This is a genomic window from Sodalis sp. RH21 (assembly GCF_047324175.1).
Lineage (GTDB): Bacteria > Pseudomonadota > Gammaproteobacteria > Enterobacterales > Enterobacteriaceae > Acerihabitans.
On record NZ_CP178732.1, the window covers coordinates 514,957 to 572,627 of the forward strand.

Sequence of the window (57,671 nt, forward strand, 5' to 3'; positions counted from 1 at the left end):
CGTTATTACGATCGACTAAATCATAACGCGTGCCGGCCAAGGTGCGCATGGCGGCGACCGAAGCCGGATCGATTTGGGTTTGCCAGGCGTCGCCGAAGCGGTAATTCATCTGGATATTGAGGCGGGTATCGCTGGCGTTGCCTTTGCCCTCGCGGTGGTCGGCGCCGATGGTCACCAGGCTTACCGGGGTGTAATTTAAACCAAGGGTCACCGCGTAGGGGTCTTTCTGCAGGTTATCCTTGCCGAACAACGCTACTTTGTCGCCGCGGTATTGCTCAAACGTCAGCTTGCCGCCCAACTGAGGATAGGCGGGCAAGAAGGCCTCGGCGCGTATGTCATAACCGTTGGCCGGCCGTTCATTGTAATCGTCTAAATCCCGCGATTGATGCCAGTCGCTGAGCCTGAAATAATTATTAGCAGAAAGTTTGAGGTAATCCCGCCAGGCCTCGAAACCCATACCCATGCGGCGGTTATTACCCGTTATGTCATCATCGTAAAACGCATTCATGCCCAGCATCCAGTCGCCTTGCCAACTGCGTACCCCCGCGCCTAGATTCACGGTATTTCGCCCATCTTTGTTGCGCGCGCCCAACTGGGTAAACAGTAAATCCTTGGGTTGATCATATAGCGGGATCAACAGATCCAGGGCGCTGCCGTCAAGATGAAAGTTATCATCGACATTAAGTTGCAGGCGGGCGGTGCCGAACTGGCCTAGCCATTGCTGGGCGGCCTGGCTGACTTCCCCGCTAACGGCGGAACGGGCCATGCCGGTCGCCGGACCTTCGGTATGCGCGCCCGGCGACGCGGACCGGCTCAGCTGTTCATTCCAGGACGGTTTATGATCGGAGCCGCGGAGTCGGGGGGCTGCGGCGGCAGCCTGCGGAGTGGCCGAGAGTGTGCCAAACGCCGCGTTTTGCGTTAAGCCGGGTGTGGTAAGAGGAATATCTATTTCATCACCAACGGCCAGTTCGGTGAAAGGTTTGGCAAAAGTGCGGAATTGATTAAGTTTTTTCAATTGGTCCAGCGTCAGCCCATGTTGCCTGGCAACGGTAAAAACCGTTTCATTGAGGCCGAGCACATAAGGTTCCGAAGCGATAACGCCCTGGCTTTGACGCGCCGAGGCGGCGGCTATAACCGGCGTAAAAGAAAGACACACAGGGAATAATAATTGAATGCTAATATTCAGCCATGCCAGCAGGTATAGATGACGGCGGTAAAGGCGGCGGCTTTGAACAAGCGCCGCCCGTTTTTCAAACCGTAAAATAAATAATTTGCAGCATTTATTGAATAAATCATTAAAGGAATCAAACATTATATTAACCCTGATGGCGGCTTAGAACTAACGAATCATGACGTTACTTCAATTACTCTCTTGATAAACACCCTGTTGGTTCATTATTAATATGGCGAAGTTAATGACAGGCTTGTTAAACATTAAAAAAACTACATCGATATGCTTTGTATTACATAATTAAAATTTATAAGATCACTAATGATTTTGTTGTATCAATAGCATAAATTGCCAGCTTCTTTCCATCTGAGGCAATAAAACATAAGTAATATGGACGCTAAGGTTATTGTTGAGTACGTTGGTTGAATGTCACCTTTTAAGAATAATGCTTATATAATAAATTCCCCATGATATAAAACACAGGTAACCCAGAGACAGTCGTATTAACTATAAGGAATAGTTAATGTAAGGCGCGTCAAGGTCTTGAACGCAACAGTATGCATAAGGGCAAACCTTGCCGCGAACTCATTTTAAGGATTTAAGATAACAATACGACGTTATAGTGCCATTTGACAAGTCTTTATTTTTAGCAAAAAGAATATATTAAATAAGATTGTAATGCGCTTCACGATTATTACCAATAATGTACCTATACGATAAAAGTCGGATTGATGGTTTCATCATACTAATAGCTAAGTATTCCATTAAATAATTTTGTGATTTTTACTACTGCAATTATAAAAATTGCCTTATATGTAGCCTGGCAGGGTACATATAAGCAGAGGGGATTACCGTGCAAACAGATGAGGCCGCAGGATAAAAACGCGGCCGGTAAGCGAATCCATGCGATCCGCTGTCAGATTTGCGGTATATGGCTTCGATGCGCCGGATGCGAACGAACCCATGCGGAAAAGTTGGTCAAAATATCATTGTCCAAATGTGACCACAGTACTGTTATACACCCGTGTGTCCTCTCGAAGAACGGTGCGAACTTCGGTATTGCCTGCATTGATATTCGTTAGCGTCAAGGTTAACTGACCTTGGGCATTGGTTGTGCCCGAAGCCGGATTAAGTTGCGCGTCGCTGGTCGCTGTGAAATCCAGTATCATGCCAGCGGCGGGCTGGCCGTTCGCTATTGATACGAGGGTGTAAGTGATTATATTTTGCGCGCTGCCGTTATTAGGTGAGTTATCTTGGTCAACCCGTGCAATGAGGGCAAACAATTTCGGTAATGCCGTGAAAGTAAGCTGCGTATTATTGTCATTATCTGGATCTGACGCCAACCGGGCGGTTACTACGACACTCTCCGGGTTGTCGTTGGTGAGCCTCAGTTCGACCTGACCCTGTTGATTGGTTACACCTTGACCTTCGTCAGGTTGGGCCGTTCCGCTGGCGCTAAAGAGCAATACGTTAGAGGACTGGGGTATTTGGCTCGCATTTTTAACGGTATAAAGCAGGCGATTAGCGCTTACTCCATCGGCCGCGGCGTTATCAGCGAGCACCTGTGCGCTTATTCGTAAGGTTTGCCCGCTGTTTGCATTGGCGAACGTGGCAAAACCTTCAGCGGAAAACTCATTAAACCGCCCAATGATTTTTACCGTCTCTTGCTGCGTATCAGTAAAATACACCGTCGTCTTGCCATGGCAATCGGTGGTCGCAACTGTTTCCTTATGGCCATTGATAAATTTGGCATGGCCCGATAGATTAAAAGCAATAGTTTGCCCGCTGGCCGGGCAGCCTTGATGAGTCAAGGTGGCGATGGCGGCATTAGTATCGCTGCCATTGGCACGGGCGCCATTGGTGGTGGTCAATGCCAATCGATAAAATGTCGGGTGATGCTGCGTGGGAGGTACTATATAATCATTCATATTATGCTCCTGGAGTATACAGTTATCGAGACCGAGATCCATCAGTTAAAATTGACGTCGGTGATGTTATAAACCCGTGGGTCGACTTGCAGGATTGTCGTGACCGACACCAATCCCGTGTTTTGATTCGTAAGGCTAAAGGAGGCCTGCCCGTTGTTGTCCGTCAGGATTTGAAGACTGGCGGGGCTTGCTCCATTGGTGGTGCTTACATTAATAAAAGTAAATGGGACGGGCAGTTGTGTTAATCTATTTCGCACCAGATAATTTAACCTGTTTTGCATTTGCCCGTTGGCGGTAGAATTATCGCTGACGACCGAAGCAATGATTTCATGCTCTTTTGGCGAGCTTACGAAGTCGATCTGGGTATAGGTTATGACAGTAGGCGAATTAAACAAATAGGCAGTTACCAATATTCTCTGCGCACTTAAACTGGTAATAGTTAGTTCATATTGCCCGGCGTTATTTGTTAAGCCAAAATCCTGTAGTGCTGTATTACCGGTAGCGGTGAATGAAATAAGCTCATTGGCTATAGCTTGGTTCGTAGCGGTAGTGACCGTATAGAGAATTCGATTTTGGTCGCTACCGTTGGCTGCGGCGCCGTCGCGAATGACATTTACTACCAGCCTTGAGTTCGATTGGCCTCCTGCAGGTCCAAAAGTAGAAGATTGTATCGTGGACAAATTTTCAAATTGGGCGGTGACGATGACGATTTCCGCCACGCTATTAGTAAAATCAACCCTGGCCTCGCCTAGGACATTAGTCTGTAATGTAATATTTTGAGCGCCATTGGTGAACCTGGCGTTTCCAGACAGGAAAAAAGTGATAGTGCGTTTATCCAGTAGGTAGCCACCGCTACTCAGGGTTGCCGTTGCGCTGTTAATATCAGTACCGTTTGCGGTGGCCGTCGAGGTCGTTACCAATCCAAAATTGTAATCTATTAAAGGTATTACTGGCGGAATTATGGATGCATGCATTTTTATTCTCCAGCCGCGCTGTGGATAGTACTAATTTTAAGAAAGTTAAGAATTAAATCCTTTGGTGTTTATATCATTGTCATCAAGCATTATTGACCGGTTTTCAGGAAGAAATGATATTCTCGGATGCTAAGATTCGGGCAGGTAAAGGTACAACAAATACTGTATTAATTCGTTGAATTGTTCCGCTGGCTTGCGGTAACGTCAGTTGGGCTGTAACGGTTTTTGGAGTTAATGATTGGAGGTTAATTGTTGCGGATTGATCGCTATTTAAGCTGATATCGGCCTGTTGGCCGGAATAGCCGTTGATAATAGTATCACCTGAAACAGAGATTCTGACGAAAGTGATCGGATTACCATATATATTGCTGGTGGCCAGCGCCATTAAATAAATGGAATTAAATGTCCTGCCATTGGCTGGAGCTCCAGTTGAGTAATTAAATGCTTTAAGTCTATCATTGCCCACCTGATACGCGCCAAATACAGTTTGGCGTGTAACGCTTTCGTGGGGATTATTTTCATCATAGGCAACAACCGTAACCAAACCTTGATAATTAGAATAAACACTAAAGTCACCCTGGCCAGTTTGATTCAAAATAATCTGATGAGAAATGGAACCGGATTCTTCAATTACCCCAGGTGAGCTAACATTGACCCTTATGGCTGCCCCTGGCGCACCGAAAATTACGCCACGATTGCGTGGATAAACGCGAATGGCCGTAAAGTCCTGGTTGGCGGCGCCCGTAGTCAGTATCATATCGAGAGGCTGTGGTATCGGTAGGACGTGATTTACAACATTGAACGTAACTTTTGCCGAGGTGGCGGAGTTTTGATAAGCATCCGTGGCAGTATAATATGCCGTATAAAACCCATTGGGCAGTAAATGGGGGGGTTGGGTATAGAACTTCGGCAGATCGGCAGCATTTTCAATAAAAAACTCGTTGATTATTTGATCGTTAATAAACAGGAGTACGTAATTATTCTGTGCGCCCTGGTAAATAGGAACCCCAATCAAAACACCATTCATGCTACTAATGGAGTCTCCGGTGATAACACCATTATTAATTTGTGGTACTAAAGGAGGAGGAAGTGCCATGGTCTATCCCTTACAAGATAATGGATTTTTGTTATATCGGTGAACTTTGTAAAGCTTATGTAATTGCTATGTTGTCAAGCAAATATATGATAAAAAAATTTATATGCAAGCCTATTTTTTAGCATAGAGAATGCTAAAATAAAGTATGCCGTAGAAAGTAATCTGAAACGGAAATTTGCTTTCGTTTAGATCCTGCATAATTAACATACTTTACTGCCGGGTTATTAAATGTTAACCCGGCAGCGGCGGCTATGTCATATGGCTTTTTATTACCATGGTAAATATTATTGTAAGGTAAGGGTTAATCCAAAAGGTATTCACCTTCCAACTCAATGATGGGTAGGATATTATTTTCAATAAATGTTTTATCGGATTTAAGAAAGTATACATTTCTTTCAATGGTAAGATTTTTTTGCTCAAAAATAAAAGGTGATAATTTTATTTTATAATTACGTTCGTCAATTATATTTTTAACCGATGATGGCATCAAGCCAATCGCATCGCCCTTTTCAATCATAGAAAGCTGGACATAGAGTTCCGGAATATTCAGGCGTTTAAGTGATATTTTGTTTTTTGAAAGATAACTATTGATATCCCTCAATATATTATCTTCGGCTGAAGATTCATATTGCACGAGGGTTTTTCCTGATAATGCTTCGGTGGGGGAGGTGTCGTTAATTGCCGCACCCATTTGAGTCACCATCATAATAATGTCGTTCGGCAGGTTAACGTGTTCTACATCTGCCTGACATTGAATTTTCTTCTGCGTGAAAAATATTTGGCATGACCCATTCCTAAGAAGTTCATTTATATTTTTTTCTTCGGGAGAGAAGTATTCCAATGAGACGTTATTGTTCTCTTTCTGGAAAATAGATGCCGAGAATAGGGGGGCAAGATAAGAATAATCATGATGATCTAGCCCAACCTTGAATTGGAGAATTTTTTTCTTGCGTATGTCGTCTTTTTTAATAAGGCTTTTCTCAAGATCGCACATTTCCAGATATAGAGGCAGTAACTTGTCATAAAGATCATGGCCATAACTGGTCAATTTTAAGCCAGTATTGGTTCGGGTAAATAATTTATGCCCCAAATTCAGTTCAAATATTTTTATCGTACGGCAAAGTGGCGAGGGAGTAATGCATAAAATCATAGCCGCTAATCGTATGGATTGTTCTTGCGCGGTTATTATAAAATACCTCAATGTTTTAGATAATAAAATCATATTAGGCCTCCAGATATTTTCATGAAATTTGGAAAACGCTATAAACATTTTGATAAGAAAGTTGACTTAAGTTTAGGAGAATTAATCTGCCTGATGTTATAATAATTGCCTAAATAAAATGTTACTGCAAGGTGTTTTGTTATTTTTATATGATATTTTATGAATATATAAATCTATGGAATTGATGTAAACGTTTAGTTGTTGTAAATCAAGGCATAAAACACGTGTAATTTTAAATTAGAATGAGTAGGATATAAATTAAATACAACAATATCTTCTGAATAGTTATCATACTCAGGGATTTTAGCTAGCATAATCGCTCCCACATCCTTGGGTGTATGGGCTTTCCATGATTGAAATTTATTGTGTAAGTTCTGGTTGATTTTCCTAATATAAAATAATAAAACTAAACCGTACTGGGAAAGTAATATTTACTAGAGCTTAAGAAATCAAGAAAAATTCGTCGTTGTTTAATTATCCGTCATTTAGATATGTATATCTATGATTTTAACATTCTGATGCTTTGAGCTGGTAGCATAAATGGGAATGGTAACGTTCATCCCAACTGCGAACTATAAATTTACAACTTTAGTATACTATATGACAAGTCTTCCTTTCAATATATTTAAAAATTTGGATGATAATGTTAGCAAGCTCACAATTAGCGGCTACTTCACACAATATAAGACTTACGCCACAGAAGGCAATGCTAATTTTCAACATTCTCTGAAAAAATGTTTTTTTGTCAGTAGAATCTCATTTTACTGCCTAAAAAATAGATGAGATAATTTAATGAAATAAAAATTTATCAAATAAATCAAATAATTAAATTTATGATGGGTTATTGGCAGTATTGGTATGATTTAATTCATTCTCGATGAAAACTGAATAATCGGGACAAGGTCGTACCTGAAAAATCGATGGGAGGAGGAGCGGATATTTGAGTAGATCATGTTACTAATGGTGTAAACCACCCTATTAGCATCCCAGGACCCAGCCATATGTGAAAAGTTAAAGCAGGGATAGGCCGCCCCCTTCAGCCCCCAAACGTATTCTCCGCTTGCCCGCTCTACAGGCTGTCTGGCGGCAGGGGAAAATTTTTTGCCAAAATTTTAAGTCCCTGGCGGTGTGTTTTTATCGGTAGAATTTGTTTGCGCCCCCGGGCCGGGCTACCACTTTGTGGGTATGCTGATACCGCATCCAATCAGGTAAATTCAGACATAATTTTATATAAAATTTACCGCTGGGCTAAGTGGAAAAACAGAAATTATAATTTATAATTTTAAAATATATAAAAATCTTATTAACTCAATCAATTAGGTCTATAAAGGCAAGCAAAATGGATGCAAGGTCGAAAAAACAGCTTGACGAATTACGGGCCAGCAGCAGAAGCGAACATGCCACGCTGCTAATGCCTTCTTCGGATTCGGGCGCGCCCCGGACGTTAGGACAGCGGCTGGCGGACAGGATCACGGCAATCATTGGTACTTGGACCTTTATTATCATCCAATCCATTATCATTGCTGCATGGTGCGGTTATAACCTTACGGTGGGAAAAAGCGGTTTTGACCCTTATCCGTTTATTCTCTTGAATTTGTTTTTATCCTTCCAGGCGGCCTATACCGCGCCGGCAATTATGATGAGCCAAAAGCGGGAAGGGGAGGTCGATCGCTTTCGCGCCGAGATTGCATCAAATGTGAATGTTAAATCCGACCTGGAGATGTATGCATTACACGATAAAATCGACTATCTGGAAGGCGATATCGTATCTTCAATAAAAGAACAATTGGCGCAAATCACCAAGCAGCTGGAAGAGATTAAACTTAAGCAAGGATAATGGGAAGCCGGGGCGTGCTAGTCGGAATCACGGCGCAATATCGTCGAAAAAAGCATATCCCTGAAACGTTCCGCCGGGGCCGGGTCGTGCTGCGCTTTGGCCAATAAAATGGCGCCCTGCATCGAAGCCAGGATAAAGGCCGCCATTTCATCGCAGTCGGTATCGCCAGCCAGCCGATCGGCATTAACGGCCGCGCGCAGGCAATAGGCGATGGATTGCTGAATCTCGCCGAGTACTTCGACCAGCCGCCGGCGGATCGGCTCGCTCCAGCCGCTGGCTTCGGCCATAAAGTTACCAAACAGGCAGCCATCCCGCATATTATTTTGATTAAGCCGGTTTATGCCGGCGTCGAGATAGGCGCGCAGGCGCTCCAGCGGAGGCAGCGCGTCGTTGCGCAGCGTGGCGTTGATGACGTTAAGCCTATTGGCGTAATAAAGATCGATCACTTCTAAGCCAAATGCTTCCTTGGAGGCGAAATGATTGGTAAATGACCCTTGCGGTACGCCTGCCGCCTGCACGATATCCCGTACGCTCGCGCCGGCAAAGCCTTGCGCGTTAACGACCTGCATGCCGACGGTCAGAATTTGGTTTTTATGCGATGCTCTAGCCATTGAAGTAATATAGCCGTACGTATTGGTCCGGTCAATACCGTACAAGGACTGTGTTGGCTCCGACACATTTGAGGAAATGATTCTTAACTTAATCTGAACATTTAACTGCCGGTTCCGGCTGCTATAGTAGCGACTATTCGAGAATGATCATTCTCAATCACTGTGAGTCGCTTATGTATCCAAAATTCATCATCCTCAGCCTGGTCCTGACGTTGCCCGCCTGCGACCGGCAATCCCCCTCCGCCAGCCAGTCCGCGCCGTTACCTGTAGCGGTCAGCGTCATCACGCTGCGCACGCAGCCGGTTACCCTGTCCACCAGCCTGCCGGGCAGGACCGCAGCGGTGCGCAGCGCCGAAGTCCGTCCCCAGGTCAGCGGCATTATTTTAAAGCGGCTGTTTACGGAAGGAACCGAAGTCAAAGCCGGGCAGCAGCTATACCAGATTGATCCGGCCAGCTACCAAGCCGCTTACGATCGGGCGCTGGCCACGTTCAATAACGCCGCGGCGGTGGCGCGGCGGTATAAACCCCTGTCCGACGCCCATGCGATTAGCGCCCAGCAATATGATGATGCGTCGGCCAGCGCCAGGGAAGCCGCTGCGGATATGCAAACCGCGCGGGTCAATCTTGATTATACCAAGGTTAACGCGCCTATTTCCGGCCATATCGGTCGTTCGGTGTATACCGAAGGCGCCTTGGTCACCAGCGGCCAAAGCGCCTATTTGACCACCATCGAGCAGCTCGATCCCATCTATGTGGATATCAGTCAATCATCGCAGGAACTTCTGCGGCTGCGCAAGGCCCTGGCCGATGGCCGGCTGAAGGCCGCCGGCGACCATGCCGCGGCGGTACAATTGACCCTTGAGGACGGGAGCCGGTACGCACAGGAAGGAGAACTGCAATTTTCCGAAGTGACGGTCGACGAGGGCACCGGCTCCGTTACCCTGCGCGCCGCTTTCCCTAATCCGCAAAATGAATTGCTGCCGGGTATGTTTGTGCACGCCATCTTGCAGCAGGGCGTACAGGACCAGGGCATTTTGGTGCCACAAGAATCGGTCGGCCACGATATCAAGGGCCAGCCTTATGTGCTGGTGGTCAATGCCGACAGCGGCGTCGAGCAACGCGCCATCGTGACCGGCGAGATGATCGGCGGCCAGTGGCTGGTTTCCCAGGGATTAAGCGCCGGGGAACGGGTGATTACCGATGGTCTGCAAAATGTTCGGGCGGGCCTCAAGGTCAGCGCGACCGAACGCCAGGCTTCCACCCCCGCCAAGACTGACAATAAGTCATCCATTATCGATTCATCGGCTCAATAAGGGGCATCAGATGTCGAAGTTTTTTATCGAACGCCCAATTTTTGCCTGGGTGATCGCGATAATCGTGATGTTGGCCGGCGGGCTGTCAATTTTATCTCTGCCCGTTAACCAATATCCCAATATCGCGCCACCCGCCATTTCGGTGAGTGTGACCTATCCAGGCGCCGGGGCGGCCACCGTGCAAAATACGGTAGTGCAGGTAATTGAGCAGCAGCTCAACGGGTTGAATAACCTGCGATATATTGAATCACAAAGCAACAGCGACGGTAGCGCCACGATTATCGCTACCTTCGATCAAGGCACCGACCCGGATATCGCCCAGGTGCAGGTGCAAAATAAAGTCTCGCTGGCGGAATCCCAACTGCCGGACGAAGTGACGACCCAGGGCCTGCGGGTGGCCAAATACCAGGCCAATTTTATGATGGTCGTCAGCCTGATTTCCTCGGATGGCAGGCTCAGCGACGCCGACCTCGGCAACCTGCTGGTATCGAAACTGGAAGATCCCATCGCCCGCACCAAAGGGGTGGGGGACTTTATGGTGATGGGTTCCGAATACGGCATGCGCATTTGGCTCGACCCCGCCAAACTGTATAAATATCAGTTGATCCCAAGCGATGTTTCCACCGCCATCAGCCAGCAGAACGTACAAGTCTCCTCCGGTAAACTGGGCGGTCTGCCGACGGTCAAAGGCAGTAAAATCAGCGCCACTATCATCGGCAAGACCCGGCTGGAAACGGTAAAGCAGTTTGAGAATATCTTTCTCAAGGTGAATAGCGACGGCTCCCAGGTCAGGTTGAGCGACGTGGCCAAGGTGGATCTCGGCCCGCAGGACTACAGCATCTCGTCGGTATTTAATGGCTTGCCGTCTTCAGGCATGGCGCTGCGCCTGGCCAGCGGGGCGAATATCCTCGATACCACCAAGGCCGTGCGCGCCACCATCGCCGATCTGCAATCGTCCCTGCCGCAAAATGTCGAAATAGCCTATCCCTACGATACGTCCCCGGTGGTCGGCGCATCCATTGAAGAAGTGGTCAAAACGCTGTTCGAAGCCATTGTCCTGGTCTTTTGCGTGATGCTGCTCTTCTTGCAAAACCTGCGCGCGACCCTGGTGACCACCATGGTGGTGCCGGTGGTATTGCTCGGCACCTTTGGGGTGCTGTCCGCCTTCGGGTATTCGATCAATACCTTGACGATGTTCGGCATGGTGCTGGCCATCGGCCTGCTGGTGGATGACGCCATCGTGGTGGTGGAAAACGTCGAGCGCGTCATGGCCGAGGAGAAACTCGGTCCGAAAGAGGCCACCATCAAATCCATGGCGCAGATCCAGGGGGCGCTGTTCGGCATCGCCCTGGTGCTGTCGGCGGTACTGGTGCCAATGGCTTTTTTCAGCGGCTCCACCGGGATTATTTACCGTCAATTTTCGGTCACCATCGTGTCGGCCATGGCTTTGTCGGTATTGATGGCGCTGATTTTTACCCCGGCGTTATGCGTCACCATCCTCAAACCTTCCGCCGGCGAGCGTTCCAATCGCGGTTTTTCCGGCTGGTTTAACCGCAAGTTCGATGCCGGCACGCTGCGTTATACCCAAAGCGTGGGGACGGTTATCTCCCGACGCAACCTGTTTATGCTGATCTATTTGCCGATCGTGCTGGTCACCGGTTATCTGTTTACCCGGGTGCCAAGCTCGTTTCTGCCCGACGAGGACCAGGGCATGATGATGATGCAAGTGACCCTGCCGGCCAACGCCTCGGCGGAACGCACCCAGGCCGTGTTGACCGATATGAAAGATTACCTGTTGAAACATGAATCCCCGGTGGTGAGTTCGGTTTTCGCCGCCAACGGCTTCAGTTTTTCCGGGCGCGGGCAAAACTCCGCCATGGCCTTTGTCAAACTCAAGGACTGGAGCGCCCGCGATCGGGACCAGACGGTGCGGGCCTTGGCCGGGCGGGCGATGCAGCATTTCGCCACCTTAAAAGAGGCCAAGGTGTTTGCCCTGATCCCTCCGGCGGTAATGGAATTGGGTAACGCCACCGGTTTCGATTTTTTCCTGCAAGATACCGCCGGCCAGGGCCATGAAAAGCTGATGGCGGCACGCAACCGGTTCTTGCAATTGGCGGCCCAGGATCACCGGCTATCGGCGGTGCGGCCCAACGGCATGGAGGACGAACCGGAATACCGACTGCATATCGATGATGAACGCGCCCGGGCGCTGGGCCTAAGTCTGGCGGATATTAATGATACCTTGTCAGCCGCCTGGGGTTCCAGCTATGTGAATCAGTTTATGTACCAGGGCCGGGTGAAAAAAGTCTATATCCAGGGTCGGGCTACCGCGCGCGTCACGCCGGAAGACCTCAATCAGTGGTACTTCCGTAACGGCAGCGGGCAAATGGTGCCGTTCTCGGCTTTCGGCAGCGGGGAATGGATTTATGGATCGCCGCGCTATGACCGGTTTAACGGTACGTCGGCCGTGGAAATCATGGGATCGCCGGCCAGCGGTTACAGTTCAGGGGACGCCGTCGCCGCGGTTGACGAGATAGCCGCCAAATTGCCGGCGGGATTTCAGGTGCAATGGCACGGATTGTCCTATGAGGAGCAGCTTTCCGGCTCGCAAACCCCGGCACTGTATACCATTTCAGTGCTGGTGGTGTTCCTGTGCCTGGCCGCGCTGTATGAAAGCTGGTCCATTCCTATTTCGGTCCTGCTGGTGATACCGCTGGGTATTTTGGGCACCATCGGCGCGGTGCTGCTGCGCGGGTTGCAAAATGATGTGTTTTTCCAAGTGGGGCTGCTGACTACCGTCGGACTGGCGGCCAAGAACGCCATCCTGATCGTGGAATTCGCCAAGGATTTGCACGAAAAGGAAGGGCTGGGGCTGGTTGAGTCCGCCATTGCCGCGGCCAGGCTGCGTATCCGGCCGATTATCATGACGTCCATGGCGTTTATTCTCGGGGTATTCCCCATGGTGATTTCTCACGGGGCCGGCGCCGGCAGCCAGCACTCCATCGGCACGGCGGTAGTGGGCGGCATGCTGACCGCCACGTTCCTGGCCGTCTTTTTTGTTCCTATGTTCTACGTGGTGGTGGTCCGGCTGTTCAGCCGCGGGAAAAACCGTCAGGCGGAACGCCAAACCGAGGTAGTCTCCCATGAATAAGCACCATGCCCGCCCGGCCATGCTCCCCTGGCTTTTTATTGCGGCATTGACGGGCTGTACGCTTCAGCCTGATTATCATCGTCCCGCATTGCCGGTAGCCAGTACTTGGAAGGGCGCGGCACCGGTCGCCGGCGCGGACATCGGCTGGCAGGCCTTTTTTACCGATCCGGCGATCAGCCGGCTTATCGAGCTGTCGCTCAATAATAACCGCGATTTGCGGGTGGCCGCGCTGAACGTGGAGACGGCGCGGGCGCAGTTCGGGATTAACCGCGCCGCCTTATTGCCGACGGTGGATCTATCGGCCAGCCAAACCGCGCAGCATCTGCCGGGCAACCTTTATAATACCCAGACTTCTGGGCCGGTAACCTACCATCAGTATGATGCCAACCTGGGGGTAACCTCATGGGAAGTGGATATTTTCGGCCGGCTGCGCAGTCTGCGCGATAAGTCGCTGGAGAGTTATCTGTCTACCGAAGCGACGCAGCGGGCGACGCAAATCAGCCTGGTTTCCGAAGTGGCCTCCGGTTATCTGTCGCTGTGCGCCGATAACGATTTACTGGCGCTGGCCCGGCAAACCGCCGCCAGCCAGGGGCAATCCTACCGGTTGACCAAACTGAGCTATGATGCCGGCGTCAGTTCGATCCAGGATTTGGCCCAGGCGGAAACCACGATGCGCGGCGCCGAGGCCGATATCGCTAAATACACCCGCCAGGTTAGCCAGGATGCCAACGCGCTGACCCTGCTGGCCGGGGCGCCGCTGCCCGCCGGCCTGCTGGCTGATGCGCGGCTGGATAAAACCTGGCATTTCCCGCCCACCCCGGCCGGTTTGCCTGCGGATTTGTTGACCCGGCGACCGGATATCCTCGCGGCGGAACATACCTTGAAAGCGGCCAACGCCAATATCGGCGCCGCGCGGGCCGCTTTTTTCCCCAGCATTACCCTGACGGCGGCGGGCGGATCGTCGAGCAGCAGTCTCGGCCATTTGCTGGAGGGCGGCACCGGGGCCTGGTCATTTGTGCCCGCCCTGACGTTGCCTATCTTTGACGGCGGGGCAAACCAGGCCAATTTGGCTATCGCCGATACTGCGGAAAAAATTGCGGTGGCGAATTATGAAAAGGCCATCCAGCAGGCGTTCAAAGAGGTGTCCGATGCGCTGGACGGCCAGGCTACCTATCGGGAGGAATTGACCGCCCGCGCTCGCGATACCGCGGCCAATCAGCAAAATTATGACATCTCCAGCCTGAGGTATCGCCAGGGGGTCGATAATTTCCTGAATGTCCTGGTGGCGCAGCGTTCGCTGTACGCGTCGCAGCAGACGCAGATTTCCACGCAATTAGGGCTATTGAATCAGCAGATAACCTTATATAAAGTGCTGGGGGGCGGATGGAAGCCATAATCAGGTTATGGATATCGCCCGCCCGCCGCATAAGCCGGGCAATAACCTGACTGAACGCTTATCTTATCGACACGACAGCGCCGCAAAGGGGTGGAAAACCAGCATGCACGTTGAGGAAAAAGACCAGAATCCCTCCGCCAGGCAGCAGCGCATTGCCGAGCGGCGCAACCAGATTATCGCGGCGGCCAGGATCAGCTTCCGGCGGCGTGGATTTCACGGCGCGGGCATGGCGGAAATCGCCTCCCTGTCGCAGTTGAGCGTTGGGCAAATTTATCGTTATTTTACCAATAAAGAAGCCATTATCGAAGAAATCGTCCAGCGCATCGTAAAACATCGCATCCAGCTGATGTTGGACAACGGCAACGATTTGGATCGCCTGGCGGACGATCTGACCAATCAAAGCCTGCTTGACGGGGACGAAGCCGAAATTAATCAGGCGCTGATGCTGGAGATTGCCGCGGAAGCCACGCGCAATCCCAGGGTGGCGCAAATTTTAACCGAAGCGGATGCCCGGTTATTCCGCCAGGGGTGCGATATGTTGCAGGGTATCTATCCGCAATTAACTCCCGATCGCGCTGCGGCCTTGTCCGAACTGATCGCGGTGCTGAGCGAAGGTACCGCGCTGCGGTTTCTTACCCAGCAGCAACGGGTGGATCGCGAACAGCTTTGCCAGCTCTATCTGCATATTTTTTCTACGGTGTTCCCCCCGGGGGCAGCATAGTTTTTATCCCGCTATTAACTTCCCGTAAAATTTCCCGCGACAGTTTGTCGTCTTGCACCGCACGCGCCAGGATAATGGCGCCCACCATGGACGCGTAAACGCGGATGGCGTCGCCCCTGGCTTCCTTCCCGGCACGCCGGGGAAACCACTGGGCCAGACGGTCAACGGTGGCGGCCACCAGCCGGGTCAGCGGAGGACGCACGGCATTTTCCCGGCCGATTTCAGTGGCCAGGGTCGCCACCAGGCAGCCCTGCGCCGGGCAATCGCGATGGGCAACGCTGAGGTAATCATCGATATAGGCCATCAGCCCCTCGGGCGTGGCGCTGGCCGTCGCAAGGTTTGCCAGCGTTTCGCCGGCGCCATATTCAATACTCTCCTTCATCAAGGCCTCTTTAGACGAGAAGTGATTGTAAAACGGACCGTGCGTAAGGCCGGTCGCTTTCATAATCTCCGCCACGCTCACCCCTGAAAAACCGCGCTCGCGGAATAAACGCGCGGCCTCTTGCAGAATGCGCGTGTGTTTTTCGGCGGTTTCGGCGGCGGGATATCGCATGGTGGGTCCTTGATTCGAGATAAATGATTAGGCTTGACAAGCATACATGATAGTCGTCATGCTTAAAATCATCAAGCATGATGAGTATCATGTTTGATGGCGACCCTTCCCCATCGGGCTTTGAGGGTTATTCCAATCGTCAGGAGAAAAAAATGAATCAACAATCTAATAATAATATTGTTAATGGCGCGGGAACCGCGGTCATCACCGGCGCCTCCTCAGGGCTAGGCCGTGTCTATGCCGAGCGGTTGGCGCAAAGAGGCTATGATTTGCTGTTGGTGGCGCGTCGCGGCGACCGGCTGAACGCTATCGCCCAAGAACTGGGAACGCGTTATAGCATTAAGGCGCGCGCACTGGCGGCCGATCTGGCCGCCGCCGCTGATTTGGACGGCGTGGTCGACGCCATTGCCGCCGACGACTCCATTACTTTACTGGTAAACAACGCCGGCACTTCGCATCTGGCGCCGGCGGAACAGACGCCTTTACCTGTGCTGGCGTCGCTCCTGAATTTAAATATTGCCGCGCTGACCAGGCTAAGTTTGGCCGTGCTGCCGGGGTTCAGGGCGCGCAATCACGGTACGTTGATCAATATCGGATCGGTACTGGGCTTCACGTCTATACCGGGCAGCAGTATTTATAGCGGGACCAAATCTTTTGTACTCGGTTTCACCATGGGGCTGCAAAATGAGTTTGCCGGGACCAATGTCAGGATTCAACTGGTGGCACCGGCGTCGACCGCCACCGAGATTTGGGAAATTTCCGGCGTCCCTCTTGCCAGCCTCGATCCCGCAACGGTGATGGATGCCGCGCAATGCGTGGATGCCGCCCTGGCCGGCTTGGATCAGGGGGAACTGATTACGCTGCCTTCGCTGGAAACCGCCGTGCTGCTGGACGATTACGAACAGGCGCGACAGGCGTTAGTCGGCGCCATCAACCGGGGACAGCCCGGGTCCCGCTATTTGCCGCGATAAGCTGGAGGTTATCGAGCGTAGCGGCCGCCGCGGGTGATAGATAATAGTGATATACCTTGAAAAGCCGGTGTATTGGTGACATTGTTAACCCCAATAATATGGATGCGCAACCCTTTGGTATGTATGCATAATTTCCCAATCGCTATCGTTTGCGATAGCGATGTTAATGGTAAAAGGAGTCAGTCCCATGACCAGGATCACCATTGCGGGCGGCACGGGGACGCTAAGGGATGCCTTACCCGGGGCCCTTGCCGGCCGGGGAATCAGGGTACGTATGCTAATGACGGATTCCCTTCCCGCGCGGAGCGCCTGCGGCGGGGATAATATCGAGTTTATGTCCGTCGATCCGGAAGATAGCGGTGCTCTGCGCCGGGCGTTCCGGGATACCGATCGCGCTTGCCTGTGGACCGGCGCCGTCGGCGGCCTGGCCCGGTACGATCTGGCCTTGATTGATGCGGCGCTCCAGGCCGGGGTTCCGTATCTGGTTAATGTCGCGCAAAGCGCTACCGTGGATGGGCGCGGGTACCCGGGCTATGAACCGCAGGGGGAAACCGACGCCTATCTCGCCGCTCGGGGGGCGCTGACCACTCTGGTGCGGCCGTCGCTTTCCATGGATCGGGTGTTCGCCGCGGCGCGATCTTTCGTGCCGCGGGGGCAATGGGGCGGCTCGGCGGGCAGCGGGCGGGTCGGGTTGGTGGACGACCGCGATGTGGTAGCCGCCACGGCGCGTATTTTGTTGGAGGGCGAGCAGCGCCACGGCCATAAAACCTATCGCCTGACCGGACCCGCGGCGGTGACGATGGGGTATATCGCCGATTATCTCTCGGAGAGTCAGGGACGGCTGATAAAATACCGCTACCGTACCGTTGAAGAACAACGACGGGTCTACCAGGATGCCGGCCTGACGTCCCAGGTCATCGATCGCTTGCTGGTGGTGGAAACCCAAATCAGACAGGGTATGTTTGCCGCGACCACCACCGACGTGCAGGACCTGACCGGGCTGCCCGCCAGATCGGTTATCGCTTGGATACGCGAGCATCGGGCTGATTTTGTCCCGCGGACCGCCGGTTAAAGGCCGCCGTTTTGATTCCTTATCCTTTTCTTTCCGCATGACCATGCCGACGGCTTATTTCACAAGTCCGCCGGCATTTTTCCTGCGCGGACGGTGATTTTTTATGTGTATTTGCCGTTGGCAATATAAAATAGCCGATTGAAATATATTATTAATCTTTTATCGTTGTGATTTATATTATTTGGGGTTAGTTCAGTCAATGTGAAAATATTTATAATATCGCAGCAATTTAAATTTTAAAACCGATTCTGGCCGCCATAAGACCGGCAACGACGCGCCGTAAAAAGGCTGATAAAACCAGCGAATAAAGGCACCCGCGGATATCAGTACGGCTGTGGATGCCAATTCTTCATATCATATTTCTTTTTTGAATTTAATCTTCGTTTAATTATTGGCGCCTATAGTCATTTTTAAAATCCATTTCGTATACGGTGTGAATTATGGATCGCCTATTACCTTTTTCCCGCCCGGCAATGGGTGAAAATGAAATTGCAGCTGTTGAACAGGTACTACGTTCCGGCTGGATAACCACCGGCCCGCAGAACCAGCAGTTGGAAACCGGTTTTAGCGCCGTCTTCGGCTGCAAGCACGCCATTGCGGTCAGCTCCGCCACCGCGGGCATGCATCTGGTGCTGGCAGCGTTGGGCATCGGTCCCGGCGACGAGGTTATCACCCCTTCCCAGACGTGGGTCTCCACGCTGAATATGATCGAACTGCTTGGCGCCCGGCCGGTGATGATCGATGTCGATCGCCACACCCTCATGGTCAGCGCGGCGGCCGTAGAGGCGGCCATTACCCCCCGCACCAAAGCCATTGTCCCGGTACATTACGCCGGCGCGCCATTGGATTTGGACGCGCTGCGCGCCGTGAGCCGGCGCCACGCCCTGCCGCTGATAGAGGATGCCGCCCATGCGGTGGGCGCCCGCTATCGGGGCAATTGGGTCGGCGCCAGCGGTACGGCGGTTTTTTCTTTTCACGCCATCAAAAATATGACCTGTGCGGAAGGCGGCCTGGTGGCTACCGACGACGACGCCCTGGCCGAACGCGTGCGCAGGCTGAGATTCCACGGGCTGGGCGTCGACGCCTTCGATCGCCGGCGGCAGGGCCGCAAGCCGCAGGCCGAGGTGGTTGAACCCGGCTATAAATATAACCTCTCCGATATCCATGCGGCGATTGCCGTGGTGCAACTGGCACGGTTGCCGGAGCTTAACGCGCGCCGCCGTGCGCTGGCCGATCGCTATAGCGCGGCGCTGGCGGATTCCCCGTTCCTGCCGCTGGGCCTGCCGTCTTATGCCCACGATCACGCCTGGCACCTGTTTATGGTGCGGGTCGACCCCGAACGCTGCGGACTGACGCGCGATCGGCTGATGGAATATTTGCAGGCGCGCGGTATAGGCACCGGCCTGCATTTCCGGGCGGCGCATACGCAACAATTTTATCGCCGCCGTTATCCGGCGCTGTCATTGCCGGAAACCGAATGGAATTCGGCCAGGCTGTGCACGCTGCCGCTGTTTCCCGATATGACCGCCAGCGATGTCGATCGCGTGGTTGAAGCGATGCATTCTGCCCTGGAGCACTCCCTTGTCCTGCGTTGAACCTATCCAGAAAGTCTCAGTCATCATTCCGGTATTTAATGAGCAAGAGAGCCTGCCGGCACTGATCGCCCGCACCGTGGCCGCCTGCCGGCAACTGAGCCGGCCCTATGAAATCATTCTGGTGGACGACGGCAGCGGCGACGGTTCGGTCGAGCTTATGACCCGGGCCGCGGAGCTGGCGGAAAATCACGTTATCGCCGTGCTGCTCAACCGTAATTATGGCCAGCATTCCGCCATCATGGCCGGATTTATCCAGGCTACCGGCGATCTGATCATCACGCTGGATGCGGATTTGCAAAATCCACCGGAAGAAATTCCGCGGCTGGTCGGCGTGGCTGAACAGGGCTACGACGTCGTGGGCTCGGTGCGCGCCAATCGCCAGGATGCCTGGTTCCGGAAATTCGCTTCGCGTTTGATTAATAGGGTGATCCAGCGCGCCACCGGCAAGGCGATGGGGGATTATGGCTGCATGCTGCGCGCCTACCGCCGGCAGGTCGTGGATGCCATGTTGCACTGCCACGAACGCAGCACGTTTATTCCCATACTGGCCAACTCTTTTGCCCGGCGCGCCATTGAGATAGAGGTGGGCCACGCCGAGCGGGAATTTGGCGATTCCAAATACGGCCTGTTTAAACTTATCAATTTAATGTACGACCTGGTGACGTGCCTGACCACTACGCCGCTACGCTTATTGAGCGTGGTCGGCAGCGTTATCGCCGTTTCCGGTTTTACCCTTTCGGTCATCTTGATCGCCATGCGCCTGATCCTCGGACCGGCGTGGGCGGCGCAGGGAGTATTCACACTGTTCGCGGTGCTGTTCACTTTTATTGGCGCCCAGTTTGTCGGTATGGGGCTGCTGGGTGAATACATCGGCCGTATTTACAACGATGTCCGCGCCCGCCCCCGTTATTTTGTCCAGCAAGTGATTGGCGGCCCGCAGCCCACGCGCACCCGGGAAAAACAAGAATGAAAGTTATCGTATTCGCTTACCATAATATTGGCTGCGTTGGCCTGAACGCCCTGGTTGACGCCGGTTTTGAGGTACAGGCGGTATATACCCATATCGACGCCGCCGGTGAAAATACCTTTTTTTCCTCCGTCGCGCGTCTCGGGGCGGAGCTGAATCTACCGGTCCATGCCCCTGACGATGTCAACCATCCGCTTTGGGTCGATCACATCCGCGCCCTGCGGCCCGAGATGATTTTCTCATTTTATTATCGCCGGATATTGAGCGAAGAGATCCTGGCGCTGGCGCCGCGCGGGGGATTTAACCTGCACGGCTCCCTGCTGCCCCGTTATCGCGGCCGCGCACCGGTGAACTGGGCGCTGGCCAATGGTGAAACCCATACCGGCGTAACGCTGCACCGGATGGTGAAACGTCCCGACGCCGGGGATATCGCTGGCCAATATAAGGTCGCCATCACCGCGGATGACACGGCGCTGACGCTGCATGCCAAGCTCAGCGAGGCGGCCGGGCTGCTGTTAAACGATCTGCTGCCGGCGCTGAAAACCGGTACCGCGTCCCTGACGCCGCAAAATGAGAGCGAGGCCAGCTGCTTTGGCCGCCGCACCGCGGCCGACGGAGAAATTTTCTGGCACAAATCGGCGCCTGAGATCGCCAATCTGGTGCGCGCGGTGACCGAGCCTTATCCCGGCGCTTTCAGCTACTTCGGCCAGAGGCGGCTCATCATCTGGCGCGCCCGGGCCGTGAATATCAAGCATGATCGGCAACCGGGCGCCGTGCTGTGCGCCGAACCGCTGACCATCGCCTGCGGCGAAGGGGCGCTGGAAATCATCGCCGGCCAGGCCGATGCCGGCTTGTATTTGCAGGGCGATCGCCTGGCCCGTGAAATGGGCATCGCGGCCGGCGTGCGCCTGGCGGCCAGACCCGGCATCGCGCGGCAACGCCGCACCCGCGTGCTGATTCTGGGCGTTAACGGGTTTATCGGCAATCACCTGACCGAGCGCCTGCTGCTGGAAGGCAATTACGATATTTACGGGCTGGATATCGGCTCCGACGCCATCAGCCGGTTTATGGCTAATCCGCGTTTCCATTTTGTGGAAGGGGATATCAGCATCCATTCCGAATGGGTGGAATACCATATCAAAAAATGCGACGTGGTCTTGCCGCTGGTGGCTATCGCCACCCCTATCGAATACACCCGTAATCCGCTGCGGGTATTCGAATTGGATTTTGAAGAGAACCTGAAAATTGTCCGCGACTGCGTCAAATACCATAAACGCATCATTTTTCCGTCCACTTCCGAAGTTTACGGCATGTGCGACGATCAGGAGTTTGACGAAGACCGCTCCCGCCTGATTGTCGGACCGATTAATAAACAGCGCTGGATCTACTCGGTATCCAAACAGCTGCTGGATCGGGTTATCTGGGCCTACGGCGCCAAGGAGGGGCTTAAATTCACCCTGTTCCGGCCGTTTAACTGGATGGGTCCGCGGCTGGATAACCTGGACGCGGCGCGCATCGGCAGTTCCCGCGCCATTACTCAGTTGATCCTGAATCTGGTGGAGGGTTCCCCCATCCAACTGGTTGACGGCGGGGCGCAAAAACGCTGTTTTACCGATATTAACGACGGTATAGAAGCGCTGTTTCGCATTATTGAAAACCGCGACGGCCAGTGTGATGGCCAAATCGTGAATATCGGTAATCCCGATAATGAGGCCAGTATCCGCGGGCTGGCGGAAATGCTGCTGGCCAGCTTTGAAAACCATCCGCTGCGCGATCGTTTTCCGCCGTTTGCGGGTTTCAAGGATATCGAAAGCAAAAGCTATTACGGCCAGGGTTACCAGGATGTGGAGCATCGCAAACCCAGCATTGAAAACGCCCGCCGCCTGCTGGGCTGGCAGCCATCCGTCGCCATGGAGGATACCGTGCGCGATACCCTGGACTTTTTCCTGCGCAGCGCCGTCGAACAAAGCCAGTGCGTATGAAAACCGTCGGCCTGCGGGTGGACGTGGACACCTTCGGCGGCACCCGGGACGGAGTGCCGCGCCTGCTGGAACTGCTTGAACAATTCGGCGTCAAGGCCAGCTTTTTTTTCAGCGTGGGCCCCGATAATATGGGCCGCCATCTCTGGCGCCTGCTGCGTCCGCGCTTCTTATGGAAAATGCTGCGCTCCCACGCCGCGTCTCTCTACGGATGGGACATCCTGCTGGCCGGTACCGCCTGGCCGGGCAGGAATATCGCTGCCACCCTGGGGCATTTAATGCAGCAGACCGCAGCGCAGGGGCATGAGGTGGGGTTGCATGCCTGGGATCATCAGGCCTGGCAGGCCTGGGCCGGGCGCTGGCCCATCGCTGAGCTGGAGCGGCATATCAGGCTGGGCGTCGATACGCTTGCCAACACCCTGGGGCAAGACGTGACGTGTTCCGCCGCGCCGGGTTGGCGCGCCGACGAGCGGGTGCTGAAGGTCAAGCAGCGTTTTGGGTTTCGCTATAACAGCGATTGCCGCGGCACCCATCCGTTTCGCCCGCGGCTCGGCGTAGAGGGTATCGGCACGGTGCAGATCCCGGTTACCTTGCCTACCTTTGATGAAGTGATTGGCAAAGAGACCCGGCTCGGCGAGTTCAACGACTATCTGCTGGAATTGATTCGCCGGGATAACGGCGTGCCGGTTTACACCATCCATAGCGAAGTGGAAGGGCGGTCGCAGGCGGTGATGTTTGAACAGTTATTGCGGCGCGCCCAGGCGCAAAATATCCGCTTTTGCCCATTGAGCGCGCTGCTGCCGGCTGATATATCCACCTTACCCCTGGGAAGGGTGGTGCGCGCGCCGTTTCCCGGACGGGAGGGCTGGCTGGGATGCCAGGCCCCCCTTGGCGCGGAGCGCCCGGTATGAATCTATGGCGCCGGTTGACCGGATGCCGGCTCGCCGGCTTGGCGCTGTTTTATGCGATGCTGTATCTCTTGCCGCTGAACGGCCGGCTATTGTGGCAGCCTGATGAAATCCGCTACGCGCTGACCAGCCGCGAAATGCTGAACCGGGGCGATTGGATTGTGCCAAGCCTGCTGGGGGTGCGTTATTTTGAAAAACCGGTGGCGGGTTATTGGCTGAATAATCTCAGCCAGTGGCTGTTTGGCGACTCAAATTTTGCCGTACGCTTTGGCGTGGCGCTGAGTACGGGTATTTCCGCGCTGTTGGTTTACGTGCTGGCCATGATGATGTGGCGCAATCGCCGTACCGCCGCATCCGCCGCGCTGATATTCCTGTCGATGCTGCTGGTATTCGGCATCGGCACGTATAGCGTGCTTGATCCGATGGTGGCGCTGTGGCTGACCGCCGCCATGGTCAGCTATAACCTGGCGCTGGAGTCTCCCGGGGGGATGGATAAGCTGGGGGCCTATCTCCTGCTGGGGCTGTTATGCGGCATAGGGTTCATGACCAAAGGGTTTCTGGCGCTGGCGGTGCCGGTGGCGGCCGCGCTGCCGGTCGCCATCCAGCGGCGACGGGTCAGGGAGCTGTTGCTTTACGGGCCGGCGGCGGTGCTGGCCGCGGTACTGCTGAGCCTGCCATGGGCGCTGGCCATCGCCCGGCGGGAGCCGGATTACTGGCATTATTTTTTTTGGGTGGAGCATGTGCAGCGTTTTGCCGATGATGATGCCCAGCATAAAGCGCCGTTCTGGTACTATTTGCCGGTGCTCGCCGTCGGAGCCTTGCCCTGGCTGGGTCTGCTGCCGGGAGCGCTGCGCGCGGGCTGGCGGGAACGGGGCGCGCGGCCGGAACTGTTTTTCCTGCTGAGCTGGGTGCTGATGCCGCTGCTGTTTTTCAGCGTCGCCAAAGGGAAATTATTAACCTATATCTTGCCCGGCATGGCTCCCCTGGCCCTGCTGATGGCGGCCTACGCCCAAGGGTGCGTCGCCCGCCGCCGCAACCGGATCTTCAAGATTAATGCGTTGATCAACGGCCTGTTCGGACTGCTGGCCGCGGCGTTTATCGCCGCGGTGGCCGCCGGAATGTGGCCCAGGATTATCGCGCTCGGCCAGGACGAGTGGCCAAAAATCGCGCTGGGCATAGCGGTCTTTACCGGCTGGGTGTTATTTGCCGTGCTTTCCGGCAGCAACGGCGGGCGGCGCTGGAGGTGGGCGGGGGCCTGCCCCGTATTGTTCAGCCTGCTGGCGGCCCAGATTATTCCCCAGCAGGTGATCAACGGCAAGCTGCCGCAGCCGTTTATTCACGCTAATGCGGACGTACTGCGCCACAGCCGCTATGTGCTGAGCAACAGCGTGGGCGTGGCCACCGCGGTGGCCTGGGAATTGAAGCGCAATGACGTGAAGATGTACCGCGAGCGGGGCGAACTGGCCTACGGGCTGGCATATCCCGATGCCCGCGACCGTTTTGTCAGCGAGACGGACTTTCCGCATTGGCTGGCGGATTCCCGCAGGAAAGGGGATGTGGCGCTGGTGCTGCGCCTGTCCGCCGGCGATAGTTTGCCCGCCTATCTGCCCAAGCCGGATACCGTGAAATTTACCGGCCCGCTGGCGCTGGCGCTATACCGCCAGCAAGCCAAGCCGCAGCCGTGAACGGTTATGGGTTGATCGTGCTGGTCAGTCTGCTGACCTGCGCCGGCCAATTGTGTCAGAAGCAGGCCGCGATGCGGTGGCAAACCAACCCGCCGCGTCCAGATCGGCGCGTGGCCACCCTATGCTGGTTGCTGGCGGCCATGGGCCTGTTGGCGATTGCCCTGGCGCTATGGTTGCGCGTGTTGCAACTGTTGTCCCTGAGTTTGGCTTATCCCATGCTGAGCTTTAATTTTGTGCTGGTTACGCTGGCCTCCCATTGGTGTTTTGGCGAGCCCGTCGCTGCCCGCCACTGGTGGGGCGTGGCGTCAATTATGCTGGGAATAATGCTGTTGAGCATCACGCCATGAAACGTGCTGCCATAAAAGGCTATGCGTGGGCCGCGGGCAGCCTGCTGCTGGTAACGCTGGCGCAGTTGTTGATGAAATGGGGCATGCAGCAGCTTCCTCATCCGGCGTTAACCGAACTTACGCCGATGCTGGCCACCCGCTGCGGCATACCGCTGCTGGCGGTGGCCTGCGGCATCGGTGGATATGCCCTGTCCATGCTGTGCTGGTTTAACGCATTACTCTATTTGCCGCTTAGTCTGGCTTATCCTCTGCTCAGCCTCAGCTATGTGCTGGTTTACCTTGGCGCCATTTTATTGCCCGGCTTTAACGAATCCGCCACCGCGCTGAAAACGCTGGGCGTGGTGTTTATTCTGCTTGGCGTTGGGTTGATTAATAAAAATCGTCCAAAGTAGTTTTGGTTTAATTATATATTCAGCCGTGGAAATGGGCGTCGCGGTGAATTAATTGATACCGAAACTGCCGGCCAGCGATGTCCACTATCCCAGCGTCAGCCCACTCCCCCATGGGCCAGGGTGGGAGTGACAGGCTTATGAAAGCAAATGCGTTACCTTCAATACCTTCAGTGTCGATGAGACAGGACAGACCCCTGCCAAAGATGCGCCCGCCAAAAGATTAATAGAAGTTTAATAAGTGTTTAACAATCTTGCCAATTCTGGATTGATTTATTTTTGCTCTCACACGCATAATGCCAACAGGTAATACGAATATTTACATTTAGTTACATTATGATACAAGTGACCCAGCTCATCGTGTGAGAAGTATTGTGCTGTGGCATGTGAGAAAAGGACAGTGATGTCCGCCGATATTCATTGTGCAAGGAGCCATGGATGCGCCATGATTGCGCCGGTACTATGCCGCAACTGACCCGCTGGGGACTGCTTTGTCTGTTCATCATTCCCGCCCCGCTGTTTGCCGGCCCTTTTTCAGGGGGGCCCGTACCAAGCGCGTCGGCCATTGATGCCCAGGAACAATTCAGGCAACAGGAAAGGCAGCGCGCTCTGCAAAAGCAAAATGCCCCGGATTCCGATGTCCGGCTTGCCCGTCCCGGCATAGCGCTGACTGATTATCCCGTCGATGAACACCCCTGTTTCGCTATCAATACTCTTCAATTGGAAGGCGATTCCGCCGGCAGTTTCCAATGGGCATTGGAAGCCGCCAGCGACGCCAAAGGCCGCTGCCTGGGAAGCCAGGGGATTTTGCTGGTCATCAATAAAGTCCAGAATGCCATCCTGAAAAAAGGCTACGTCACCACCCGCGTGGTAGCACAGGAGCAGGATCTGGCCAAAGGCGTGCTGACGCTGACGCTTCAGCCTGGACGCATTGGCAGCATACGCTTCGATGGGCCGGTTTCCTGGCGCGCCCGGCTGTGGAACGCCGTGCCGGCCTCACCAGGCGATATTCTTAACCTGCGCGATATCGAGCAAGCGCTGGAGAACTTAAAACGCGCCCCCAGCGCCGGGGTCGATATCAAGATTGTACCCGGTCGACAGGAGGCCACCAGCGACCTGCTGGTGAGCTGGAAAGAAGGCCGCCCGGTTCGTCTCGGTCTGGGGCTGGATGACAGCGGCGCCACAAGTACCGGCCGCTATCTGGGTTCGGCGACATTGGCGATTGATGCGCCCTTTGCCCACAATGACCTGTTTTATGTCAATGTGGTCAAAAATGTGTTTCAGCACGGGCCGTTTGGTTCCCGTGCAAACACCCTGAATTACTTTATCCCTGTCGGGAACTGGGGGTTTTCCGCCAACTACAACGATCACACCTATCACCAGAATCTAGCCTCGGCCAACCAGATATTGGCCTACAGCGGCGAGAGCGACAACGTTCAGCTAACGGCGTCCAGGCTGTTGTTCCGCAATCAGTTGCATAAAACCACCCTCAACATGCGCGCCTATCGCCGCCATTCCACTAATGCCTCGTGCGGAAAAAATATCCCGACCCAGCACCGCCGTACCGCGGCTTGGGAGCTGGGGTTTAACCAGCGCAGTTATCTCGGCAAGTCCACTTTGGATGCCAACGTCAACTGGCGGCGGGGGACCGGTGCGTTCGGCGCCCTGCCGGCGCAGGAAGAATCCCTAAAAACCGGCAGCGCCCGCACGGGTTTCGCCACGGGGGATATCAGCCTGAATTATCCATTTTCCTGGGATAGTCAGCCCTGGCGGTATTACACCAGCCTGCGCGGACAGTGGGGCCAGAATCCGCTAACGCCGCAAGATCGGATGGCCATTGCCGGGCGTCACACCGTGCGCGGTTTCGACGGCGAGCTAAGTTTGTCCGGTGAAAAGGGCCTGCTTTGGCGTAATCAGCTGGCCTGGAACGTGATGTCGCGCGGTCATGAACTTTACTGGGCGGTGGACTATGGCCGCGTTGACGGGCCGGGGACCCGCCAATTGGTCGGACATCAACTGGCGGGCAGCGCCATAGGGCTGAGCGGCGCGTTCTGGGGACGGTTCAGCTACGACCTGTTTGCCGGGGTTCCGCTTTATAAACCCGAAGGTTTTCACACTTCCGGCGTCACCAGCGGCTTTAACCTCAATCTGCAAATCTGATAACCACTGATACTGATTATCGGTGTCACGGAAACGCTTTTACTGATTGGACGGTATTTTTCCAGGGACGTGAACCATGAACAAACATTGCTATCGCCTTATTTTTAGCCGCACCCACGGTGAATTGCGGGTGGTGTCCGAGCTGGCGCGCAGTTGCGGCACCGAACCCGGTCAACGCCGCGGAACCGGCGCACGCCTTTGGGTGACGGTGCGCCGAACCGAGTGGCTGCTGGGGTTGGCCCTGTTTGCCGGACCGGCGATGGCGGGCGGCATTATCGCCGACAATCAGGCGGCACAGCAATTGCGCCCGGAGGTGATAGCCACCCAGAACGGCCTGCCGCAGGTAAATATCAACGCGCCCAATCAGGCCGGAATATCCCATAATCAGTATCAGCAGTTCGATGTTGGCCCTCAGGGCGCCATCCTGAACAATTCGGCGGTGATGACCTCAACCCAACTGGCGGGTATTATCCAGGGCAATCCCAACCTCAATCCGAACGCCGCGCCGGCGCAGGTCATTCTCAATGAAGTGAACAGCAACAACCCCAGCCATCTGCGGGGTTATCTGGAAGTGGCCGGCGGCATGGCGCAGGTGATTGTGGCCAATCCGGCGGGGATTATCTGTAACGGCTGCGGCACCATCAATGCCGGGCGCATGACGCTCACCACCGGCAGGCCGCATCTGAACGCCGACGGCAGTCTGGCGGGGTACCAGGTCGAGCGGGGCCTGGTGAGCATCGAGGGCGGCGGGCTTAATGGCGATGATCGCCATGATACCCGGTATGTCGAGATTCTGGCGCGCGCGGTGGCAGTGAACGCCGGCGTCTGGGCCAAAGATGAAATTTCGGTGGTGGCGGGCCGTAACCACATCAGTGCGGACGGCAAGACGGTGACCCCGCTGGCCCCGGACGGCAAGTCACCTGACCTGGCGATAGACATGGGGCAACTGGGCGGCATGTATAGCGGCCATATCCGCATGATAGGCACCGAAGCGGGCGTAGGCGTGCGCAGCCAGGGCGTACACCTGCAGGCGGGCGCGACCCTTACCGTGAGCAGTGAAGGCCGGCTTAGCTGGCAGTCCGGCGCGGTGGAGGGCTTCACCCAGGCCGGAGGCGACATCACGCTCGCCGCCAGGGAAGGTATTGAGCATCACGGCAAGCTGCACAGCGGAGGGCAGCTTATCGCGCAAAGCCGCGAGGGGGATATCCGCCAGTCAGGCACCCTGGCGGCGGCGGGCGACGTTCGGCTGGACGCTGCCCGGGGCATTCAGAGCAGCGGACACCTGCTGGCGGGCAGCGATGAGCACAGTACGCTGATACGTGAGGCGGACTTGACGTTACGTAGTGACGAAGACATTCGGGCCGGCGGCAGCCTGCTGAGCAAGAAGAATGTCAACGTAACCGGCCGGCGGGTCGATATCGGCCGGGGTCGTCTGGCGGCCAGCCATGCCGTAATTGTGGCGCGGGCCGGCGGGGTAGGCCTGCAACAGGCGACGGTCGACAGTAGTCAGCTCACGGTCAGCACGCCAGGCAATATTGATGCACAGCAAGCGCAGGTGCGCGCCGATCGCTGGGATATTCATGCCGACGGTTTGTTTACCCAAGGGGGCGTCTGGTCGCAGGTGGGTCCTGGGGAGAGCCGATTTGCCCTCGCCGGTTCACTGGATAACACCGATGGCGACATTGCCACCCGGCAACTCAGCCTGGATACGGCCTGCGTTAATAACTTGCGGGGCCGCCTGACCTCTCTGGACGGGATCGCCCAGCACTGGCGGGTGAGAGAGCAATTGAGCAACCGAGAGGGTATGGTGGGCAGTAATGGCAGCCTGGTGCTTGAGGTCGGTAGCCTGGATAACCAGGCGGGCACTTTGCAGAGTCAGTCGGCGTTGAGCGTCACGGCCCGGCAAGCGGTCCATAACCACCAGGGCAAGCTGCTGGCTGGTCAACAATTGACGCTGAATACCTTGGAAACAGTCGACAACCGGTCCGGGACGATGCGCGGCGAGCACCTGCAGCTTACAACACAAGGGTTGAACAATGCGCAGGGGCAACTGCTCGGCCAGGGACTCCTGCGCCTGAATGCGCGTCGGTCGGTGGACAACCAGCACGGGCTTATCGATGCCGGCAACGTGCTGGATATCCGTACCGACGGCGGCTGGGATAACCGCAACGGTAAAACACAGGGCGGCAGCCAGGTCAGCGCGGTGGCCGGACATATCAATAACGCGGCCGGCATGCTGCGATCGGGCGGCGGCATGACGCTTGACACCGCCGGCAACCTCATCAATCAGGCAGGAACCCTGTCGGCAAAGCAAGGGTTGAGCTGGCAGGGTGGTACGGACAGCCTGCTGGACAATGATGCGGGCACATTGTTCAGCGGTGCGCAGATATCGCTGCAGGGCGGGCACCTTAACAACCGGCGGCAAGGGATAATACAAAGCGAGCAGGCGGTCGCCTTGAACCTGGACGGCGGCTGGGATAACCAGGACGGAAAACTGTTCAGCGCAGGAAGCTTGGCCCTGAATGCGCGTCAGTCGGTGGATAACCAGCATGGGCTTATTGATGCCGGTAACCTGCTGGATATCCGCACCGGCGGCGGCTGGGATAACCGCGACGGTAGCGCCCAGGGCGGCGGTCACGTCAGGGCGGTGGCCGAACATCTCAACAACGCGGCCGGCAGGCTGCGATCGGGGGGCGGCATAACGCTCGACACCGCCGGCAACCTCATTAATCAGTCAGGAACCCTGTCGGCAAAACAGGAATTGAGTTGGCAGGGCGGTGCGGGCAGCCTGCTGGACAATGATGCGGGAACGTTGCTCAGCGGCGGTGAAATGTCGCTGCGGGGCTGGCACCTGAACAACCGGCAGCAAGGGGCAATACAAAGCCAGCAGGCAGTGACGCTGGATCTGGACGGCAACTGTAATAACCAGGGCGGCAGACTGGTCAGCGAGGAAAGCCTGTACCTGAATGCGCGTCAGTCGGTGGATAACCAGCATGGGCTTATTGAAGCGGCCAATGCGCTGGAGAGCCATACCGACGGCGGCTGGGATAACCAGGGTGGCAAACTGGTGAGCAAGGGACGGTTGCACTTGAGTGCGCGTCGGTCGGTGGATAACCGGCACGGGCTTATTGAAGCGGCCGACGCGCTGGAGATCCGCACCGACGGTGACTGGTATAATCGCGACGGTAGCGCGCAGGGCGGCAGCCGGGTCATCGTGGCGGCTGACAATATCAATAACGCGGCCGGCGGGCTGCGATCGGGTGGCGGCATGATCCTCAACACCGTCGGCAACCTCGCCAATCAGGCGGGTACCCTGTCGGCCAAACAGGAGTGGAGCTGGCAGGGTGGTACGGATAGCCTGCTGGACAATGATGGCGGCACGTTGTTCAGCGGAGCAGAAATGTCGCTGCAAGGCGGGAGCCTGAACAACCGACAGCAAGGGATGATTCAAAGCGAGCAGGCGGTGACGCTGAACCTGGATGGCGCCTGGGATAACCAGGGCGGCAAGCTGTTGAGCAAAAAAAGCCTGCACCTGAATGCGCGCCGGTCGGTGGATAACCAGCACGGGCGTATCGAAGCGGCCGACGCGCTGAATATCCGTACCGACGGCGGCTGGGATAACCGCAATGGCAGCGCGCAGGGCTGCAGCCGGGTCAGCGTGGCGGCTGACAATATCAATAACGCGGCCGGCGGGCTGCGATCGGGTGGCGGCATGTTCCTCAATACCGCCGGCAACCTCGCCAATCAGGCAGGTACCCTGTCGGCCACGCAGGGGCTAAACTGGCAGGGTGGTACGGACAGTCTGCTGGACAATGATGCGGGTACTGTGTACAGCGGCGAGGAGCTGTCGCTGCAGGGCGGGAGCCTGAACAACCGGCAGCAAGGGATGATACAAAGCGAGCAGGCGCTCACTCTGGACATGCAGGGCGCCTGGGATAACCAGGGGGGCAGACTGGTCAGCGAGGGAAGCCTGCACCTGAATGCGCGCCGGTCGGTGGATAACCGGCACGGTCTTATTGAGGCCGCGGACGCGCTGGATATCCGCACCGACGGCGGCTGGGATAACCGCGATGGCAGCGCGCAGGGCGGCAGCCAGGTCAGCGCGGTGGCCGGACATCTCAACAACGCGGCCGGCGGGCTGCGATCGGGTGGCGGCATGACGCTCAACACCGCCGGCAGCCTCATTAATCAGGCCGGGACCCTGTCGGCAAAGCAGGAGGTGAGCTGGCAGGGTGGGGCGGGCAGCCTGCTGGAGAATGATGGGGGCACGTTGCTCTGCGGGGCGCAGATGTCGCTGCAAGGAGGAAGCCTGAATAACCGGCAGCAAGGAATAATACAAGGCGAGCAGGCAGTGACGCTGAACCTGGATGGCGCCTGGGATAACCAGGGCGGAAAGCTGGCCAGCGAGGGAAGCCTGCATCTGAATGCGCGCCGGTCGGTGGATAACCGGCACGGGCTCATCGATGCCGGAAAGCTGCTGGATATCCGTACCGACGGCGGCTGGGATAACCGCGATGGCAGCGCGCAGGGCGGCAGCCAGGTCAGCGCGGTGGCCGGACATCTCAACAACGCGGCCGGCGGGCTGCAATCGGGCGGCGGCATGACGCTTGACACCGCCGGCAACCTCATCAATCAGGCCGGAACCCTGTCGGCAAAGCGGGGGTTAAGCTGGCAGGGCGGCCCGGACAGCCTGCTGGACAATGACGCGGGCACGTTGCGCAGCGACGAGCAAATGTCGCTGCAGGGCGGGAGCCTGAACAACCGGCAGCAAGGAGCGATAAAAAGCCAGCAGTCGCTGATTCTGAACCTGGACGGCGACTGGAATAACCAGGGTGGAGAACTGGCCAGCGAAGGGAGCAACGCGGTACGCGCCCTCAATCTCCACAATACGCACGGTGACATAAAGGCGCTTGACGCGCTGGATGTGCAGATCGTCCGCACGCTAAATAACAGCAATGGCCGCATCTTCAGCCAGGGTTCGCAGTCCCTGGGAGCGGAAGATTTTGTTAACGAGCGAGGATGGGTGGGCAGCCATGGCGGCTGGTCCGCCGTCGCCAGCCGGTTTGATAATCGCGAGGGCAGTGTGCTGAGTCAGCGGGATTCGACGCTCGCCGCCACCACGTTCGACAACTGTCAGGGCTCGCTGCAGTCAGCCGGCTCGCTGGTATTGCGTATCGCGCAGGACATCTACAACCGGGCAGGGAAAATCAGCGCCCAGCTCCACCTGGATATGCGGGGCGTCACTGACGGGGCGGCTACGGGTAAGCTGCATAACGCCGGCGGGCAGCTGCTTGCCGGTGACGCTTTGGCAGTGGCGGCGCAAAGCGTGGATAATCGCCAAAACGGGTTACTCTACAGCCAAAAGCAGATGAGGTTGACGTTGAATGACTCCCTGGATAACCGTCAGGGAAAACTGAAAAGCGGCGAGGGCCTGCAACTAAGCGCACAGTCGCTGTTCAATACAGAAGGGGTGCTGGATAGCCAGCAACAGCTTGGCCTGCATATCCTCGGGGCGCTGCACAATGCGCAGGGAGCGCTGAGAAGCAACGGCAGCCAGCAAATATCGGCCGATCGGATAGACAACCAGAAGGGACTGGTTAGCAGCATGGATGCGTTGACGCTCGACGCGCGCACCCTGGATAATTCGGACGGAACGTCTATCAGCAAGCGCGACGGCCTTTACCGTGTTGATTTGCTCAACAATCCACAGGGTAAAATCTACAGCGGCGATGCGTTGACACTCAACGGCGGCCAGGTGAATAACCAGGCGGGGCATCTGGTATCAACCCGGGCAATGACGCTTGGCGGCGCGCGGCTCAATAATAGCGGGCAGGGCAAAATTACCAGCCGGGACGCGCTTCACGTGCAGGCCGACCGGCTGATCAACCGAGATGGCGGATTGCTGTTGGGCACAACGCACACCAATGTGATGGCCCATGAGTTGGATAACGCCTCAGGGAGGGTGCAAAGTGCCGGTACTCTGACACTGTCGCAAATGACCCAATTAGATAACCGCCAGGGGCATCTACTGGCCAACGGTGCGCTGAATATTAACACCATCGATCCCCAAGCGCTGACGCTGTTCAATCAGGGCGGCGCCATTAAAAGCGGGGATGTTGCTACCGTTAACACCCAAATCCTACATAACCAGGGCGGGACATTACTTAGCCATCAGGCATTGACGTCGTCCGTGCAGCAGGACTACACCCACCAGACCGGCGATACGCTTAATAGTAATGGTGTGGTGACATTCTCTGTTGGCGGCGTCCTGACAAACCTGGCCAACTGGCTACTATCCGGTGGCCTGATCGTTAACAGCACACAGTTCACCAATCAGGGCACTTTGGTCGGGAAAACGCTGGATTTGACTACCGGAACGTTGAACAACCAGGGCCGCCTCGAAGCAGGCAATATGACCCTTGTTAGCGACACCCTGAATAATCCCGCGACTATCGTGGGGGATAATGTGAGTGTACGCAGCAGGATTATCGACAACGACGGACATGATGCGGTCATGGCCGCCGCGGAAAGCCTTTGTCTAAAGGCCGGCGAGCGCCTGACCAACCGGGGTGGCGGCTTAATCTACAGCGCCGACACACTGCAACTTGGCAGTGATGATCTGATTGAGAACCGGGCCAGCCGCATCGAGGCCAATGGGGATGTTGCGGTTGAAGCCCGGCGGCTGGACAATCTGCGCGAAGGGCTGGATATCGTGCGCGAAGCCGAAAAAAACGACTACGCATGGAATCGTGCCAACTACTACTGGCGTTCCTATGACTCGAAGGTCAATCCCAATAAGGGCACCATCGCGCCCACGACCCAGCGGCTGACGTTCCGCGATGACGCCGCGGCGGCAAACGGCCGTTACGGTACCCTGCTGGAGATAGATGCCGCCGGTAAAAAAGCGCAACTACATGTTAGGGACAATAAAGGCAAGATGCGCAAGATGTGGGTTAATTACCTGGCCCTGACGCCGGGTAGCGACGGCGGTTATGACATGACGTTTTATGAGACGCGTGGTTTTCGCCAGAAAAATGTCCCGACCCCCTATCACAATACGTTTTGGCGTGAATGCGACCGCGGCCGGACTGATACATGGCATCCTGAGCGGTATATCGACGTTGCCGAGGCCCCTTTTGTCACCGACTACAGCAATTTTCGCGAGAGGATGGTGACGGGTACCGTGACCACGGACCGGCTGGTGTCAGCGGGTACCGGCGCCGATTTTTTGGCGGGCGGCGATATGGTGTTGCGCATTTCCGGCCAGTTGCTTAATGACGCCAGTACGCTGAGCGCTAACAGAAACCTGACTATTGAAGGCGATGGCAAGGTGATCAATCGGGGCTATTCGGTCAATGAACGCCGCCAGGAGCACATTGTCGATCACTATGACAAGGACGCCAGGCACTGGTATCCGGCCTTCAACAGCGATGAGACCACGGCGTTGGCCACGATTGACGGCATCTTGACCGGGCACGGCAAAGTCACTATCAGCGGTATTGGTATCGAGAACATCACGGTCAACCCGGCGCAAATCAGCACGGTCAAAGCCGCACAGAAAGCCGCCGCCGCCGCGCGCGCAGAGTGGCAACGCAATCCGCTGGCGGTGAAAGTTGAAGGAGCGAACTGGGGCATGGCCGATATCCAGTTGACGCCGGGCAGCCGGCCGCTAACGTCGGCAGAACTGTCCCTAACCCCGGCAGAACGTCGGCTCTCGCCGGCGAAACTGACCCACTCGCCGACAGAATGGAGCTTCACGCCGGCAGAGTTGATTCTCACCCCGGCGGATCGGAGGCTCTCACCGGCAGAACTTATCCACATGTCGGCAGAACGGGGACTTTCACCGGCAGAACTGATGCTCACGCCGGGCAGCCGACCGCTTACGCCGGCCGAACTTACGCTGACCGACCAGCAGCATGTTGGCAGAGTGGCGACATCCATTCCCAACAATGGCCTGTTCCGCCAGCAGCCTGTCGCGGGAAGCCGCTATCTGGTGGTGACTGACCGCCGGTTTACCGACCGGGGCAGGTTCATCAGCAGCGATTACCTGTTGCAGCGCGTAGGGTATGACCCCGCCCAAGTCCATAAACGCCTGAGTGATGGATACTATGAGCAGCGCCTGGTGCGCGAGCAACTGCTACGGTTGACCGGTCGTCAATCCGTGCGCGGCGAGGATGCAATGGCACAATATCAGGCGTTGATGAATAGCGGGACCAAGGCGGCTTCAGACTTCCAGCTGGTACCGGGTATAGCGCTGACGCCCGCGCAAATTGCCGCTTTGCAACAGGATATCGTCTGGCTGGTGAGCGAAACGGTCGACACCGTTGAAGGACCCCAGACGGTTTGGGTGCCAAAGGTGTATCTGGCCAGTAACACCTTGCGTTTGACGGGGGATGGCGCATTGATTGGCGGGGGTAGCGTGAATCTGTCGACCCGGAGCCTGGCCAATGCCGGTAGCCTGTTTGCCGACAAGGCGCTAGAGATTGACGCCAGCCACTTCCTGCAACAGGGCGGTGACATCCGTGCCGATACCATTAATATCCACGCCGACAGCCTTGCCCTGAGCACCCAACTGCAGGATGCGCTGCGCCAGGCGACGATGAGCGCGCGTGATATCAGCCTCACCGGCGGCGATATCCTCCTGCAGGGGGCCAGGCTCGACGCCAAGCAGAGTCTCAGTCTGAATGCACGCAACAATTTGGATATCACCACGGCCAGAAGCAGCACGATGGCAGATCTCGTGGTGTCAACCGGCACGATAGCCAACCGGACCGGTAATGCGATAACCTTAGCCGGAAACCATATGGCGCAGGACAACGATCGCATGGCGCGGGTCAGCGGTGAATGGCAACAGGGACTGGGCAGTACGCTGAGCGCCGGTGGCAACCTTAGCCTGAAGGCGGGTCAGGATATCTCCCTGCAGGGGAGCCAGGCTGAAGCCGGGGGCGTTACGCATGTGCAGGCCGGCGGGGGCGTGAAGTTACTGGCGGATACCACCACCAACACCACCCATCTCAGGGCTGGCGACCGTACATCATCGGTGAGCAACCGCCGTGAAGAGGACAATTTGCACCTCAGTACCCTGAGTGGCGCCAAGGGCTTAACCCTCCAAGTGGGAGCAACCCTGGTGGCCGAAGGGGCACAGGTCGACAGCTCGGCCGGCAGTATTGGCCTGAGCGCGCAGCAGGTAACGGTCAACGAAGCGCGCCAGCGCGTCAGGGATCGGGACAGCGAGCGCAAACGCAACGGCAAGACGCAAAGCCGGCGCGAGATGGAAACAGCGACCGATAGCGCCGTGAGCAGCACTCTTACCGGTCGTGACGGGATCATGGTCGTTGCCCGTGAGGGTGATATCTCGGTTACGGGCAGTACGCTGCACAGTGAGCAGGGGGCGCTTGCGCTGCGGGCGAACAGGGACATCATCCTGAATAGCGCCACCGAAAGCGAGTACCAATTCTCGGACGAACTCTCGGAGAAAAAAGGGTACATGTCGAAGAGCAGCCGCCGCAGCGTGCAGGAGGATCGCGTCACCCGCGAAACAGGCACCCTGCTGAGCGGCAATACGGTATCGATCAACGCCGGCAACGACCTGACTGTGACCGGATCGGCGGTGGCGGGGGACCACGATGTCACCCTGCGGGCGGGCAACAACATCGACATTACCGCCGCCACCGAAACCCAGTCGCATTATTTACTGGAAGAGAATAAAAAGAGCGGGCTAATGGGCAGCGGGGGTATTGGCTTTACCGTGGGTAGTCAGTCGACCCGTCACCAGGTCAACGAAGACGGCATCACGCAAAGCCAGAGCGTCAGCACGGTGGGCAGCAGCCAAGGCAATCTGAGTATTACGGCCGGCAACAGGTTGCACATCGGCGGCGCCGATCTGGTGGCCGGGCAGGATCTCGCGCTAACGGGCGATAGTGTGCAGATTGACCCGGGGTATGACCAGCAGACCAGTGAAGAGACGTTCGAGTCAAAACAGAGCGGCCTGACTCTGGCGCTGTCGGGTACGGTGGGCAGCGCGCTTAATACCGCGGTCGGCTCGGCGCAGCAGGCGAAGAAAGAGAGCAGCGGCCGGCTTCAGGCCCTGCAAGCCACCAAGGCAGCGCTCTCAGGCATACAGGCGGCACAGGCGTATGACTACGACAATGCCCTGACGGACGCGGCAGACTATAAAAATGCAAATCAAGGCGCCACCAATACCGTGGGAGTTACTCTATCCTATGGCAGTCAATCCTCGCGGAGCGAAACGCGCAGCAAAAGCGTACGGTCGCAAGGCAGCATGCTCAACGCAGGCAAAGATCTGAAAATAACGGCCACCGGCACCGGTGCGGACGGCAAGGGGGATATCGTCGTCCAGGGTAGCCAACTGAAGGCCGGCGTGGATATTTCGCTTGCCGCCATGCGGGATATCACCCTGCTGTCGGCGCAGAATACAGAACAAATCGACAGTAAAAACAGCAGCAAGGGCGGCAGCGTCGGCATAGGTATCGGCGTTGGCTCCGGCGGTTATGGCATCACCGTATCGGCGAGCGTCAATGCCGGCAAGGGGCATGCGAAAGGTCGCAGCCTGACCCATACGCTCACCACCCTGGATGCGGGACAAACCCTTACCCTCAACAGCGGCCGCGATACTGCCCTGACGGGGACGCAGGTCAACGCAGATAAGATAAGCGCCGATATCGGCCGCAATCTGACCCTGGCCTCCGAGCAGGACAGCGATCAATATGACAGCCAGCAGCAGAACGTCAGCGCGGGCGGCAGTTTTACCTTTGGATCGATGACCGGTTCGGCCAACGTAAACGTCAGCCGCAACGCGTTGCGCAGCAACTATGACTCGGTTACGGAGCAGACCGGGCTGTTTGCGGGTAAAGGCGGTTACGATATCAAGGTTAAAGGCCACACCCAATTGGACGGGGCGGTTACCGCCTCCGCGGCGGTGCCGGACAAAAACATGCTGGATACCGGCACGCTGGGCTGGACGGATATCGACAACCAGGCTGACTATAAGTCCGAGCAGCAAAGCGCGGGCTTTAACAGCGGCGGACCGATTGGGTCTAATATGCTGAGTAATGTCGGCGCGTTGCCGCTGGCGGGTATGAACCGTGAGGGGCACGCGTCCGGCACCACGAAGGCGGCGGTAGCGGCCGGCGGTCTGATCGTTCGGGACATGGCGAAGCAGCAGCAAGACATTGGCCAGCTCAGCCGGGATACGGACCATGCCAATGACGGCAGCATCAGCCGCATATTTAACAAGCAAAAGGAGCAGGAGCGGCAGAAAGAGGCGCAGCTTATCAGTGATATTGGCGCCCAGGCGCTGGATATCTATAATACGCATGCGGCGACGACGGCAACCCGCGAGGCCAGCGCCAGGATGTCGGATATGACGACGCGCGCCAAGCTTGAAGAGCAGGCGAAAAAGGAGCTTGAAACGGCGAAGAGCGCCAATCCCGCGGTGGATAGCGGCTCGCAGGCGGTCAAGGACAACGCGTGGCATAGTGCTTACGACCATGCTCTCGCATCCCAGGGCGCCGAGATGGGCGGTAGCGTCAGGATGGGTGCCAATGCGGTGGTAGGTGCGCTGCAGGGGCTGGCCGGCGGGGATATCAAAGCCGCGCTGGCCCAGGGGGCGGCCCCTTATCTGGCTGGACAGGTGAAGGCCATCACCACGCAGGGCAAGGCGTATGGCGAACTGAGCGATGCGGAAAAACGCAACAACGTGGTGGCCCATGCCATCCTGGGCGGGGTGATAGCCGAGCTAAGCGGCGCCAGCGCGGCGGCGGGCGCGACCGGCGCGGCAGCCGGGGAACTGGCCGCGCCGGCGATAGCCCTGGCATTATACGGCACCGCGGACAGCGATAAACTGACGTCACAGCAAAAAGAGCACCTGGGCGCGTTGTCGACGCTGGCATCGGGTATCGCGGCGGGGGTAAGCAGCGACAGCGCGTCGGGTGCGGTTGCGGGGGCGCAGGCAGGGAAGAATGCGGTGGAGAATAACTATTTGACCGGTGATGACGGTCGTGCGTTTGAAAAAGAGTGGCAGGCCTGCCAAGCTTCTGGCGGTGACTGTGGCGCTGTTGTAGACAAATACGCGGCAATAAATGCCCGACGTAACGAAGAACTTCAGCAAATCTGCGCTGACAGTCCGCTCACCTGTGCCAGCTATCAAAAACAATTGGTGGAGAACGGAATGGATGCTGCGACCCGCCCAACGTGGATGCCGGACTGGTTTGGTGCGCCAATACGAGATGATGAGATACGTGGCGTGGTGCAGACGGAAAACGCCACGGCTCTGGAGTACATCCATAAGAATACCGATAACTGGGACCGGTTGGGATCGTTTATAGGCGAACCGAATAATGTCGTCGGCCTGGTTGGAACGGTAAAGTCCTTCTTCAAGGACTCAGCGACAAAAACAGCTAAAGCCACCGGTGCAGCAATGAGTTTAGGGGCGAATGCAAGCGTTCAGCTGTATGAAGGGAAAACTGGCGATGAATTTGATTACGTTAGCTTGTTAACGGCTGGCGTAAGTGGAGCCGCCGGGGTAGGAAAATCGCTTGATAGCAATGTCAGGTTGAGTGTGGGCGGGGCTTATTTAAGTAGCCAGGTAACGGGTGAGAATTCGGAATCTGCCATAGTAGGCGCGGCAGCAGGTACGGCCTTAGGGTTTGGTGCGGGTACAGCTATTACAAAAGTTTGGGAAGCTAAACTTGTTAAAGAGCATTTTGGTATGGAAGCTAGTAAGAATGCTTTGAAATACTCAGAGACTGCGTTTGGACCAGGTTATCTGTTCAAAGAAACAACAGTGAGTCCTATACCTAGTATTTCTGGTGGTGTAGTTGGGTCAAGCTTTCAAGAAGCCTCGGGTAATGCTATTCAGAAGGAAATAAGGCAGGAGAAGGTTATTGAAAAATAAAATATTTTCTTTGTTATTTCTCATTGCTTATTTTTCTTTGACATTTGCACTTGTTTTTCCTTTTGGAATGTGGCTGATTTTAAAGGATTTTAAATTTACAGATGTAATTCACTATGCAAAGTTAGGCAGTTACCTTGGTATATATTGTGGATTCGGAATTTGGTTTTTATACAGGGTTGTTTGGAAATATTAAGTAGATCAAACCATTGACCTTGCCCCCGGCTTTATACCGGGGGCTAAACATCGAGCAGCCTACTTAGCCCGACTTCTCCCAGTCAGCTTCTCCCTGAGCGCCAGCCCCTGTATCACCTGTTCCAGCTCCCGCCGCGACTGAGCCGACAGCCGATCGGTTTGCTGCAACACTTCGTTCATCAGCGCGCTGGGCTGGGTGGTGATCACCAGGCAACTGTCCATTACCCGAACTGCCGGCGATGTCCCCACCAAAAAAACCGCCTCCTTAAGCCATTTACCCTTCAGCTTGACCTGGGGATGGCGGTAGGAATCCGTAACATACCGACCATGCTATGGCGTAAGGCTCGGGATAGCACGGGGTCTGACTTACTATGCGAATCAGACATAATCAACTCTTAACTAGCTGGTGGTGAAAAGATATCAAAAACAGGCAATTACACAGTCTAAATCACGGGTCCGGTCCGGTAGGACTATTTAGCCTGCGATCCGGAACTGAATGTCACCGTTATTTAGGAAACACGTCTTCGTAAAGAGGCTCAAATCAAGTGGATTTGGCAACCTGACATCTTTAAGATCGGGGCATGGTTTCACCAGCGGATCATATTTGCGATCAATCTGGGCGATAAAGACAAAGATTAACCCTCGATCGCACGCAAATGCTTTTATCGAGCGAACTTGAACCATCAATTCCGGATTTTCACGCTTCTGATCGAGCAGTTGCAGATAGTCTACGACCACTAATGTCCCTGGGCGCGCTGTGGCCAGCCTCTTGATGATATAATCCGCGCTTATATTGTCGGAGTTATCGAACTCAAATAGACCGACAAAATTTTCCCGCTCCACGCCGATGGCCTGGAAACGTTCCAGAACTTCCTTTTCCGTATATTCCAGGGTAAAGAATACTCCTCGATTGCCTGACTTCATGGCTTCCACGGCAAGTTCAAGACTCATCAGGGTTTTGCCTTGGCCCGGCCGCGCGCCGACCAGAACCATGTCGCCCGGAACTAACCTAGGAAATAGCTTTGCAGAGGGCGCGGCTTCAGACGTTTTAGCGGCAAGCAAGCTCCAGCCGTCGAAGCCTTCCTGCACAGCAATTCGATTAAGTGCTTCATGCAGCGGGATATTGCCTTCACGGGATAAAATCTTCGCTTTACGCTTTAAGTGGTAAATAGGTGCAGTGAGTTGCATATCGAGAACCTTCCATTACGAGCATTTATCACAATCCCTCCTTATGTTTGGTGCTCGAACAGTTGGTTCGATAATCAAATTGCCCTGCATGAAATATACTTTCCCAATGGAGGGGGGAGGCGTGGGCCGCGCCTGTATCGGACTATAACCTAATACATGCGGAGGGAAAATAGCTAACCCCGTAATGTAGCGGTCAACTATTTCCCGACAGTAAAATAGACATACGCCATTTGCCGGTACAAACCGGCTGCTTGTTGATACGGGTCGGCTGGCGCCGCCACGAATGCCGCCTGGTCCCCGGCGCTTTGCACTCAGGAAACCTTGATGACCACTTTGCCGAACGCGCCGCGGGCCAGGTGTTGGTAGGCCTGGCGCGCTTCTTCGAATGAATAGATCTGGTCGATCACCGGCCGGATTGCATGCTGGCTTAGATAGGCATTCATGCGATCGAAGGACGAACGAGGGGCCACTGCGATTCCGCGAATGGTTGTTTGCCGGAATATCAGCGGCATCAGGTTAAGCGTGGTGGTCTGTCCGGTCAGGAAACCGATTTGTGCAATACGCCCTGCGGCCTTGGTAGCCGCGATGGACTGGTTCAGGCCTTCACCGCCCGCAACGTCGAGCAGGAGATCTACACCCTTGCCCTCGGTGAGCCGCAGAACTTCTTCTTCCCAGCGAGGGAAGGTCCGATAGTTCACGCCAGCGACTGCCCCGAGCTTCTTCGCCGCTTCCAGATTTTCGTCTTTGCTGGAGGTGACGATCGCCTTGGCGCCAAGCGCCGTCGCAAGCTGCACCGCGAAGATCGATACACCGCCGGTACCCTGCACGAGCACGGTTTGGCCTGCCTGAACCTGGCCGTAGTCCACCAACGAATACCAGGCCGTCAGTGCAGCGATCGGCAGAGTCGAGGCTTCCTCATCAGACAAGTTGTCAGGAACGCGAACCGCGCTTTCCTCATGGATGATCATGTATTCGGCCAGACCGCCTGGCAGCGGGGAGCCGAAGCAATAGTCGGGCTCATTTGGCCCAGGCTCGCCATCAAGCCAGCGCGAATAAAGGTGCGAGTTGACTCGGTCACCGACTTTGAATCGGTTTACGCCGTCGCCGAGCGCGACAACGGTGCCGGCAACGTCGCTCACCGGGATTAGTGGTTTTGGCACCCTGTGCGGTTCGTAGATGCCATCGACGATGGCCTTGTCGCGGAAGTTCAGTGAAACGGCGCCGACCTTCACCAGCAACTCGCCGGCTTGGGGTTTGGGGGTGGGCGTATCGCCAAGTACCAGATTGTCGAGACCGAAATTTTTCAAAAGCCATGCTTTCATTGCATATCTCCAGGCGGATGGGAAACCTACTGGCGATATTATTCAGCAGTTGTGGGGTTCGATAAATGCGTGGGCCGGCACAGGAGTGTTATAGTTGGCGGCAACAATACCATTTTTTCCAGCCCTCATACGGAAACAATTCCCGGCAGGCAAGCGAGGACGTTATGGAGCTGCTCCAGGCAATTCAGGTGTTCGCCAGCGTGGCGGAACTGGGAAGTTTCACTAAAACGGCCTACGCCATGCGGGTCGGGCGCCCGCAGGTCACTCGCGCCATCCAGCAACTGGAAACATCCTTAGGCGTGCGGCTATTCCAGCGCACCACCCGAAAGGTGCGGCTCACTTCTGAAGGGGAGCGGTTCTACGAACGAGTGAAAGATATACTGGGCAAAGTCGCCGAGGCCACTTCGATGTTCGGACACGCCGGCACCGTCATGCGTGGACGGTTGCGTGTCGACATTCCTACGGCATTCGCGCAGCCCGGACTTATCGATAGCCTTCGTGATTTCACCGTTCTCTATCCGGAAATAGAATTGACACTCGGGGTCACGGATAGAATCGTAGATCTGGTGGCGGAGGGAGTGGACTGCGTATTGCGCATTGGCGAGCTGCCCAGTTCGAGCCTGGTTGCCCGCCGCATCGGTCAAGCCATCATGGTAACCTGCGCGTCTCCCAGGTACCTTCAAGATCATGGCGAACCAAAGACGCTGGACGATCTGAATACACACCGGGGAGTCACTTTTCTCTCCGGGCAGAACAAACGCTCGCGGCCTTGGCTGTTTCTCGATGGCGGTGAAGATCAAACGTATATCAGTCGCCGCGGTATTAGCGTCGATGAGTCTAACGCCTACGTGGAATGCGGCGTAGCCGGGTTCGGCATTTTGCAGGCGCCAGGCATTACCCTCGATCGCCACCTTGCAGACGGGTCGCTGGTCGAAGTGCTTCGTGCCTATCGTCCGCGTCCTCGGCCGGTATCAGTGGTATACCCAAGCCGATCTCACTTGGCACCGCAGGTCCATGTCTTCGTCGAGTGGATGCGTGAGCAATTCCCTATGCTCTACGGTCGTTGGCTGGAAAGTTAGCGCTCCGGATTTCTAGGCTTTTCCCCCCTGTCGTACCTCTAACGCCTACCGGACAAGCCCGAGGCAAGCAGCCGCCAGCATCAATGCAACGGTTTCCCGCCACGCGCGTCCGCTGCGACCTCACGCCTTCATTGCCTCAATGATGGCTCTAAGCCCCGCCGATTGATGCTTGCGGCTTGGGAAATAGAGAAACAGGCTTTCGTCGACGGTACACCAGTCTTCAAGGCAGCGTTGGAGCCGGCCATCGCGAAGATACGGCGCAGCGCGGTCCTCCCATATGTATGCCAGGCCCAGCCCGCGCGCCGCGGCATCCGCCATCAATTCCTGGCTATCGGCCGTCAGGGGGCCGGCTACCTCGACCTTCACCATTTCTCCGTCCTTTACGAACTCCCAATTCAAAATCTTCCCGCTGGGAAACGCATATCGAATGCAAGCATGGTCATGCAGATCGTGCGGCGTCACGGGAGCTCGATTCTTCTCGAAATAGTTCGGTGAACCGACGACGGCGAATCGGAATCTCGGCCTGATGCGAACCGCGATCATGTCCTGCGACAGGCGTTCGCCGAAGCGGATTCCGGCATCGAAACCTTCCTGCACGATATCGACCAGCGAATCGGTGGCGACGACTTCCAGCTTCAGCCCGGCATTGCTTGCCAGTACTTCCATCGCCTCGCCCAGAATGTATGGCGCAATCGAGTTTGGAACATTGATTCTGATGGTGCCGAACGGCGTGGCGCGAAAGGAGTTCAATCCGTCCAGGGCGGTTCGCATGCCGGCCAGCGCGGGCTGCAACCGGGTGTACAACGCTTCTCCGGCTTCCGTCAGGGACACGCTGCGCGTGGTGCGATGAAACAGGCGCACCCCCACACGGGTTTCGAGGCTACGTATCGAATGACTCACCGCCGAAGCGGACGTACCTCGTTCGGTGGCGGCCTGGCGGAAGCTCAGGTGCTTCGCCACCGACGCAAACACGGTCAGTTCGGCGAGTTCGGCGGTTTCCATTGATGAACCTCATTCATCATCGTGTGAACTATTGACTACTTTATCATATCAATTAAAAACTTCAGAATAGCGTTTAAGAAATGAGCGGAAAATGCTTTCCCTCGTTCAAAGGTCTAACGCTTGAAATCTGGAGAAATAAATGAACATCAAAGTCTCTTCTCAAACCCTTTCCGGGAAAGTGGCGCTGGTTACGGGGGCAAGTTCCGGTATCGGCCGCGCCGCAGCCATCGAACTGGCCCGCCGTGGCGCCAAAGTCGTCGCCAGCGCGCGCCGCCGCTCAGAAATCGAGACACTTGTCGCCGAGATCAAGAACGAAGGCTACGAAGCAACAGCCGCCGTTGCCGACATTAACGTCGAACAGGATGTGATCGATCTGGTCGCCACGACGATCTCGACCTATGGCCGGATCGATGTGGCTTTCAACAATGCGGGCACCGAAGGCGAATTCACGCCGTTCGTCGACCAGACGAATGAAGTCTACGACACGATATTCAACGCCAATGTCCGCGGCGTCTTCTGGTCGATGAAGTACGAAGCGAAAGCCATGCTGGCGCAAGGCGGCGGCACCATCATCAACAATGCGTCGATGGGCGGCGTGATCGGCTTCGCCAACGCCGGCCTCTACATCGCCAGCAAGCATGCGGTGCTGGGCCTGACCAAGACCGCATCGATCGAACTGTTCAAGCAGGGCGTGCGCGTCAACGCCGTGAATCCCGGCATCATCGACACACCGTTCCAGGACCGCATCTGGCCGAGCACCGAAGCGAAGGATGCTTTCGCGGCCTCGACGGTTCCCGGCCGGGCGGGTTCGCCGGAAGAGGTCGCGACCGTCGTGGCGTTCCTTGCATCCGATGACGCTTCGTTCGTGTCGGGCCACGGCCTGCTGGTTGATGCCGGTTATTCGATCGCCTGATCGAAAACGATGCTGGTACAGATCCTGCGGTTAGCGCATGGGGACACCGTCTCGGCGCTCTGGGCGAACCCTCCCGCGCCGGGACAGGCAACATCAATTACTACCTTCAAAGTACCAGCCTTCTCCGCGCTCGGCGAGACCGCATGACCCTGCGAAAGCAGTTCCAGGTCGATCTGTGAGCGCCTCAACCCTTGGAGTTCCGAATATGGTCCAGACCAGATACGCATTCATCATCAAGGCACCCGGCTATCGCCGTAACACGCACGCGGCGCACATGGCGTCGCCCGCGTTCGACGCCGAATTCATCGGTGTGGAAGACGTTGAAGAGGCAATGGCCGCCGCCGAGGCGCTCATCGCTGCCGGCACTCAGGTTATCGAGCTGTGCGGTGGCTTTTCGGCGCAGGAGGCGACCCTGTTGCGGCGCCGTTTTCCGGACTGCGGCATCGGCCGGGTGACTTACCCGTAAGGGTATCCCGCTTGGCGGGCAGTCTTTTCCATCAACCTTATTCCGATTGGAGATACACCATGAAATACAAGACGTTGGGCAACACCGGCCTGCTCGTTTCCCGCCTGTGCCTGGGCACCATGACGTTTGGCGACGGCAGCGGCATCTACAAGCACATCGGCGCCGCCGGCCAGAAAGAAGCTGACAATCTCGTGAAAGCCGCGCTGGAGACGGGCGTCAATTTCTTCGACACCGCCGATGTCTACTCCGACGGCGTCAGCGAACAGGTGCTGGGCCAGGCTTTCAAGAACCTCGGCATCGCCCGCCGGGACTACGTGCTGGCAACCAAGGTCTATAGCCGCATGGGTCAAGGGCGCAATGATGTGGGCGCTTCGCGCGGTCACATTATGGATGCGGTCGAGGCGAGCCTGAAGCGCCTTCAGACCGATCACATCGACTTATACCAGATCCACGCCAACGACGCGATTACGCCGATTGAGGAAACACTGCGTGCGCTCGATGATCTGGTCCGCCAAGGCAAGGTCCGCTACATCGGCGTCTCGAATTGGCAGGCTTGGAAGATCGCCCGCTCGCTCGGCATTTCCGAGCACAAGAACCTGTCCCGCTTCGATACTTTGCAGGCTTATTATTCCATCGCCGGCCGCGACCTCGAACGCGAAATTTCCCCGTTGCTGGAAGCTGAAAAAATGGGGCTGCTGGTCTGGAGTCCTCTGGCTGGCGGCCTGCTTTCCGGCAAGTTCACCCGCGGCAACCAGAAGCCGGGCGATTCGCGCCGCTCCGAATTCGATTTCCCGATCGTCGACCGGGAGCGGGCCTGGAACATCATCGACGTGATGGCGCCCATCGCCGAATCGCATGGTTGCAGTCCGGCGCGTGTCGCCCTCGCCTGGTTGCTGTCCCGCCCATTCGTCACTTCGGTGATCATGGGCGCCAAGCGCATCGACCAATTGCAGGACAACCTTGCCGCCATCGATCTGCAACTGAGCGTTGACGAACTGCGCAAACTGGACGAAGTCAGCACCCTGCCGCCCGAATACCCGGGTTGGATGCTGGGCACCCAAGGCGCCGATCGTCTTGGCCCCGCCGATCTGTGGTCGAATGCTTCCGCCTCGTGAGGCGGCGCGTCATCGCCAACCTATGGGAGCGCGGAGCCCGGGGATATAGCGCCGTTCCTTGGATACGAGATGATGGCCATGCGCCGCGTGCGATTCCCCCCTTGGCTGGAACCGCGCGCCGTCCTAAAGCGCCACAGCGACGAGCGCCAATGCAAGCAAACACCTGTGGCGAGCGGCCAAGCGGACTCGCTCGCCCGCTTTATTCTCTGGTTATAAGAATAAAAACGAACGGCAAAATATCGAACAGGCTTTTACTACCATATGCGGTATATCAGGCCATTCAGAAATATGCGCCTATCGAGTATTTTGTTATGGTGGAACAGGCTATAGCGCTCAATACTATGCAAATACTGCCTCTTGCGACCATCCAGCGCAGAATGGCGGCGGATAATGCTTTAATTACCGCTTCCTATGCGACGCCCCGAATAGCCGATATCCAGCAGGATGACGCGATGGCTCAGCAGGATCTATCCCCGATAATTCAACACATGTTGCTGTTCTATGGCCAGGATTTACGGATGTTGACCGCGCCGGCAGTTCCAAATAGCGATCGCGAAAAAATTTGTGGGATGGCCATTGATTTGTATGAGCGGGCGCCGATACTGCCGGCATACGATCCGCGAGAGTATTGAGAATGATGCTAACAAGTTGAATTGATACGCTACCGGCCGGTGGCGTCAAAAAAGCTGGCCGTTACATTCAAAAAAAGCGTTAATGGGTAAGATAATACTTATATTAAATGCTGGAATAATAAATCCTCTCCCTAAGTAAACTCCTTATTTATTAATGCCATGACCCGAAAAAGATATTTTTTGGATAAAAATCCCTTATGCTTTTATCCTTTTCAACGGAAATACCGCACGAACCGCTCCCATTCTAACTCTCTGTTTTTGATCTGATTTTTCAGCCGCCGCCATAAAGTTTTGTCAAGGTTTACCGATAACCAGTGAAACTCCGATAAGCCGTTTTACAGGGAGTGAGCAATATTGGGTTGTAACGGATGAACAGCTAAGAACGCATAAATCATCTCAGATTTTGACTGGGCATGAGTGGTGCGACGAATTTTTCACGTTCCCCCCATCCTGCATGCTCTCCACCCATATGCCCGGAAGTCGGCATATAAATAATTAACAGGAGCAAGATCATGGGTTTTCTAAAAAATACCAGTATCAGAGTTATACTATTAATAACGCTTGGTTTTTTTTTGGTACTCTGGGGTGGGGTGTCGGCGTTTACCCTCTCCTCGCTTAACCAGGTAACTCATTTATTAGCCATCAGCGAAGACCAGAAAAAAGATATTGATATAATTACGCATGGTAACGATCAGTATTTCCGTACCGTTACCCGGTTGTCCAGGGCGATGGACTATGTGCAGACCGGCGAAATAGCGGATGCCGATAAGGTGATGTCCACCGCCTCCGCGGCGATGAAAAGCACCGCAGATGCGCTGGCCGAGTTCAAAGCGCGTCCGCACCCTTCCATTGACAGCGCCATAACCGACGGGCTGGTCAACAGCTGGTCGCAGCTGATAAGCCAGGGTTTGGAACCGCTATACAAAGCGGCGCAGTCCAAAAACATGGATGAATATCGTCAAATTTACCGGACGCAGTCCCCGCCGTTCAGCGTCGCCTTTGGGGCCGCCATGGAAAAATTTAAAACCGCGTCCATGACGGATGACAGCGCCCGGCAGGTGGCGGTGCTGGTCGCTCTGTGCAAAGACATATTGATCGCGGCCCTGATCGCCGGACTGGCTATTTTAACTCTGACGGACAGATATCTGGTCAGTTATATGATTAAACCCCTGGATCGGATTAAAGTCATCTTACACACGCTGTCTTCCGGGCATCTGGGCGAGACGATTGCCGATGCGGGACGTAATAACGTCGGACTGTTAATCCCCTATTTACAGGAAGTGCAGCAGAATTTGATCCGTACGGTAAGCGCCATTCGCGACGGTTCGGCCTCCATTTACCAGGGCGCGGGTGAAATCAGCCAGGGTAATACCGATCTTTCCTCACGCACCGAGCAGCAGGCCGCGGCGTTGGAAGAGACGGCGGCCAGCATGGAACAATTAAGCGCTACGGTAAAACAAAACACCGAGAATGTCTTTCAGGCCAATAAAATGGTGCAGGACGCCGCCAATACCGCCAGAAAGGGCGGTGAAATCGTTGATGAAGTGGTGGAAAGCATGAGTAGTATTACCACCAGTTCGAAAAAAATCGCCGATATTACCGGAGTGATCAACGGCATTGCCTTCCAGACCAATATCCTGGCGCTGAACGCGGCGGTGGAAGCGGCCAGGGCCGGGGAACAGGGCCGGGGGTTCGCGGTGGTGGCGGGGGAAGTACGCAGCCTGGCGCAGCGCAGCGCACAGGCGGCGAAAGAAATAGAAGGGCTGATCGCCGAATCGGTGGAGCGGGTCACTACCGGCTCGCAGCAGGCTTCCCGTGCCGGTGAAACCATGCATAATATTGTGCAGGCGGTAACCCGGGTAACGGATTTAATGGGCGAGATTTCGTCGGCGTCGGAAGAACAGAGCCGGGGTATTAGCCAGGTGGGCAACGCCGTGTCGGAAATGGATGGGGTCACCCAGCAAAATGCGGCGCTGGTGCAGGAGTCCGCGGCGGCGGCGGCCTCGCTGGAAGAACAGGCGCGCCGGCTTACGGAGACCGTGTCGGTGTTTCAACTGCCGGGCGGAGAACAACGCCTTGATAGCAGCCCCTCGATTAATTCACGCTCATTGATCCGGCCGGCGACGCCGGCAGCCGCCGCGGCGGGCGGAGAAAAACTTAACGAAAACTGGGAAACGTTCTAGCCTGAAGGTCTGCGCGCGCGGATTTCGACATAAAACCGATCTTTTCCTTTTGGTTGGCCCCCGTTCCTTTAATCAGGGAGCGGGGGCCAACGCTTTATGCGCCTCATGCGGCGGCAACCTGCGGTCCGCGGCCAATTCATCGCCGGCGATCCTGCCGGCTATTTGCCTTAGCGCCGGTGAAAACACCGTATGCAGGCATGTCTGCCGCGCCGTAACGTTACTGACATAAAACCATCGAATACTGCTTTTTATTTAGCGCGGATAATAAAAAGATGTCGGTTATCGATCGAGTGGTGAGATTCGCCCAAACGCCGCGGCCGCGGCTGAGCCGTATTACCCCGCCGGGGTGGATGACCAGCCTGCGCGGCGGGTTCATGCTGTTCCTGCTGGTGTTTTGTTTGCTGCAATGCGCGTCGATGGCGCTGCTGACGCGGTTGGTCGCCCAGACCAAAGACAACGTGACTATCGTGCATGGCATGGCGGAGCGTCAGGCATTAATGAATAAATCCCGCATAGAATTGTTGACCGCCAGCGATAATATCAATCGTGCCGGCATCTATTTTATGCAGGATAAACAGAGCGGTTCCGTCGACAGTTGGCAGGCGCTGGCCGATAGCGCCGATGTGTCATTAAAAACCGCCAAGGCATTTTTTTCAGACTACCAAAAGCTTGCCGATACCCATGACCAGGACGGCGCCCTGCAACAAAATTTTACGCTGGTGTTCGACGGGCTCAACGAACAGCTAAAAGGCCTGCGCGGCGATAATCTCGATTCTTTTTTTATGGTTCCCATTCAGGCATTCCAGGAACAGTTTAACGCCGCGTTTTATCAGGCCCTGAACCAGGATAACGCCGCTGCGGGACGTTTTAACCAATCTATTTTGTCCTCCCTCACCGCCAACCGTAATTTGTCCCTCGGTATCTCCGCTTTGCTGGCATCGCTGCTGGCGCTGGCCTGCGTAGTGCTGTCGTATGCCGTGATCGCGCCGCTTAATCGCGCCCTGCGCCATATGGCGCACATTGCCACCGGCAATATCGCCGAACCTTTGTCGCACTCTCGCTGGCAGTCGCGGGAAATCCGGTGGTTAAACCAGGGCATCGGCGAAATGCAGCTGGGTTTGCAGCATATCGTCAAAGAGATTAACGAAGTTTCTTCCCTGGTCATGCACGGCGCGGGAGATATCGCCCGGCATAATCAGCGCTATAGCCAATATACCCAGCAGCAGATGCAGGCCTTCGAAGCCATCAGCCATAAACTCAACGGCGTGGCGCAGGAGGCGGAAAATGGCGCGAGCTTTGCCGGCGACGCTACCCGGCAAATGGGCGAAACGGAAGCCCTGACCCGCCATTGCGGGGAAATGGTGACGGAAGTCGACCAAAAAATGCATGAGATCGTGGCGGAATCCGAAAAAATCGCCGGTATTGTCACCTTTCTGGAAGGTATTTCCATGCAAACCAAACTGCTGTCGCTGAACGCGGCCATTGAGTCCGCCCATGCCGGGGCCTTTGGCCATACGTTTTCCGTCGTGGCCAGGGAAATGGCCCTGCTGTCGCAAAAAAGCGGCAGTTCGACGCGGGATATCGATGCGCTGGTTCATTCCACCCATCAGCATATCGATAGCGGCTTCAGCCGGGTTAAAGCGCTGGATGCGTTTTACCACGATATCATCCGGGCGGTGCGGGGCGTGGCCGCGGTGCTGGGCGAGTTGCAATTAAATGCGACGTTGCAAAGCGATCGGGTCAATGCCATTGCCGGCGAAATACAGCGGTTAAATGAGCAAATCCATCAAAGCACCCACCTTACAGTCGCCTGCGCCGAGGCGTCCGCCTCGCTGATCGGCCATTCCCAGCGGCTGCGGTTAAGCGTCAGCAAATTCGCCCTGGACCAACGGCGCTGACCCAACAACGCCGGCGGCGAACCTGGCCGCACCCGCGGGCTGGTCAATGCCATTAGGTTGCCGTATGTTATTCCATACAATAGCCGGTTTATCGATGAGGCGGTCATTGGCCGCCCCATCGCGGATCATGAGGAAATAACATGAGCCCAACGTCTCCTGTTCGTATTGCGGTTATCGATGATTGGCAGTCGGTGGCCCAAGGCGCCGCCGATTGGTCGGCGCTGGCGTCCGTCGGCACCGTGGATTTTTTAGCGGATTACCCCGCGCCTACCGCGCAGATGGTAGCGCGCCTGCAACCTTATACGGTGATTTGCGCCATGCGCGAACGCACCCCGTTCGACCGGGCATTGCTCAGCCAACTGCCGCAGTTGAAACTGCTGGTGACCAGCGGCATGCGCAACGCCGCCATTGACCTAGATGCCGCGGCGGCGCTGGGCATCCAGGTGTGCGGTACCGGGGGCGATGGGTATGCGGCGCCCGAGCTGACCTGGGCGCTGATTATGGCGCTGGCCCGCAATGTACTCGACGAGGCCAACTCGCTGCGCGGCGGCGGCTGGCAGCGTACCCTGGGGCGCGGGCTGCATGGCCAGACGCTGGGCATCCTCGGCTTGGGCAAGATCGGCCAGAAGGTCGCCGGCTACGGCCAGGCCTTCGGCATGCATACCATCGCCTGGAGCGAGAACCTGACCGCCGAACGGGCGGCCCTGTCAGGGGTGACCTATGTCAGCCGGCAGGAATTATTCGAACGCTCGGATATATTGTCCATCCACCTGATATTAAGCGGGCGCAGCCGCGGCCTGGTCGATGCCGCATCGCTGGCGGCGATGAAACCCACGGCCTTGCTGGTAAATACGGCGCGCGGCCCGATTGTGGATGAAACGGCGCTGGTCGCGGCGCTGCGCGAGCGGCGTATCGCGGGCGCGGCGCTGGATGTGTTCGGGCAGGAACCGCTGCCGGCCGATCACCCGCTGCGCACGCTGGATAACGTGCTGGCCACGCCGCATATCGGCTATGTCACGCAGCAAAGTTATGCCCTGTTCTTTAGCCAGATGATTGAGGATATCCTTGCCTGGCACGCCGATCGGCCGGTCAGGGTCATGGCATAAGGCGGCCGCGGCCGCCCATTTCTGCTTAAGCGGGGATAATCCGTTCCGCCTTCAGCCGGTCAAACAGCTCGATAAAAGCATCGAGCGTGTTTTGATAGCCGGTAAATCCGGCTTTGCGGCTTTTGCTCATGTCGGTGATAATCTCCATCGGCCGGCCGAGGTCGGCGTCCGTATGCCACCAGGAGGCCAGTTTGCCGATATCGGCCTCTCGCAGGGCACAGCGTTCGGCGATGGCGCGCCACTGCGCCGGCGCGTCCCGCATACGCCCTTCCAGCGGCAGCGTTTCGCCGGGGAACGGCGCCGCGTCCAGGCCAAAGTAGTCCGCCAGCCGCGGCCACATCCACTGCCAGCGGAACACATCCCCGTTCACGACGTTAAAGTCCTGATCCCGGCCCTGGCTATGGGTGGCGGCCCATTGCAGATGGCGGGCGAGCAGCCGGGCGTCGGTCATATCGGTTACGCTATGCCACTGGGCGGCCGACCCGGGAAAAATAAAGGGCTGGCCGTTTTGTTTGCATAAGGCGGCGTAAACCGCCAGGGTCACGCCCATATTCATGGCATTGCCGATGGCATAGCCGATAATGGTATGCGGGCGGTGGACGCTCCAGGTGAACCCATAACGGTCGGCGGCGGCGAACAGCCGGTCTTCCTGCTCGTAATAAAAATTGTCCACCGGCAGCCGTCCTTGTTCCTCGCGAAAGGGCGTCGCGGGAACGTTGCCCTTGCCGTAGGCTTCAAACGGCCCGAGGTAATGTTTAAGGCCGGTCACCAGCGCCACGTGGCCGTGTTCGAGCGAGCCGCCCAAGGCGTTGAGCACGTTGCTGACCATGGCGCCGTTGACGCGGATATTCTCTTTTTCCGACTCCTGGCGCGCCCAGGCGGCAAGAAATACCCGGTCCACCTTAAGATCTTTTAACGCCGCGGCCACCGACCGTTCGTCGGCCAGATCGGCAATGATGGATGCGCATCCGGCGGGCACCGCCGTTTTGCCCCGCGACAGGCCGTACACCTGCCAGCCATCGTCCAATAATCTTTCCGCCAGCGCGCTGCCGATTACGCCGCTGACGCCGACGATCAATGCCCGATGTTGCATGTTTTTTGTCTCCGCTATCAAATCCTGGCCTTCAGCATAAACTGGAAATAAATTCTTATCGCGGCTATTATTTCCACCAATTAGGTATTTTTTGTCCGATATAACATGAACCCCACTGAACGCCTGAAAGGCCTGACCCCATTTGTGACGGCGGCCAGGAGCGGCAGCTTTGCGGCGGCGGCCGGAGAGCTGAACCTTACCAGCTCGGCCATCGGCAAAAGCGTGGCGCGCCTGGAGCAACGCCTCGGTACCCGGTTATTTGAACGAACGACGCGCCGGTTGAAGCTGACCGATGCCGGACAGGCTTTCTATGAAACCTGTACCCGGGTGTTAAACGATCTGGCCGACGCGGAGGCGGTGCTGGCGTCCCATGCCCAAACCCCCATGGGGCGGCTGCGTATCGACCTGCCTGCGTCTTTCGGGCGGCTGGTGGTGATGCCGGTGCTCATTGATTTTTGCCAGCGGCATCCCTATTTGTGCCCGCATATTACCTTTACCGACCGCTTTGTGGATCTGATTGACGAAGGCGTGGATGTCGCGGTGCGCATCGGCGGCGTCAATAATTTGCCCGCCGCCATCGGCTATCACTATCTCGGCACCGAACGGTTGATTTTCTGCGCGGCGCCCTCCTATTTGGCGCGCCGTGGGGCGCCGACGGCCATCGACCGGCTCAGCGGGCATGATTGCGTGGTCTACGGCAAAAGCAACGGCGTGGCCGGCCAATGGTCCGTCTCCACCGGGGAGGGGTATAGCGGGCCGATAGCGGTGCCTCATCGCATGATGTTCAGCGACAGCGAGGCCCAGGTGGCGGCCATCGAGGCGGGAGCGGGTATTGCCCAAATAGCGACCTGGCTGGTGAATAACAGCCTGCGCAGCGGCAAGCTGGCGCATATCCTGACCGAACAGTCGGCGGACGGCCTGCCGTTATATCTTTTGTGGCCAAAAGCCCGGCGGCTGACGCCTAAAATTGATTTGCTGCTGCAGGACCTGACCGAACGCCTCACTATTGTGTAATGGATAATGAGCCGGTGGGGGGGGATTTTTGTCGCGCTTGCCGGCGATACTCCGTCGGCGAGAGGTGTTCATGCAGCCGGAAGTGGTGGCGAAAGGTCGCTTGCGAACTATGGCCGGACATTTCCGCGATTTTGGCTATGGAAAGGGCATCGCCGCCCAGCAATTCCTTGGCGTAATCCAGCCGGCGCAGAGCGAGCCACTGCATTACGGGCATCCCCATGGCCGCCTGGAAATGGCGCTGCAAGGTACGTTCGGACATCATGGCGCGTTTGGCCAGTGAAGATACCGTATGGGCGAGCGGCAGGTGGCCGCTTAGCCAATCCACCAGGGCGGAAATGCGGTTTTCCCCTTGCTCCACCACTTTGGTCTTGGTTAATTGCCGCTGGCCGCCTTCCCGGTGAAAGGGAATGACCAGGCGCTGCGCCACGCTATTCGCCACCCGGTGGCCATAATCGGTTTTAACCAAATGCAGCAGCATATCCAGTCCGGCGGCCGAGCCGGCCGACGTGATGATTTGCCCCTGATCCACATACAGCGCCGCGGGCAGCACCAGGGTATCGGGATAACGCTGGGCCAGCAGGCGGGCGTGGTGCCAATGGGTGGTAACGCTTTTACCGTGCAGTAACCCGGCCGCCGCCAGCACAAACACCCCGGTGCAAATACTGCAAATGCGCGCTCCGCGCCGATAGGCGGCACGGAGGCTTTGCAACAAGCGCTCGCCGGGTATTTCATTAATATCCCGCCAGGCCGGGATAATGATGGTATCCGCGGTTGCCAGCAGGTCCAAATCGGCCTCGATTTCCATGATAATGCCGCCTACGGCCTGGATTCGGTGTTTATCGGCGGTACATACCGAGAAGCGGTACCAATCGACGTTTAATTCCGGGCGCGCCACGGCAAAAAACTCCACCACGCAGCCGAATTCAAAGGTTCTGAGCCGGTCGTAGGCCACCGCGACGACATGATGGCTTTTTTTGGCATGATCTTGACGCATATTGTCCCCTCCTGTTCTATGAAATCCGGCCAAGGCGAGGCCATAATATCCCTATTCCGAGGGAATATAATAGCGAATGAATCGTTGGCGAAGGCGATAGCGCATTGGCGCTTTTTTGCCGCAGGATTTGCGGAATGCGACATGGGTGGGATTGGATGGTATGAAGATAAAAGTTTATATTACGCTGTCGCTCGCCGCTTTTTTCTGGGGCGGGTCGGCGATAGCGGGTAAATATGCCCTGGGAGTATTTATTCCTTCAGTGGTGACCTGGTTACGGTTTGCTATGGCCGCCTTGATATTATTTATTTTTATCGATGATAAAAAAGAACTGCGGCACATTTATTTTATTACTCACCTGCGCATGGCGATCACGGCGCTATTTGGCGTCACGCTATGTTATTATTTTTATTTTAACGGCTTAAATCGCAGTACCGCATTTAACGCCGGCATCATCGAGGCCACTATTCCATTAATTACGCTGGTCATTGCCGCCATGCTCGGTATGGAACGTA

At 56.2% G+C, this 57,671-nt stretch carries 38 protein-coding genes and 1 pseudogene (2 of these 39 only partly in view); 26 read left to right on the top strand and 13 right to left on the bottom strand.

Translation table 11 applies throughout. The features are described 5' to 3' along the window. The 5 genes from ACL2XP_RS02435 to ACL2XP_RS02455 form a co-directional block, all read right to left on the bottom strand. A protein-coding gene (locus ACL2XP_RS02435) for an Ig-like domain-containing protein (protein WP_413736992.1) crosses the window boundary here: on the bottom strand, window positions 1-1,312 show its 5' end (the start). Its footprint begins 5,441 nt before the window's first position; 1,312 of the gene's 6,753 nt are visible here — the first part of the coding sequence; it begins with the start codon at window positions 1,310-1,312; the stop codon falls past the left edge of the window. 845 nt (window positions 1,313-2,157) lie between these two features. Further along, window positions 2,158-3,099: an Ig-like domain-containing protein gene (locus tag ACL2XP_RS02440; protein ID WP_413736993.1), complete on the bottom strand. Its 942-nt coding sequence runs from the start codon at window positions 3,097-3,099 to the stop codon at window positions 2,158-2,160. A gap of 41 nt (window positions 3,100-3,140) precedes the next feature. Next, the gene (locus ACL2XP_RS02445) at window positions 3,141-4,073 is read right to left on the bottom strand and encodes an Ig-like domain-containing protein (RefSeq protein ID WP_413736994.1); all 933 of its coding nucleotides are present in this window, start codon (window positions 4,071-4,073) and stop codon (window positions 3,141-3,143) included. 103 nt (window positions 4,074-4,176) lie between these two features. Next, window positions 4,177-5,169 carry a hypothetical protein gene (locus ACL2XP_RS02450; protein WP_413736995.1) on the bottom strand — a complete coding sequence of 331 codons (993 nt, stop codon included), beginning with the start codon at window positions 5,167-5,169 and terminating at the stop codon, window positions 4,177-4,179. A 301-nt stretch (window positions 5,170-5,470) separates the two neighbouring features. Then, window positions 5,471-6,391: a helix-turn-helix domain-containing protein gene (locus tag ACL2XP_RS02455; RefSeq protein WP_413736996.1), complete on the bottom strand. Its 921-nt coding sequence runs from the start codon at window positions 6,389-6,391 to the stop codon at window positions 5,471-5,473. A gap of 1,339 nt (window positions 6,392-7,730) precedes the next feature. On the opposite strand from ACL2XP_RS02455, the gene ACL2XP_RS02460 reads away from it, so the two are divergent. Beyond that, on the top strand, window positions 7,731-8,228 hold the full coding sequence (locus ACL2XP_RS02460; protein ID WP_413736997.1) for a DUF1003 domain-containing protein: 498 nt from the start codon (window positions 7,731-7,733) through the stop codon (window positions 8,226-8,228). Window positions 8,229-8,245: 17 nt separating this feature from the next. Here ACL2XP_RS02460 and ACL2XP_RS02465 read toward each other — a convergent pair whose 3' ends face one another. Continuing rightward, entirely contained in the window at window positions 8,246-8,839 is a 594-nt protein-coding gene (locus ACL2XP_RS02465; protein WP_413736998.1) for a TetR family transcriptional regulator C-terminal domain-containing protein, read from the bottom strand. Window positions 8,840-9,012: 173 nt separating this feature from the next. On the opposite strand from ACL2XP_RS02465, the gene ACL2XP_RS02470 reads away from it, so the two are divergent. The 4 genes from ACL2XP_RS02470 to ACL2XP_RS02485 all read left to right on the top strand — a co-directional run bounded on the left by ACL2XP_RS02470 (window position 9,013) and on the right by ACL2XP_RS02485 (window position 15,420). Further along, window positions 9,013-10,152 carry an efflux RND transporter periplasmic adaptor subunit gene (locus ACL2XP_RS02470; protein ID WP_413736999.1) on the top strand — a complete coding sequence of 380 codons (1,140 nt, stop codon included), beginning with the start codon at window positions 9,013-9,015 and terminating at the stop codon, window positions 10,150-10,152. Window positions 10,153-10,162: 10 nt separating this feature from the next. After that, on the top strand, window positions 10,163-13,303 hold the full coding sequence (locus tag ACL2XP_RS02475; RefSeq protein ID WP_413737000.1) for an efflux RND transporter permease subunit: 3,141 nt from the start codon (window positions 10,163-10,165) through the stop codon (window positions 13,301-13,303). Next, window positions 13,296-14,699 carry an efflux transporter outer membrane subunit gene (locus ACL2XP_RS02480; protein ID WP_413737001.1) on the top strand — a complete coding sequence of 468 codons (1,404 nt, stop codon included), beginning with the start codon at window positions 13,296-13,298 and terminating at the stop codon, window positions 14,697-14,699. Before ACL2XP_RS02475 ends, ACL2XP_RS02480 begins: the two co-directional genes overlap by 8 nt. A 103-nt stretch (window positions 14,700-14,802) precedes the next feature. After that, window positions 14,803-15,420 carry a TetR/AcrR family transcriptional regulator gene (locus tag ACL2XP_RS02485; protein ID WP_413737002.1) on the top strand — a complete coding sequence of 206 codons (618 nt, stop codon included), beginning with the start codon at window positions 14,803-14,805 and terminating at the stop codon, window positions 15,418-15,420. Here ACL2XP_RS02485 and ACL2XP_RS02490 read toward each other — a convergent pair. Next, window positions 15,392-15,973: a TetR/AcrR family transcriptional regulator gene (locus ACL2XP_RS02490; RefSeq protein ID WP_413737003.1), complete on the bottom strand. Its 582-nt coding sequence runs from the start codon at window positions 15,971-15,973 to the stop codon at window positions 15,392-15,394. The two genes, ACL2XP_RS02485 and ACL2XP_RS02490, sit on opposite strands and share 29 nt — an antisense overlap. A gap of 152 nt (window positions 15,974-16,125) precedes the next feature. On the opposite strand from ACL2XP_RS02490, the gene ACL2XP_RS02495 reads away from it, so the two are divergent. From ACL2XP_RS02495 to ACL2XP_RS02545, 11 genes are all read left to right on the top strand, one after another. Beyond that, window positions 16,126-16,944 (top strand): SDR family NAD(P)-dependent oxidoreductase, encoded by an 819-nt coding sequence (locus ACL2XP_RS02495; protein ID WP_413737004.1) that lies wholly within the window; start codon window positions 16,126-16,128, stop codon window positions 16,942-16,944. 187 nt (window positions 16,945-17,131) lie between these two features. After that, entirely contained in the window at window positions 17,132-18,016 is an 885-nt protein-coding gene (locus ACL2XP_RS02500) for an NmrA family NAD(P)-binding protein (protein WP_413737005.1), read from the top strand. A 440-nt stretch (window positions 18,017-18,456) separates the two neighbouring features. Then, a complete protein-coding gene (arnB, locus tag ACL2XP_RS02505; protein WP_413737006.1) occupies window positions 18,457-19,611 on the top strand; it encodes a UDP-4-amino-4-deoxy-L-arabinose aminotransferase in 1,155 nt (384 codons plus the stop codon). Beyond that, complete coding sequence (arnC, locus tag ACL2XP_RS02510) at window positions 19,598-20,581, top strand: undecaprenyl-phosphate 4-deoxy-4-formamido-L-arabinose transferase (protein ID WP_413737007.1); 984 nt, start codon at window positions 19,598-19,600, stop codon at window positions 20,579-20,581. Before arnB ends, arnC begins: the two co-directional genes overlap by 14 nt. Further along, window positions 20,578-22,560, top strand: a complete 1,983-nt coding sequence (arnA, locus tag ACL2XP_RS02515) for a bifunctional UDP-4-amino-4-deoxy-L-arabinose formyltransferase/UDP-glucuronic acid oxidase ArnA (protein WP_413737008.1) — start codon at window positions 20,578-20,580, stop codon at window positions 22,558-22,560. Before arnC ends, arnA begins: the two co-directional genes overlap by 4 nt. After that, a complete protein-coding gene (arnD, locus tag ACL2XP_RS02520; protein ID WP_413737009.1) occupies window positions 22,557-23,468 on the top strand; it encodes a 4-deoxy-4-formamido-L-arabinose-phosphoundecaprenol deformylase in 912 nt (303 codons plus the stop codon). The genes arnA and arnD overlap by 4 nt, the downstream gene beginning before the upstream one ends. Beyond that, window positions 23,465-25,150, top strand: coding sequence for a lipid IV(A) 4-amino-4-deoxy-L-arabinosyltransferase (gene arnT, locus ACL2XP_RS02525; RefSeq protein WP_413737010.1), 1,686 nt, complete (start codon window positions 23,465-23,467; stop codon window positions 25,148-25,150). The genes arnD and arnT overlap by 4 nt, the downstream gene beginning before the upstream one ends. Further along, entirely contained in the window at window positions 25,147-25,497 is a 351-nt protein-coding gene (arnE, locus tag ACL2XP_RS02530) for a 4-amino-4-deoxy-L-arabinose-phosphoundecaprenol flippase subunit ArnE (RefSeq protein ID WP_413737011.1), read from the top strand. The genes arnT and arnE overlap by 4 nt, the downstream gene beginning before the upstream one ends. Before the next feature lie 11 nt (window positions 25,498-25,508). Further along, entirely contained in the window at window positions 25,509-25,889 is a 381-nt protein-coding gene (gene arnF, locus ACL2XP_RS02535) for a 4-amino-4-deoxy-L-arabinose-phosphoundecaprenol flippase subunit ArnF (protein ID WP_413739060.1), read from the top strand. A 459-nt stretch (window positions 25,890-26,348) separates the two neighbouring features. Further along, complete coding sequence (locus ACL2XP_RS02540) at window positions 26,349-28,046, top strand: ShlB/FhaC/HecB family hemolysin secretion/activation protein (RefSeq protein ID WP_413739061.1); 1,698 nt, start codon at window positions 26,349-26,351, stop codon at window positions 28,044-28,046. Between the two features lie 76 nt (window positions 28,047-28,122). Continuing rightward, complete coding sequence (locus ACL2XP_RS02545) at window positions 28,123-40,962, top strand: hemagglutinin repeat-containing protein (protein WP_413737012.1); 12,840 nt, start codon at window positions 28,123-28,125, stop codon at window positions 40,960-40,962. Between the two features lie 252 nt (window positions 40,963-41,214). On the opposite strand, the pseudogene ACL2XP_RS02550 reads toward ACL2XP_RS02545, so the two are convergent. The 3 genes and pseudogenes from ACL2XP_RS02550 to ACL2XP_RS02560 all read right to left on the bottom strand — a co-directional run. Further along, window positions 41,215-41,448 (bottom strand): annotated as a pseudogene (locus ACL2XP_RS02550) (SymE family type I addiction module toxin); the annotation flags it as partial. 180 nt (window positions 41,449-41,628) lie between these two features. Further along, complete coding sequence (locus ACL2XP_RS02555; protein WP_413737013.1) at window positions 41,629-42,342, bottom strand: DNA helicase; 714 nt, start codon at window positions 42,340-42,342, stop codon at window positions 41,629-41,631. A 311-nt stretch (window positions 42,343-42,653) separates the two neighbouring features. After that, a complete protein-coding gene (locus tag ACL2XP_RS02560) occupies window positions 42,654-43,664 on the bottom strand; it encodes a zinc-dependent alcohol dehydrogenase family protein (RefSeq protein WP_413737014.1) in 1,011 nt (336 codons plus the stop codon). Between the two features lie 164 nt (window positions 43,665-43,828). Between ACL2XP_RS02560 and ACL2XP_RS02565 the strand changes: the two genes are divergently transcribed. Further along, the gene (locus ACL2XP_RS02565; RefSeq protein WP_413737015.1) at window positions 43,829-44,743 is read left to right on the top strand and encodes a LysR substrate-binding domain-containing protein; all 915 of its coding nucleotides are present in this window, start codon (window positions 43,829-43,831) and stop codon (window positions 44,741-44,743) included. A 120-nt stretch (window positions 44,744-44,863) separates the two neighbouring features. On the opposite strand, the gene ACL2XP_RS02570 is transcribed toward ACL2XP_RS02565, so the two are convergent. After that, a complete protein-coding gene (locus ACL2XP_RS02570; protein ID WP_413737016.1) occupies window positions 44,864-45,745 on the bottom strand; it encodes a LysR family transcriptional regulator in 882 nt (293 codons plus the stop codon). A 139-nt stretch (window positions 45,746-45,884) separates the two neighbouring features. On the opposite strand from ACL2XP_RS02570, the gene ACL2XP_RS02575 reads away from it, so the two are divergent. The 7 genes from ACL2XP_RS02575 (at window position 45,885) to ACL2XP_RS02605 (ending at window position 54,058) form a co-directional block, all read left to right on the top strand. After that, a complete protein-coding gene (locus ACL2XP_RS02575) occupies window positions 45,885-46,658 on the top strand; it encodes an SDR family NAD(P)-dependent oxidoreductase (protein WP_413737017.1) in 774 nt (257 codons plus the stop codon). Window positions 46,659-46,863: 205 nt separating this feature from the next. After that, complete coding sequence (locus tag ACL2XP_RS02580; RefSeq protein ID WP_413737018.1) at window positions 46,864-47,124, top strand: DUF6506 family protein; 261 nt, start codon at window positions 46,864-46,866, stop codon at window positions 47,122-47,124. Window positions 47,125-47,183: 59 nt separating this feature from the next. Further along, the gene (locus ACL2XP_RS02585) at window positions 47,184-48,239 is read left to right on the top strand and encodes an aldo/keto reductase (RefSeq protein WP_413737019.1); all 1,056 of its coding nucleotides are present in this window, start codon (window positions 47,184-47,186) and stop codon (window positions 48,237-48,239) included. A gap of 149 nt (window positions 48,240-48,388) precedes the next feature. Then, the gene (locus ACL2XP_RS02590) at window positions 48,389-48,871 is read left to right on the top strand and encodes a hypothetical protein (protein WP_413737020.1); all 483 of its coding nucleotides are present in this window, start codon (window positions 48,389-48,391) and stop codon (window positions 48,869-48,871) included. Window positions 48,872-49,383: 512 nt separating this feature from the next. After that, the gene (locus tag ACL2XP_RS02595; RefSeq protein ID WP_413737021.1) at window positions 49,384-51,054 is read left to right on the top strand and encodes a methyl-accepting chemotaxis protein; all 1,671 of its coding nucleotides are present in this window, start codon (window positions 49,384-49,386) and stop codon (window positions 51,052-51,054) included. A 272-nt stretch (window positions 51,055-51,326) separates the two neighbouring features. After that, window positions 51,327-52,952, top strand: coding sequence for a methyl-accepting chemotaxis protein (locus ACL2XP_RS02600; RefSeq protein WP_413737022.1), 1,626 nt, complete (start codon window positions 51,327-51,329; stop codon window positions 52,950-52,952). A 140-nt stretch (window positions 52,953-53,092) separates the two neighbouring features. Next, on the top strand, window positions 53,093-54,058 hold the full coding sequence (locus ACL2XP_RS02605; RefSeq protein ID WP_413737023.1) for a D-2-hydroxyacid dehydrogenase family protein: 966 nt from the start codon (window positions 53,093-53,095) through the stop codon (window positions 54,056-54,058). A gap of 25 nt (window positions 54,059-54,083) precedes the next feature. Here the strand turns inward: ACL2XP_RS02605 and ACL2XP_RS02610 are convergent, their stop codons facing one another. Further along, window positions 54,084-55,151, bottom strand: coding sequence for an SDR family oxidoreductase (locus tag ACL2XP_RS02610; RefSeq protein ID WP_413737024.1), 1,068 nt, complete (start codon window positions 55,149-55,151; stop codon window positions 54,084-54,086). Window positions 55,152-55,256: 105 nt separating this feature from the next. Here ACL2XP_RS02610 and ACL2XP_RS02615 point away from each other — a divergent pair, with 105 nt between their 5' ends. Beyond that, the gene (locus ACL2XP_RS02615; protein ID WP_413737025.1) at window positions 55,257-56,165 is read left to right on the top strand and encodes a LysR family transcriptional regulator; all 909 of its coding nucleotides are present in this window, start codon (window positions 55,257-55,259) and stop codon (window positions 56,163-56,165) included. Here ACL2XP_RS02615 and ftrA read toward each other — a convergent pair. Further along, on the bottom strand, window positions 56,155-57,159 hold the full coding sequence (gene ftrA / locus ACL2XP_RS02620; protein WP_413737026.1) for a transcriptional regulator FtrA: 1,005 nt from the start codon (window positions 57,157-57,159) through the stop codon (window positions 56,155-56,157). The two genes, ACL2XP_RS02615 and ftrA, sit on opposite strands and share 11 nt — an antisense overlap. A 160-nt stretch (window positions 57,160-57,319) precedes the next feature. Here ftrA and ACL2XP_RS02625 point away from each other — a divergent pair, with 160 nt between their 5' ends. Next, window positions 57,320-57,671, top strand: the 5' portion of a protein-coding gene (locus ACL2XP_RS02625; protein WP_413737027.1) for a DMT family transporter. Its footprint extends 566 nt past the window's final position; 352 of the gene's 918 nt are visible here — the first part of the coding sequence; it begins with the start codon at window positions 57,320-57,322; the stop codon falls past the right edge of the window.

Bases quoted from the DNA above. Each gene is read 5' to 3' on its own strand.
- ACL2XP_RS02440 (WP_413736993.1), bottom strand. From the start codon at position 3,099: ATGAATGATTATATAGTACCTCCCACGCAGCATCACCCGACATTTTAT.
- ACL2XP_RS02445 (WP_413736994.1), bottom strand. From the start codon at position 4,073: ATGCATGCATCCATAATTCCGCCAGTAATACCTTTAATAGATTACAAT.
- ACL2XP_RS02450 (WP_413736995.1), bottom strand. From the start codon at position 5,169: ATGGCACTTCCTCCTCCTTTAGTACCACAAATTAATAATGGTGTTATC.
- ACL2XP_RS02455 (WP_413736996.1), bottom strand. From the start codon at position 6,391: ATGATTTTATTATCTAAAACATTGAGGTATTTTATAATAACCGCGCAA.
- ACL2XP_RS02460 (WP_413736997.1), top strand. From the start codon at position 7,731: ATGGATGCAAGGTCGAAAAAACAGCTTGACGAATTACGGGCCAGCAGC.
- ACL2XP_RS02465 (WP_413736998.1), bottom strand. From the start codon at position 8,839: ATGGCTAGAGCATCGCATAAAAACCAAATTCTGACCGTCGGCATGCAG.
- ACL2XP_RS02470 (WP_413736999.1), top strand. From the start codon at position 9,013: ATGTATCCAAAATTCATCATCCTCAGCCTGGTCCTGACGTTGCCCGCC.
- ACL2XP_RS02475 (WP_413737000.1), top strand. From the start codon at position 10,163: ATGTCGAAGTTTTTTATCGAACGCCCAATTTTTGCCTGGGTGATCGCG.
- ACL2XP_RS02480 (WP_413737001.1), top strand. From the start codon at position 13,296: ATGAATAAGCACCATGCCCGCCCGGCCATGCTCCCCTGGCTTTTTATT.
- ACL2XP_RS02485 (WP_413737002.1), top strand. From the start codon at position 14,803: ATGCACGTTGAGGAAAAAGACCAGAATCCCTCCGCCAGGCAGCAGCGC.
- ACL2XP_RS02490 (WP_413737003.1), bottom strand. From the start codon at position 15,973: ATGCGATATCCCGCCGCCGAAACCGCCGAAAAACACACGCGCATTCTG.
- ACL2XP_RS02495 (WP_413737004.1), top strand. From the start codon at position 16,126: ATGAATCAACAATCTAATAATAATATTGTTAATGGCGCGGGAACCGCG.
- ACL2XP_RS02500 (WP_413737005.1), top strand. From the start codon at position 17,132: ATGACCAGGATCACCATTGCGGGCGGCACGGGGACGCTAAGGGATGCC.
- arnB (WP_413737006.1), top strand. From the start codon at position 18,457: ATGGATCGCCTATTACCTTTTTCCCGCCCGGCAATGGGTGAAAATGAA.
- arnA (WP_413737008.1), top strand. From the start codon at position 20,578: ATGAAAGTTATCGTATTCGCTTACCATAATATTGGCTGCGTTGGCCTG.
- arnD (WP_413737009.1), top strand. From the start codon at position 22,557: ATGAAAACCGTCGGCCTGCGGGTGGACGTGGACACCTTCGGCGGCACC.
- arnT (WP_413737010.1), top strand. From the start codon at position 23,465: ATGAATCTATGGCGCCGGTTGACCGGATGCCGGCTCGCCGGCTTGGCG.
- ACL2XP_RS02540 (WP_413739061.1), top strand. From the start codon at position 26,349: ATGCCGCAACTGACCCGCTGGGGACTGCTTTGTCTGTTCATCATTCCC.
- ACL2XP_RS02545 (WP_413737012.1), top strand. From the start codon at position 28,123: ATGAACAAACATTGCTATCGCCTTATTTTTAGCCGCACCCACGGTGAA.
- ACL2XP_RS02555 (WP_413737013.1), bottom strand. From the start codon at position 42,342: ATGCAACTCACTGCACCTATTTACCACTTAAAGCGTAAAGCGAAGATT.
- ACL2XP_RS02560 (WP_413737014.1), bottom strand. From the start codon at position 43,664: ATGAAAGCATGGCTTTTGAAAAATTTCGGTCTCGACAATCTGGTACTT.
- ACL2XP_RS02565 (WP_413737015.1), top strand. From the start codon at position 43,829: ATGGAGCTGCTCCAGGCAATTCAGGTGTTCGCCAGCGTGGCGGAACTG.
- ACL2XP_RS02570 (WP_413737016.1), bottom strand. From the start codon at position 45,745: ATGGAAACCGCCGAACTCGCCGAACTGACCGTGTTTGCGTCGGTGGCG.
- ACL2XP_RS02575 (WP_413737017.1), top strand. From the start codon at position 45,885: ATGAACATCAAAGTCTCTTCTCAAACCCTTTCCGGGAAAGTGGCGCTG.
- ACL2XP_RS02580 (WP_413737018.1), top strand. From the start codon at position 46,864: ATGGTCCAGACCAGATACGCATTCATCATCAAGGCACCCGGCTATCGC.
- ACL2XP_RS02585 (WP_413737019.1), top strand. From the start codon at position 47,184: ATGAAATACAAGACGTTGGGCAACACCGGCCTGCTCGTTTCCCGCCTG.
- ACL2XP_RS02590 (WP_413737020.1), top strand. From the start codon at position 48,389: ATGCAAGCAAACACCTGTGGCGAGCGGCCAAGCGGACTCGCTCGCCCG.
- ACL2XP_RS02595 (WP_413737021.1), top strand. From the start codon at position 49,384: ATGGGTTTTCTAAAAAATACCAGTATCAGAGTTATACTATTAATAACG.
- ACL2XP_RS02600 (WP_413737022.1), top strand. From the start codon at position 51,327: ATGTCGGTTATCGATCGAGTGGTGAGATTCGCCCAAACGCCGCGGCCG.
- ACL2XP_RS02605 (WP_413737023.1), top strand. From the start codon at position 53,093: ATGAGCCCAACGTCTCCTGTTCGTATTGCGGTTATCGATGATTGGCAG.
- ACL2XP_RS02610 (WP_413737024.1), bottom strand. From the start codon at position 55,151: ATGCAACATCGGGCATTGATCGTCGGCGTCAGCGGCGTAATCGGCAGC.
- ACL2XP_RS02615 (WP_413737025.1), top strand. From the start codon at position 55,257: ATGAACCCCACTGAACGCCTGAAAGGCCTGACCCCATTTGTGACGGCG.
- ftrA (WP_413737026.1), bottom strand. From the start codon at position 57,159: ATGCGTCAAGATCATGCCAAAAAAAGCCATCATGTCGTCGCGGTGGCC.